The following is a 57,671-nucleotide window of genomic DNA, read 5'->3' on the forward strand; positions in this document are numbered from 1 at the left end:
TGATGATGTTTGCTTTGACGTTGGCTCTGTTCGATTTGCTGCTGGCCGCCATGGGTGTCGGGTTTGAGCAGGCGATGGTGCTGAGCGTTGCGGCGCTGAGCACAACGGGGCCGCTGATTGAATTGGCAACTGATGTCCCCATTCGACTTATTGATCTGTCAGGTGCAGCCAAACTGACAGTTTGCGCTGCGATGGTTATTGGCCGTTTGGAAACCCTGGCGATCGTCGCACTGATTACACCAACCCTGTGGCGCGATTGACCCTGCGGCAGGCGTCTGCTGTTACTGCACGATTTTTCATCTGGAATATCTGCGCGCACCACTCCATACTCCGCCGGAGGGAGCGCGTTGGTCCGCAGCGCGTAGCAAGAACAATGGCGAGATTAAAACAATATGGCTTCGGACAGACAGAATCTGCAGGACGCGTTCCTGAATAATGTACGGAAAGCAAAAGTCCCGGTCACGATATTCCTGATCAATGGCGTGAAATTGCAGGGTGTAATCACCTGGTTCGATAATTTTTGTGTGTTGTTGCGCCGCGACGGACAGTCGCAGCTGGTCTACAAACACGCGATATCGACCATCATGCCGTCACAGCCGATCAGCCTGTATGAGGGCGAAGACGCCTCTTGATGGAACATGATAGGACGCGCACCCGTGCCTGGGTGCTGCATCCGGAAATCAAATCAGATGAACAGCGCCGCGTTCCAGAACCGGCGCTGGAAGAGGCGGTGGCATTGGCTGCCGCTTTGCCCGATCTGGATGTGGTCGGGTCCGAAGTTGTACGTTTACAGCGGGCTCAGGCGGGATTGCTGTTCGGCAGCGGCAAGATCGAAGAGTTGGGTGAGCGTTTCCACGAGAACGAAGTGGAACTGGTTCTGATCGACGGACCAGTCACGCCTGTTCAGCAACGAAATCTTGAAAAGGCCTGGAAGGTCAAAATCCTCGATCGAACCGGGCTGATCCTGGAGATTTTCAGTGATCGTGCGCGTACCCGCGAAGGGGTGCTACAAGTCGAGATGGCGGCACTCAGCTATCAACGAACGCGATTGGTGCGGGCCTGGACCCACCTTGAACGGCAGCGTGGCGGATTGGGATTTGTCGGCGGGCCGGGTGAAACCCAGATCGAAGCGGACCGGCGTGCGATCGATGAACAATTGGTGCGTCTACGGCGGCAGCTGCAGAAAGTAGTCAAGACCCGCACGTTGCACCGCGCCGCGCGGGCCAAGGTTCCGTACCCAATCGTTGCATTGGTCGGCTACACCAACGCCGGAAAGTCCACGCTATTCAATGGCCTGACCGGGGCCAAGGTGATGGCGAAAGATATGCTCTTTGCCACGCTTGATCCCACGATGCGGCGGGTCGAACTGCCGGATGGTCCCGAAGTGATCCTTTCGGACACAGTGGGTTTCATTTCGAACCTGCCGACAGAACTGGTCGCTGCATTCCGCGCCACGCTGGAAGAGGTGTTGGGTGCCGATCTTGTGGTTCATGTTCGAGATATTAGTCACGAAGAAACCGAAGCGCAGGCACAGGATGTCGAGATGATTTTGACCTCTCTTGGGGTCGAGGATGACCGGCCCCGGCTGGAAGTCTGGAACAAAATTGATCTTCTCAGCCCCGAGGACCGCCAGGCCACGCTGGCTCGAGCCGAGCGTGATCCGGCAATATTTGCGATTTCGGCTGTAACGGGCGAGGGGATTGCTCCTCTTTTGTCTGAAATTGCCACGATCCTGCAGGGCGCCCGGCATGAATCCACACTCTCATTGACGTTCGCTGAAGGCCAAAAGCGGGCGTGGTTGTTTCGTCAGGAAGTCGTGAGATCTGAAGCGCAGACCGAGGATGGTTTCGAAATCACTGTGCTTTGGACTGACAAACAAGCAGCCCGCTTTGCCGCGCTTTGAAGTTTGGACCCACTCAATAAAAAGGGTTGTCGATGACACAGGCTGAAAAGAAGGTTCATTTGCGCGGTCATATTACGGTGCCTCAGGACCGGTTGGAACAGGTGCGGCAAGCGCTGCCTGCTCATATTTCACTGACTCGTGCAGAGGCGGGGTGTATCTCATTCGATGTCTGCGAAGATGCCAACCAGCTAGGTCGGTTTGAAGTATCCGAGGTTTTTGCAAACAGTGCGGCCTTTGAGGCGCACCAGGACAGGACGAAAAACTCTGACTGGTATCGGATCACGCAAGGCATTCCCCGTGAATACATTGTGACTTCAGAGTAAGGCGCGCGGACGTGTTTCAGACACCATCAATCTGGCTTTGTCGCTCTTGTGCATCGAACCATTCCAGCGAAGTTTTGATCTTGTTGTCCGATGTCAGTTCCCACTGCTCCCATCCACGCGTGACAACGCGGTTACCAGTGGCGTGATGATGCCCTTCGAGCGTTCTGACGAACAGGGCATGTGGTCCAGCCCACCGCATCATGTCGCAACGTACTTCCAGATCGGGGAAATCCGCATAAAGACGACGCGCCATTTCAGCGATTGCGGCATGTCCTTGCAGAGGTTCGCCACGATTGATGCTGATTTGACCATCCGGCGAAAAGAAGCTGGCAACCGCGTCTGGGTCGCCTGAACTCCACGCAACGGCATAGTCGCGCGCCAGATTATTCAAAATATCGCGAAGGCTGCCCATGCATTTCCCCCTTTGGTGCGATGCGACGGCCCATTGATTTTAGGCGAATTTAATCAACCACGTCCACGCGGCGCGCAAAAAGGGGCGGGGAATTGCCGATACTGTCAGCGTGGGTTGAGCACGGTCACACCAACTGCCGCGGCGCGGGCAAGACCGATATCCAACGACATGGGAATGTATTCGCCCCGGCGCCACAACTGGGCCTGATCATCGTAGTAGCGCGACAAAAAATGGCCAGACTGACCAGTGGCCGTGATGAATACTGAACTGTCCGGATCGGCGAAATCATATACGCCACGATATCCTGCACCGTGCACATTCTGGAATGGATCTGAACCTTCGCCCGAAGTGCGGCCGCGCAACAAGGTATTGTCGCCGCCGCTGGTCGACTGGCGGATGTTTACGAAGAAACGCAGCACCGGCACTTCGCCCAGCACGGGGTGGTCGTGGGTGGCCTGATGGGCATCACCCCAACGCAAAGATTCCAGCGCTGAGCCATATCGTTCTGAAATCCAGATGATTGCGTCATCCAGCGCCAGCCGAGCCATGTCTGTGCAAGTCTCAGCCGGGGCGCTCTGACGCACGTCGCACCAGACCGAAGCGCCATCGATGTCACGGTAAACACGCTCGATGAACAATGGTTCGACATGTTTGTATTCCACCGCCAACGGGCCAAGCTCATCCGCAATCAGACGGATTTGCAGTGCCCGCAGCCAGGCAGCGTAAATCAATGGCTCGGGCAGATGCTCATTCATCTCACCGTTCCAGTTGGCCAGCAAATCCAGCGCAATTTGCCGCTGACGTTCCGGTGTGCCATCAGGCGCGGACTCTCCGGTGAACCAGAGATCAGCACCGATCAGCGGCAACAAGGATCGAGCCGTAAAGCTGACCGTATCCAGCTGTGCCTCGATAAAGCTGTCGCGGGTGTGCACTTCGCGCGATTGCATCAGGCGTTCCCAACGGTGAACGCGCTGGGTGTCACCCCACTCATATGAGATATGATCTGGGAAGGGGCGATCAATGATCTTGTTATTTGTATTGCCCAGTACGCCGCCGACTGGAGCAACAAATTCCGGGTTGTCCGCATAAGGCAACCGGCCCTGCCAGCGGTTTCGCTCCAGCCATCCGGGGGTTGGAATACGACCACGACTTTGGTTGTTAAGGTCTCGCCGGGGCATGGCACCGATCAGTTTCAAACCGATCGTGTTTCGATCGACTAATGACAGGTTCTGTGATGGCGCGATGTAATCTTCGGCTATATTGATGGCCTGCCGAACGGTATCTGCATTCATCAGCGCCAAAGATGCACTCATCGAGGTGTCGCGGGGACTGAGCGCACTCCATGACAGGGAGGCCACATGCCCCGGAGGCGTAATGGTCTCCAGATGGTAATGCGTGCCCGGTAAAACGGGGCCGTTCTCAGTCCAACGCAGGGTCAAAGTGATCGGGGCCGCGTCCTTGATCTCGATGATCGAAGGCCGGGTTTGGAAGCGCTTATATCCGTCTGGGGTCAGGTATTCTTCTGGGTTCTCGGGGTTCAACTGTTCGATATGGACGTCCTGATCGTCCAGATAAGATGAGGTCAGACCCCATCCTAAGCGCTCGCTTCGCCCGGCTGAAATCGCAGGAATACCGGGGATCGTCGCGCCAATCACTCCGCCTTTGGCAAGCTCCAGCCGGGCCAGGTACCAGATGCCAGGTGCGGTGAAGCCCAGATGGGGGTCGTTGGCCAATAAGGTGCCACCGCTGGCCGAACGAGACGGCGCGGCGGTCCAGGCATTTGACGCCCCTGCCAGTCCGCGCTGGGGGAAAGGTGACAGCGGCGTGTCAGGCATCGAAGCTCCCTGCGCATACCGCGGAAGGTTCGGAAACAGAGCAGCATATTCGGGCAGAGCAGCGATCCCGGGGCCAGGGACATCGGGCAGAATGTCAGCCAAACGTGCCGGATCGTCCAGCATCAGAGAAGTTCGGGCACGCAGAACCTCATCCGCAAGGTGGCCGGACAACTGCAAACTCATCAGTTTCATGATGGCCAGACTGTCGCCGGGCTGCCATGGCGGGACCGGCGCGTTGAACAAGAACATCTCGGGCGCGCCACGACCTAGCGCCTGTTCGTTTATTTCGGCCAGCCGGGCGTTAATTCCAGCGGAATAGGCGCGCAATGCGGCAAGCGTGTAATCGTCTTGTACGTCGACAGATCGATGGGCAAGGCCATAAAGGTCCAGCCGTCGCAAGAGCTTGTCGATATGGACTGTGCGTTGGCCGAATATTTCGGACAATCGGCCCTGTACGGTCCGGCGCAGAACGGTCATTTGCCAAAGCCGGTCCTGCGCATGGGCATATCCAAGGCCAAAGAATACATCCGGGTCGGATTGGCCCATGACATGTGGTACGTTCGCGGTGTCGCGGACGATCTCGACGGGGGCGGTAATCCCTTCAACTTCAAGGGTTTGATCATATTCGGGCAGGGATTGGCTGGCCAGAAAATAGATCAGCCCGATTGCTGCGACCAAAAGCAGGATCAGGCCCGTCGTAATTCTCACCAGCCAGCGAAAAACCAGACCCATCTGTCCCCCAAGAAATCTGTATATTCGTTTGCGCAGAGGTTACTGGAAGCCCATCCGAACCGAAAGAGGAATGCCACAGGAATATGTGTGAAATCCATAAAATCTAAAAGCCCTGCCACAAGATGTAGCAGGGCTTCTCTGAGGGGGAAGGGGGGCTCGTAAATCAGGGAATGATGCGTGTGTATTTGGTGCCTTCTATGGTTGCACCGAATTTCAGACCCGCCTGCCCAAAGACCGCTGCTAGCACGGGTTTGCCCAATTGATTGGTATCTGTCGAAAGCGACTCACCGGTTGCGTCAACGACATATCCGATATCGGCGCCTGCGGTCCAACCGCTGGATCGGCGGAAGTCATTCAGCGCGTCCTCGGTCATGAAGAATAGAACATGTGCATATTGTTGTGCGCCGATCTGTAGGCCCGCCGTGCCGGAAATGGCCGAATAGTAATCAACCGTAGCACCCTGAATGCGCAGCGCACCCTGACCATAGGCACCACCGAAGAAGATTAAGCCGGCGTCGGTGATCAATGGCATGACCAGCATCCCGTTAGCCTTGTTGGCGATATCAACGGTATTAGGGTACTTGCTGTACATTTCGTTTAGCGTCGCATCAACACGGGCATCAAGCGCCACCGCATTGGAATTCCCGACGCCATTGCCGCAGGCGGCTGTTAGCGTCAGTCCGGTCATGCCAAATGCAAAGCCGCGACGGCTTAGTCGGAGGGAGTTTGAGCTGCTCATGTTTCTCTGTCTCTGTGTATGTGCCTGATTTGTCGGGTCTTCCCGATCTTGTTTGCAAGAATACGCCGATTGCGCCCGCCTGTCACGGGAAAGCTGTGCTGCATGTGCGGTAGATCGGCGAAATATCGCGACAATCTGAGGTGTTAGCCGTTCAGAATGCGGGCGGCCTCTGGCGCGAAATACGTCAGAATGCCGTCACATCCCGCGCGTTTGAAAGCCAGCAGGCTTTCAAGCATCGCCTTTTCGCCGTCGATCCAACCGTTTTGGGCTGCTGCCTGTATCATCGCGTATTCGCCCGAGACCTGATACGCGTAGGTCGGCGCGCCAAAGCTGTCTTTTACCCGGCGGCAAATATCCAAATAGGGCATCCCTGGCTTGATCATGACCATATCTGCGCCTTCGGTCAGGTCGCGTTCGATCAGACGCAGCGCTTCGTTCGAGTTTGCGGGATCCATCTGATAGGTCTTCTTGTCCCCGGTCAGTGCGCCCGAGGCCCCAACGGCGTCACGGAACGGGCCGTAAAACGCGCTGGCATATTTCGCGGCGTAGCTGAGGATCATGACGTTGTGATGCCCTGCCGCCTCAAGCGCACTACGCATTGCTCCAATCCGTCCATCCATCATGTCTGAAGGGCCGATAATATCAGCACCGGCTTCGGCTTGCGCCAGAGTCATTTTAACCAGCGCTTCGACCGTCTGATCATTCACAATTTCGCCATCCACAACATAGCCGTCGTGGCCGTTGATGTTGTAGGGATCCAGCGCCACATCGGTCATTACAGCGATATCTGGTGCCGCTTCTTTGACCGCCCGAATAGCGCGATTGGACAAGTTGTCGGGATTCCACGCTTCGGCACAATCTTCGGTTTTCAGCGCGGGATCGGTATATGGGAAGATACAGATAGCCGGTATTCCAAGCGCCTGTGCTTCGCTAGCTGCTTTTGCGATCAAATCAACCGAACGCCGCATGACCCCGGGCATGGAGGGCACGGGCTCTTCGATACCTTCACCATCGCGCACAAAAACCGGCCAGATAAAGTCATCGACGGTCAGGGTGTTCTCGCGCACCAACCCCCGGATCGCCTCGGATTGACGGGCCCGGCGGAACCGCGTCAGTGGATAGGGGGCGATGGTCGGTTTCATGGCGCACTCTCCTTGAACAATCGCGCATTGGGTGGCATGAATTCCCGGTGGTCTCAAGGGTAACAATGGACGCATCCATTCGATGACGGTCCCTGCGGACGTTGAATAAAGGGCAGACGCTTGGACATTTACACTTCGATATTTGAAATCATCGATATGCGAAGCTTTTCGAATCTGTGGTATTGGATCGGATTGGCTGTTCTTTGGTCATCGGCCAGCCATTGGTCGATTGGCGTGCCCCACGATCTGGTGGCACGAGCGCGCCGTTCCGGTGGCCAGTCAGAACAGGATTTGTTGGACATTGCCAGGATCAACACGAATCGTGTGTTGTATATTGTCGAGACTTCTGGTCTCGCGATATTTGCGATCTGTTGTTTCGTGCTGACCGGGTTGGCAACAATGGGTTTCTTTTACGGGCTTGAATTCGCGCAAGCTGTGTTCTTGCTGATGTGCCCGATGTGCTTTGTCATGCTCATCAATATATCGACCGCAAAAAAAATGAGACAACAAGAGCTGACGTTGGAAAACGTTGCCAAGAATCTGGGCCGGTGCCGGGTCTATACTCAGATCATCGGAATAATCTCTATATTGGTCACTTCGTTTTGGGGCATGTATCAGAACTTTACGGCTGGCGTTCTGGGCTGGTGATATCAAAGAGGCAGCATGATGAAGGCTCCGAACCACGTTACAGTCGGCGGTGCTCCTGAGGGGTTTGACGCACAGCTGGTGCTGAATGAGATCGTCCGCTCGGGTGGTCCGGTCTGTCATGTCGCGCGCGATGACAAACGGATGGAGGCGATGCGGGCGGCGCTGGCCTTTTTTGCCCCTCACATGCCGGTGTTCGTTTTCCCGGGCTGGGATTGCCTGCCTTATGATCGTGTGTCGCCCAATGCGGATATCTCAGCTGCGCGCGTGGCGACATTGGCTGCACTAGCACATCAGATGCCAGAGCAGTTTGTGCTGTTGACCACGCTTAATGCAGCAACACAGCGGGTTCCGGCCCGCGCTATTCTACGCGAGGCCGCGTTTACCGCCCGCGTAGATCAGCGCATAGATGAAGAAGCGCTGAGGAACTTTCTGGTGCGCATGGGCTTCACCCAAAGCCCGACTGTTATGGAGCCCGGAGATTATGCGATCCGCGGCGGTATCATTGATATCTTTCCACCGGGCGAAAGTGGCCCGGTTCGGCTGGACCTGTTCGGAGATGTCCTGGACGGCGCGCGCCGGTTCGATCCTGTCTCGCAGCGCACGACCGAAAAGCTTGATGTGGTCGAGCTCGCCCCAGTGTCCGAAGTTATTCTGGACGAAGCCGCCATCACCCGATTTCGCCAGAACTACCGCATCGAATTCGGCGCAGCGGGCACGGATGACCCGCTGTATGAGACCGTCAGCGCTGGCCGTAAACATCAGGGTATCGAACACTGGCTGCCGTTCTTTCATGAAAAGCTTGAGACGCTGTTCGATTACCTGCCGGGCGCAACAATCTCACTTGATGATCAGGTCACACCAGCGCGGTTGGCGCGGTGGGATTCGATTGCTGATCAGTATGAGACGCGAAAGCTGGCGCTGGAAAACCGCTCGCGCATGGATACTGTGTATAAACCTACGCCCCCCGGGCTGCTTTATCTGGACGATGCTGCATGGGAAAGGGCGGTTGGCGACCGGCGCGTGTTACAGTTCAGCCCGCTGCCGCAGGCCAGCGGACCCGGTGTGATTGATGCAGGTGGTCGGATTGGGCGCAACTTTGCCCCGGAACGCCAGCAGGAGAGCATCAGCCTATTTGGTGCTCTCGCCAGCCACATCACCGATAAGATGGACAAAGGTCCGGTCCTTATCGCCTCCTATTCAGAAGGCGCGCGCGAACGTCTGACCGGATTGATCGAGGACGAGGGTCTCGCCGAGGCGATCCCAGTGACCGATGGCACACGAGTTGGGAAGCGCGGGTTGCATCTGGCCGTTTGGGCATTGGAGCATGGGTTTGAAACGCCTGATTTGACGGTGATCGCTGAGCAGGACGTGCTGGGTGACCGTCTGATCCGCCAACCCAAGAAACGCCGCAAGGCCGAGAACTTTCTGACCGAGACCCAATCCCTCAGCCCCGGCGATCTGGTGGTGCATGTAGACCACGGCATTGGTCGCTACATGGGGATGGAGGTCGTCACCGCCGCTGGTGCTGCGCATGAATGCCTGCTGCTGGAGTATGCGGAACAGTCAAAGCTCTATCTGCCGGTTGAAAACATTGAGTTGCTGTCGAAATACGGCCATGACGAGGGGCTGCTAGATCGTTTGGGCGGTGGCGCTTGGCAAGCCAAGAAAGCCAAGCTGAAAGAGCGCATTCGCGAGATGGCGGACAAGCTGATCCGCATCGCGGCTGAGCGTGCTTTGCGCAAGGCCCCGGTGATGGACCCGCCACCCCACGCGTGGGAGGAGTTCAGCGCGCGTTTCCCGTATCAGGAGACCGACGATCAGTTGCGTGCCATTTCCGAGGTGATGGAGGACATGCACTCCGGCGCGCCGATGGATCGCCTGATTTGCGGCGACGTTGGGTTCGGCAAGACCGAAGTCGCCATGCGCGCAGCCTTTGTTGCAGCCATGTCAGGCGTGCAGGTCGCCATAGTCGCGCCGACCACGTTGCTCGCACGCCAACACGCAGCGTCCTTTAAGGAACGCTTCCGGGGCTTCCCGCTGGAGGTTCGGCAATTATCACGCTTTGTGTCGGCAAAGGAGGCGCAACAAACCCGCGACGGGCTGGCACGGGGCACTGTGGATATCGTGATCGGAACACATGCGCTGTTGGCCAAAGGGATACGGTTCAACAATCTGGGTCTGTTGATCATCGACGAGGAACAGCATTTCGGCGTGGGTCACAAAGAACGGTTGAAACAGCTGCGCTCGGACGTACACGTCCTGACCCTGACCGCAACGCCGATCCCGCGGACGCTGCAGCTGTCTCTGACCGGGGTACGCGATCTGTCGATCATTGGCACCCCACCCATCGATCGCCTTGCCATCCGCACCTATGTCAGCGAGTTCGATGCCGTCACCATTCGCGAGGCACTGCTGCGTGAACATTATCGAGGTGGGCAGAGCTTCTATGTGGTCCCGCGTATTTCGGACCTGCCCGAGATCGAAGAATTCCTCAAAGAACAACTGCCAGAGCTGACCTATGTGGTTGCCCATGGGCAGATGGCAGCGGGTGAGCTGGATGACAGGATGAACGCCTTCTACGACGGCAGGTACGACGTGTTGCTGGCGACCACTATTGTCGAAAGCGGGTTGGATATTCCGACCGCCAACACGATGGTGGTGCATCGGGCGGACATGTTCGGCCTCGCACAACTCTATCAGATCCGGGGTCGGGTAGGCCGTTCGAAAACCCGCGCTTATGCCTATCTGACCACCAAACCGCGCGCACGCCTTACGGCAACGGCCGAGAAACGCCTGCGGGTTTTGGGCTCATTGGATACGCTGGGGGCTGGATTTACGCTGGCGTCACAGGATTTGGATATTCGTGGGGCCGGTAATCTTCTGGGTGAAGAGCAGTCCGGCCAGATGCGCGACGTAGGCTACGAACTCTATCAGTCGATGCTCGAAGAGGCGATTGCCAAGATTAAAGCTGGCGAGATGGAAGGGCTGTCGGATGCCGACGACCAATGGGCCCCGCAGATCAACCTAGGCGTCCCGGTTCTTATCCCCGAGGATTACGTGCCCGATCTTGATGTGCGTCTTGGTCTCTATCGCCGCCTGTCGTCATTGTCGACGAAGGTCGAGCTGGAAGGCTTCGCTGCTGAATTGATCGACCGTTTTGGCACTTTGCCGAAAGAGGTGAATACACTGATGCTGGTCGTACGTATCAAGGCGATGTGTAAACGGGCAGGGATTGCTAAGCTGGACGGTGGACCTAAAGGCGCGACGATCCAGTTCCATAATGACAAGTTCGCTTCCCCTCAGGGGTTGGTCGAGTTCATCCAGAACCAGCGTGGAATGGCCAAGGTCAAGGACAACAAGATCGTTGTCCGGCGCGATTGGAAAAAGGACAGCGACAAGATCAAGGGCGCGTTTGCGATCGCGCGCGATCTGGCCGAAAAGGTTATGGCTGAGAAGAAAAAGGCAAAAGCCTAGTCCCCGGTCACAAAGGTGCAAAGCTGCCAATCGCCCGCTTCGGATTTCACCAAAGCAGCGCGATACCCAACCATCGATGTCAGAAAGTCGCCGTGCATGTAGCCTGTGGTTCCATCCGTCAGTCGAATTTTTTGATAGGTTTCATCGGTTTGATAGTCAGGAACAATGACCACCTCGTGGCTGATCAAACCAACTATCGGGCCACCGCGCGAGGGGGATTGGCGCAGCGTTACCTGTTCAGCGGCCACGAAATATGCTGTGAACGGATCCAGGGAAGCGGGCAGGGCGATTTGCCAATGTGTTGGCATCCAGAACTCACCCTGTTCGTCAAAGTAACCTGGCTGCGACAGCGTTTCGTATAAATCTGTCCAATAGGCTTCGCGCAGTTCGTCAGCTTCGTCTCTGAACTCTTCGCTCAGCTGATCGGGCGGCACAGTTAGGTTTATTCGGAATTCGTCCGGTCCGCCATTGCTGCCATGGCTTAGATAAATATCGGGACATGAGGCAGCCACCACGGCCTCGGTATCGCGCGCCTCGATTTTTGCAAGCAGATCGGACCTGAACTTTAGCAGGGTGGGGTCTTGTTCTGCTTGATCCACTGGAGGAAATGTCTGCCGTTGAGCAAATGCGGGACCACACATTACCAAAGCCAGAGCTAATGACAGTGCATTCATTCGGCGGCTCACATCGCGGCTTGCGCACAAAAACAGGATGCACCAACAGCCCTGTCCGCACGCGCGAGCGCAAGATCAAGACGTTGTTGAATCTGTTTGATTTCTATGGCCTCTCCACGCTCTTTCAGGCAATCGCGTAGCCCTCTAAGGCTCCAGACATTGTCGGGGTGGATCGAGGCACGGCCGAGCGCTCCTCCTAGGCCCAGATCCTCTCGAAAGACGGCCTCGGCCTCGGCAACGTGGCCCTGTTCAAATAACAAAGCCCCAAGCGCGTGGCGTGTGGGCTGCATCCAGCCCCATGGTTCGTCATAAGGCAATGTGTCGTCCAACTCGACCGACCGACGCAGATGGGCATATGCGATATCGTAGTTGCCCTTACGATATTCGATTTCTCCGCGCAGCATTTCCGCAGCAATTTCAAGCAGATCGATGACGCGATTATTGTGCAGTCTGCGTGTTTCGGGCACGCAGGTCTTAGCGGCAAGGAAAAGTTGCTCTTCAGCTTCGGCCTGCGCGACCTCATCCGTGGCCGCATGGGCGATGGCGCGGGCATAGTGTGTTGTTGCCGTGAGCGTACGATAGAGGTCCGGATCGTCGGGAAGATCCAACGCCTTAGCCTCTTCCCAGCGGCCAAAGCGGATCAGGATATGCGGACCCATAGACATATAACTTTCGAAATAATCCGCCATGGGCGGGCTTTCGATCCGCAGCATTTCCTCGGGTGTGGTGTCCCACAGGCCTTGATTGGCGCGCAGGGCGGGCTCCATCTGACCCAGAAATAATGCACCGTAGATTGCAAAATGGTAATTGTGTTGACGATAGCCGGTGTAGATATTGAACGCGCCTTCGCGCTCATAATACTTCAAATCAGCGACCGAGGCCTGTTCATTCCAATAGACGACGTTGTGATAATGGCCGCACTGCACGTCGATATGCGTTGGCATATGTACCAGATGCCCCGCATCCGGAACCAGCGTGCGCAGAATATCCCCCGCTTGCAGAGCCTTTTCCGGGGTCGGCGACATCTCCATCAGATGGACATAGAGGTGCAACAGGCCGGGATGAGACATCGCATCAGGATCATCAGCCATCGCTTTTTCCAATGCCTCTTGCGCCTCAAGCGTGGCCGCGCCCTCGGCAGGTTGTCCGGTTTTCAGGTTCCACATCTGCCAGGGCGTAAGGTTCATCAATGCCTCGACATAGATAGTGCGCAGATCCAGATTGCCGGGCTGCTCAGAAAATGCTGCGCGCATCGCGTCGGCATAGTCGTAATCCCAGGTGTGCATATCCTCAATCGGATCACGCTGTGGGTAACGGGCTGGCAGCGCACGGATCAGGGCCTGTTCAACCGGTGTGCACATCTCCAGAAGGGCCATAGCTTTTTGTGTAGCGTCATAGGCAATCGCCAGTGATTTGGTCTGTCCCTGATCGTCACGCAGATCCCATGGCAGGTTGTAGTTCGGCCCCGCCGCATAGGCGACGCCCCAATGGGCCATGGCGCAGTCGGGGTCAGCGTCTGCGGCCTTCTGAAAACAGGCGACCGCCTCGTCATGGTTATAGCCATATGTCCAGACTAGTCCGCGATCGAACCACAGCTGCGCCTCAGCCGACGCAGTGGTGACGGCACAGGAATAGGTGCCAAGATCATAATAGTCGCGCATAAAACCCCTCCCAAACAATTGGCAGGAGCTTAACGCGTTTCAGAAGGTCTGCACAGATCAGGCAGGCAGTCGATTTTCGATCCGACCCATATGCAGCATCAGGCCGAAGCCCAGAATGCACATGATCAACACCCCTGTCGTCAAAGGCGTAATCGATCCATCAAATAGCAAGCCCACGGGTGCGGCGATTGCCGCAGCCAGAACCGTGGCGATAGACCCAATCACTGAGGCGGCCATTCCCGCGATATGGCCCATCGGTTCCATCGCGATGGCGTTCAGGTTGCCCATGGTAACGCCTGCCATGAAGAATACGGTGGTTTGCCACGTCACGAACAACGCGAATGAGGCGTCCGGGGACAATGGCATCGCGTTCAGGACAATTACGCATGTGGTGATAATGATCTGCGCACCAAGGGCCCAGGTCACGATCCGGCGCATGCCGAGGCGAACAACGAGCGCGGCATTCAACAGACTGGCCGAGCCCGAGATCAGCGCCACAAAGCCGAACCAGAACGGAAAGCTCTCAGCTCGGTCATGTATGACGTCAAAAACCGGTTGCACCATTGTCAGCATGGTAAACAGCAATCCCATACACAACGTCTGCACAAGGATTGAAAGTCGCACGGTGGGATGGGTCATCATCTCCTTCACAGCTGCGATCATTAATGGCAGTCGAAAGGGGCGGCGATTTTCAGGAGCCAAAGACTCGGGCAACCGCGTTGCCATCCAAACTACGATGATTGAAGCAAAAAGCATGAAGGATACGAATATCCCGCGCCATCCAACCAAAGCGATAACACCTGCACCAAGCAAGGGTGCTGCGGCCGGAACCAACGTGAAGATCATCATGGCAATCGAGATGATGCGCGCCATCTCGCGTCCCGCATAGAGGTCCCGAATGATCGCCATCGCCACAACTCGAGGGCCAGCAGCGCCGAGGCCTTGAACAACCCGCGCAGCCAATACCAGCTCGAGCGAAGAACTGGCCCAGGCAACTGCCGACGCCAGGATATAGAGGGCAACGCCTCCATAGATAACCGGTTTGCGTCCAACGGCATCCGAAATCGGGCCCGTGAAAAACGTCCCGATACCCATGCCCAGCACAAAAGATGTCAAAATCAGTTGCGCTTTGTTCATGTCATTGGGGCTAAGCTCATTACCGATTTCGGGCAGAGCGGGCAGCATTGAGTCGATCGAAAAGGCAATCGTGGCGAACATCATCGCGACCAGCGCAATGAATTCGCCCCGGGACATGCGATTGGTCATGGGGAGCTCCTTCCCAGCAGCGCTATCACGGTGCCGAGGAACGGACTAGATCAGAAATGCACAGGGGTCTGTGCTATTCTGCAGAGGAAGCCTCAATCTGAGACATGATCTCGGATATAACTTTTCCCCATAATTCAGGGGGTTGTGCGCCAGGAACGGCGTGTTGGTTCGCCACAATGAAAGTGGGAACCGAATTCACGCCCATCTCGCGAGAATGGCTGTCGCGGGTTCTTATGTCTTCGCGATCGGATTCCGATTGCAGCAATTTCATCACGACTGCCGCGTCCATGCCAACGCTGTCTGCGATATCGGCCAGAACTTCTCGATCTCCGATGTCGCGTGCTTCGACGAAATATGCGTTGAACAGGGCATCGACCACGGCGTTCTGCTTGCCCTCTATACCGGCCCAATGGATCAGTCGGTGTGCGTCCAGCGTATTTGGCGTACGTTTCATGCCCTCGAAATCGATCTTCAGACCAGCGTTCTTGGCGTGCTCGACAACCGGTGCATAGGCGCGAACAGCGCCGTCTTTGCCGCCAAACTTACGCTCCAGATACTCACGCCGGTCCATCCCTGCATCGGGCATATCCGGGTTCAATTGAAAAGGATGCCATTCGATCACGAACGGATGGTTCGGGATTTCGGCAAGCGCCTTGTCTAAATGGGTCTTGCCGATATAGCACCAGGGGCAGATCGGGTCGGACATGATATCAAGCTTAACGGTCTGTGTCATTCGGACGTTGCCTTGAAATAGGCCGGCAGGGCGCGGCGCAGGAGTTTGCCGTTGCCCCCAGTGGGCAGTTCGGACAGATGGACAAAGGCCCGCGGTTGTTTGTAGCGCGCCAGCTTGTCAGACACATAGGCGTGCAACGTCTCCGCGTCTAGTTCCTCGGGGCCGGTGTAGAATGCAACAATGATCGAGCTGTCTTGTTTAACCTCAACCGACGCGGCGCCAACCTGCGTGATACCTGGGTGGTTCGACAAGGCAGCCTCAACTTCGACCGGGGAAACCCGGTACCCGCCTGCGTTCATCATGTCATCGTCGCGGCCCATATAAGTGATCTGCCCGTCTGCGGACATCGCACCCTGATCACCTGTCAGGAACCAGTTCCCAGCGATACGTCCGTCGGCCTCTTCGGGTGCGTTCAGGTAAGTCAACATAAGGCCCGGATCGTCACGGTGAATTGCAATCGTGCCTTCTTGTCCCTGCGGAACCGGGCCGTCGGGACCAACAATGGCAACCCGGCGCCCAGGTTGCGGCTGACCCAACGCCTCACCGCGCGCCGGGTGGCTGGGGCTGGACGAAATGAAGGTCGAACATTCCGACATACCATATGCTTCGTATAGTTCTGTTCCGGTGGACCGCACCCACTTGTCGTGCAGGTGACGTGAGAGCTTTTCTCCGGCGCAGAGGCCATGGCGCAAATCAGGTAAGTCTAGTCGTTGATTGCCTTGCATGATCTTCCGAAAGACCCCGGGGGCGGCTGCAAAAATCGTGGCGCGTTGTTGAGTCAGCAGGGTGGTTAGATCACGGATGTTTGTTCCCGGCTCTGGAATCAGTGCCGTTGCGCCGATGGTCCACGGATCCATCAACCCGGTACCCAGAGTATAGGTCCAGTTGAATGCTCCGGCGTGGCACAATCGATCCGAAGATTGCAGACCGTACCAGCCATCGACCATCATTTGCCGCGCCCAGATGGCGCGATGCGCGTGGGCGACGGCGCGGGGTTTGCCTGAAGTGCCCGAAGTATAGACAACATAGGCCAATCGCTCGGGGTCACCCATTGCAAACTCCGCTGGCGGCAGCGTTCGCATTCCGACAAGCTCATCCAGCCGTATTTGGTTGGAGTGATCGGCGCAGGCGACCTGCGGATCGCGCAAAACGGCGGCAGGATTCAGATCGTCGATGATCTTGGCGGTTTCCGCATCTGTCAGTTGTGATGAGGTTGGGACTGGAACCAGCCCCACGGCGATTGCTCCAAGATATGCGATTGGGAAATCGACTGTATTGCCAAGTCGCATCAAAATGATGTTGCCGGGCTTGAGGCCGCTCTGAAGCAAGCCTGTTCCTGTTCCCAGAATCGCTGCATTCAGCTCTCTGTAGGTCCAGTCGACTGCGCTGTTCTGCCCAAGCACAGATAGAGCGGTTTTTTCCGAATAGATTTGGGCATGACGCAGGACATGCGCGGCAAGATTGAATGGGCGCGGGCAGGGCGGCGGTGGTCCCTGATCAAAGATCGACAACATGGGAACTGGCTACAGCTGCGCACGGCGCGTTGCAAGCAGAGCATGCTGCCCCTATAGAAAGACGCATGAGCAAGAATGATCATAAGTCCATCGTCAGAATTGCCCGCGACAATGGTATTAATACCGAGCTTGAGCCCGTCGATCTGGGCGCGCGTGTGCGTGAGCTGCGCAAAGCCCGAAACTGGACGCTGGAACAGGCGGCCAACCAGGCCGGGTTGGCAAGGTCGACACTTAGCAAGATCGAAAACGGTCAGATGTCGCCGACTTATGATGCGTTGAAGAAGCTGGCGATAGGGCTGGAAATTTCGGTGCCTCAGCTGTTCACTCCGCCCCAGCGTGATCAGGTCATAGGCCGAATGGCAGTGACCAAAATGGGTGCGGGGGCTGCCCACGCAACTACAACCTATGAGCATGAACTGCTGGCAGAAACGCTTACCAAAAAGCAGATGCTACCCTATCGCGCCCGAGTGCGCGCACGATCTATGGAAGAGTTTGATGGATGGGTACGTCACGATGGTGAGGAGTTCTTGTATGTCCTGACCGGCGTGGTGCGCCTATTCACCGAATTTTATGAACCAGTCGAGATGCGCCGGGGCGATAGCGCCTATTATGACGGTAGCATGGGGCACAATGTAATTTCGGTTAGTGACGAGGACGCCACGATCCTTTGGGTGACGTCACTTACTTAAGGTTTGCGCAACTTCGCGGTTCAACGCTTCGGTATACAGGAAATCCTCAAGCTCTTCCCGGGCTTCATTAACGGTCAGATGGTGACGTTCGGCCAGATATGCTTCGAACTGCTTACGATCTTCACCAACGCGCGCCATGTCCCTGTCCCGCAGGTTTGGAAATCTGCGTTTTGCACGCGCATACGACGCGCCCCAGTCTTGCGTCAGATCAGCCCAGTTCAACATCTACGAGCCTTCCCTTTATTCGGTTCCAGGATTGCTCTCCCCGGTTTTAGCGTACGGAGTGTGGGGGGATAATGCGGACATGACAAAATGTCGCAGGTTGTCGTGACGGAAACCAAAGGCAAAAACCCGCTGCGGCTAAACCGCAACGGGCCGACGGACCTGCTGTTTTAGTGAGTGGCGGCCGGTCCGTTGTTCTTCTGACTTAAACAGCCAGTACAGTATCACGTACCCGAAAAATGCTGCAATTATCTGCACTAAGATATTCATCGGGATATGTACAACGTATAGTCCGTGCCACGAGTCCGTAAAGCCCCTTGCGATGATTTTGACCGGACAAGCAATACTTGTGCAACTTGTGTACCAGTAGGCGCGAATGGTTCCGCGACCCACAAGCTCTGGTATTGGTCACAGTTTGTGACGGGTTCAGCCGAAAATCGCTTATGGCTGGCAATCTGCCCTGTCGCCGTGCCATTGCCGGATCAACCAGTTTTAGGCCCGGATTTGCGCTGAACTAAAAGCCGCGCGGTCTTGTCAGTCCTCGTACCACCAGACCTGCGGCATGTATTCGGGGCCATCTCCATAAATCGGAAGCGAGGCAGGTTGCTTCAACTCCTTCACGTGGGCGATGCGGCCGACATCGAAGCTCCAGATCGGAATGACGTAACGGCCAGCGGTTAGTACGCGGTCCAACGCGCGGGTAGCGGCCACAAAATCCTCGTGGCTTTCCGAGGCCAGCATTGCATCGATCAAACCGTCAACGGCAGGAGAGGTCAGCCCCATGACATTCCTAGTCCCCGGAGTGTCGGCGTTTTCGCTGCCCCAATACAGGCGTTGTTCGTTGCCGGGCGACAGCGAAAGGGCGCGGCGGAAGGGCGTCATGTCGAAGTCTTGCGCGTCGATACGCGAGGTGTACTGCGCGTCGTCAACTTTTTCGACGGTCAGTTGAATGCCCAGGCGCTCCAACGCGCGTGCATAGATTTCCGCGATCACACCGACATCCTGCACCACATTCAGGCTGCCCTGGCTGATGACAAGGTCGATTTCAAACGGTTTGCCATTGGCATTGCGAAGCTGACCGTCCTGAATTGTCCAGCCTGCCTCTTCCAGCAGTTTTAGCGCCTTGCGGATATTGCTCCGATTGCGTTCGGTTCCATCACCCGCGGGCAATTCATACCCCTCAATGGTACCCGGCGCCAGTTCGGCGGCGTAAGGTTGCAGAAGGTCTGCGACGCGATCGGTGGCCGCACCGGGTTGCATGCCCAACTCAGAGCCTGAGAAATAGGACGTAATTCTGGGTTGCGCGCCGCCTGTGATGGTGTCGTTGATGAATTCAAAGTTGAACGCCAGAGTCAGCGCTTCGCGAACGCGCCAATCGTCAAAGGGGGCCTTACGCGTATTCATGACAAAACCGGTCATGCCCGAAGGTTTTTGATGCGGAATTTCGGTCTTTACAACATCACCGCGTTGCGCCGCCGGGAAATTATACTGAGTGTTCCATTTGTCCGCGTTAAACTCGCGCACTGCTGAAAGTTCACCTGCCTTGAATGCTTCGAAGGCAACGGTGCCGTCACCATAGAATTCGATCCGCATGTCATCCAGATTCATCGTGCCCTTGCGGTATGGGATATCGGCACCCCAGTAGTCAGGGTTGCGGCGTAGGTTTACATAGCGGCCAGCTTCGTAATCATCGATCACGTAGGGTCCTGATCCGATGGGTATATCTTGCAACTGAGCGTCCGCGAACGATTTCCCCTCCCATTGCGCCTTTTGCAGGATAGGTCGCATGCCTGCGATCAGGGCCAACTCGCGATCGGGTTCATTAAAGCTGATCCGGACACTGCGTGGGCCGGTCTGTTCAATGCTATCGATCTTGCCCCACAGCCCGCGATACCGCAGGTGGCCTTCGGTACCCAGCGTCTCGTACGACCAGATAACATCTTCGACAGTGACAGGTGCGCCATCCGAGAATCGTGCGTTTTCACGCAAAGTGAATTCGACCCAAGTGCGGTCCGAATCTGTCTCAACTGATTCGGCTAACAACCCGTAAAGAGTGAAAGGTTCGTCCCAGGACCGGCCCATCAGGCTTTCATGGGTCCAAAATCGCAGCTGCCAGGGTGACGTGCCTTTTTGCACAAACGGGTTCAAACTGTTATAGCCGCCGGTATTTCCAAATACCACCTTTCCGCCCTTGGGCGCGTCGGGATTTGCGTAGGGTAGCGACACAAAATCCGGTGGTAGTGCCGGGTCGCCATACATAGCTATGCCATGGGCTGATTCTGCCGAAGCGAATGAAGCCGCAAAAATGCAGGCGATTCCCGCAATTGCTGGTCGGAGGGGATGGAGATAATCGGGGCTCATTTTGGAAACAATCCTGCTCTGGCCTTATTTTGTTTGGGATTCACCGTAGCCATGATTTTTCTTATTATCAAACTTTTAGCTTGGACGGATGCAAAGAATTGCTTATAAAGGATGCACTGCTCGATAGGTTTCTTGCCTGTATGAAACCTGCCTCAATAACTTAACGCCCGCTTCGTGCGGGCGTTTTTTTTGGCAAAATCTGCCGGGATGCGCCCGCTGTATCATTCCCCGTTTCCTTTGCAGGTGCAGCATGGCACTGTGTGGCTGAATTGAAATCAGGACGGAGAGCAGGCATGAGCTTGGCGGGAAAAACAGCCATCATAACAGGGTCGAATTCAGGGATTGGACTGGGCGTTGCGCGTGAGCTGGCCAAGGCGGGTGCGGATGTGGTTCTGAACTCGTTTACCGACCGGGATGTAGATCATGCGCTGGCTGCTGAGATTGGGAAAGAGACCGGGACCAACGCGCGCTACATCAAGGCGGACATGTCGAAAGGCGATGAATGCCGCGCACTTATCGAACAGGCAGGTGCCTGCGACATACTGGTGAACAATGCCGGCATCCAACATGTTTCGCCGATCGATCAATTTCCGACTGATAAATGGGATGCAATCATCGCGATCAACATGAACTCAGCCTTTCACACAACGGCTGCAGCCTTGCCGATGATGCGTGCGGCAGGTTGGGGCCGTATCGTGAATATCGCTTCGGCACATGGGTTGACGGCCTCTCCTTTTAAGGCAGCTTATGTAGCGGCAAAACATGGTGTGGTTGGGATGACCAAAACCGTTGCGCTTGAGACGGCTCAGGAACCGATCACGTGCAACGCTATCTGCCCGGGTTATGTGCTGACCCCACTGGTTGAGGCGCAAATCCCCAATACGATGAAAGAATATAACATGAGCCGCGAGGATGTTGTGAAAAACGTCCTGCTGGAACGGCAACCTTCAAAAGAGTTCGCGACGGTTGAACAGCTTGGTGGCACGACCATCTTCTTGTGTTCGGATGCGGCCGCGCAGATCACCGGGACGACGATTTCGGTCGATGGGGGTTGGACCGCGCTTTGAGGATGCATGGGGGCTCTGCCCCCAACCCCCCGGGATATTTTTGGCCAGATGAAGAGGCGGAAGTATGAAGCGGATCAATCTGGCTTTGCAGGGCGGTGGTGCCCATGGTGCGTTTACCTGGGGTGTGCTGGACCGTCTACTGGATGAGGAGGATGTCGAGGTTGCGGCGATCACTGGAACCTCGGCTGGCGCCTTGAACGGAGCCGCGTTCAAATCCGGAATGGTGCATGCGGGGCGCGAAGGCGCTCGGGCCTGTCTCGACGATTTATGGACGCGCATGGGCGCTGTTGGTGATATGCGGATCGTTCATTGGATGCGCGGATTAGAGCCCGCGCATATATCGCAGGCGCTTGAGTATTCACTGCCGTATTCGATGGCCGAAACATGGTCGCGGCTGGTGTCTCCCTATGCCTACGGGCCGTTCTATCGCAATCCGCTTGAGCCGGTTGTGGATCGGTTCAATTTTGATGAGATTTGTGCAGATGAAGGGCCGGAGCTTTTTGTCTGTGCGACATGTGTGCGCAGCGGCAAAATTCGGGTCTTTGCTGAAGATGAGATATCGACCGACGCAATTTTGGCGTCGGCCTGTCTGCCCAACCTATTTCAGGCAATAGAGATCTATGATCCAAAATCTGGTCGTACAGAATCGTATTGGGATGGGGGATATACTGGCAACCCGGCGTTGTACCCCTTGTTTGGTGGTGACCTTCCCGACGATGTGGTGATTGTAAATATCAATCCTTTAGAAAGGGACGAGGTGCCGAAGACGCCGCAGCAGATTCAGAACCGGATTAGTGAGATCAGCTTTAATTCATCGCTATTTCGTGAATTGCGCGCGATTAACTTTGTGCAGCGGCTACTGGCCGAGGGAAAATTGAAAGCCGGCGAGATGAGCCGAGTGCTGGTTCATATGATCGCGGATGATGCTCTGATGAACGATCTGTCGGCTGCGACAAAAACCGTTCCAAATCCGGTTGTTCTGAACAGGTTGAAGCAGGCCGGGCGCGTTGCGGTAGATCAATTCTTGCGCGCCCACAAGGATGATCTGGGCGAACGCAGTACTGTCGACCTGCCTGCCATGTTTGGCTGACTACTCCGGCGGCTGGGTCGGGTCTTTTTCGTTGGGGTATACCAGCCCCGCTGAAATCACCAATTTGGCTGCGTCCTCGATCGACATATCCAGCAGGATCACGTCTTCGGCTGGGAAAAACAGCAGGAAACCGGATGTGGGGTTTGGGGTCGTCGGGACAAAGACGCTGAGCAACTCACCACCCGTTTCGGCACGTTGGCTGACTTCGCCCCGCGCTGTGGTCGAAACAAATCCAATCGCCCAAATTCCGCGGCGCGGATACTGGATCAGACAGGCTTTTTCGAAAGAGCGTTCTGTCTGCGCAAAGACTGTTTCCGAGATTTGCTTGATTCCGGAATAGACGGACCGGACGACGGGCATCCGATCAACAAGGCTTTCGGCGAAGTGAATCAGTGATCGGCCCAAAATGCCTTTGGCAATCCAGCCGACGATGACCGTGAAGATCAGGAAGATGATGACGCCGACGCCGCGCAGGTTGATCCCAACATACTCGGCTGGCTGGAATTGCTGAGGGATCAATGGCAGCACGGCGCTGTCGATCCAGCCCACGACCGACCAGATCAGCCAGATCGTCAACCAAACCGGAGCAATGACGACAATGCCCGTCAAAAATGACGCGCGCAGCCCGGACAGAAGGCCCGAGCGGCGATGTGGTTCTTCGTCAAACGGCGTGTTCATTGCGGTCCTGAGTGGTTTGCGGAATTAGTTAAGCAGTCCGAGGTCTTGGTACAATAGGCTTATGTCACTCAGCCGTCTTTACCAGCGCTATTGCTATGCCCGCCGCCAGCCGTGCATTGTTGCGTACCAGAGCGATATTAGCGGTCAACGAGCGACCATTGGTCTGTTCGTAGATGCGTTGCAGCAGGTAAGGCGTAACGCTTTTGCCGGTGATCCTGTGTGTTTCGGCATCGGCCTGTGCGGAAGCAATGATTGGGGCAAGTTCCTCGGCAGCGATCTGATCGATCTGCGGGATCGGATTGGCTACGAGTTGCCCACCAGGTAATCCCAGCGCCCGCCGCGCGGCATGGGCTTTGGCGATGTCCTCTGCGCTGTCCATCCTCAATGGAGCAGCCAGCGGAGACTTGGCTGACCAGAACGCCGGAAATTCGTCCTGTCCGTGTGCGATGACCGGCACACCGAGCGTTTCCAGAACCTCAAGGGTTTTGGCCAGGTCGAGAATAGCTTTGGCTCCGGCCGCAACAACCGTCACAGGTGTTTGCGCAAGCTCATGCAGGTCAGCAGAGATATCAAAAGAGGTTTCAGCCCCCTGATGAACGCCGCCGATGCCGCCTGTGGCAAATACTTCGATACCTGCATAATGCGCTGCGATCATGGTAGCTGCGACGGTGGTGGCCCCTGTACCGCCACTTGCAAGACAAGCGGCCATGTCAGCGCGCGACAGCTTGGCAACGCCTTGCGCCTGACCAAGGCCCTGAAGCTGATCGGACTCAAGCCCAATGTTAAGCACGCCATCGATCACGGCGATAGTTGCGGGAACTGCGCCCGCATCGCGAATGTCCTGTTCGACCTGTGCGGCAACCTCGATGTTCTGGGGGTAGGGCATCCCGTGGGTGATGATAGTGCTTTCCAGCGCAACAATTGGTTGGCCTGCGTCTTTTGCGGCGCGAACCTCGGCGGAATATTGGATTTCGATCACAGTGGAGTTTCTCCGGAAACATATGTTGCAGCGGCATGCAGGGCACGCTTGAGCGCGGCGTCGTTGTCAGCGCCACTTGCTTCGGCAGCGATATGGGCTGCCATGAAAGTATCACCTGCGCCGGTCACGCGGGTGACCAGAACGGAAGGTGGTTTTTGGGTCAGAACACTCTCAGCGCTGCCGACAGTGGCTGAGTTGCCGCCATCGGTTACCAGAACACGCAGTGCGCCACGGTCAAGCAAGCCCTGAGCAGCACTTTCGGAATCGGTGAATTCGCGTTGGCACAAAAGCCCAGCTTCTTCGAGGTTTACATAGAGTGTTGCGCGCGCGTGTTTCAGAAAAGGTAACAAACGCTCGGCCTTGCCGGGGGACGCGGGGGCCACGCGAAGATCGGCGCGGGCAAAGGCGGGGCTTTGCGCGATCTCTTCCAGCAGGTTCAGGGTTAGGTTGCCGTCCAGCGCGATGGGGCCTTCAAAAGGTGTATTTTCATAGCCCAAAGGTCCATGCATCAAGGGACGTAAGATTTTTGCTCCCGCCGCCTCAAGTGAATGGGCGTCTGCAATGGCTGCGATTAATCCATTGGCACCTTCGACGGCCATATAGCGGTCGGTCGGCAAGTCTTGCGAACGGTAGATGTGGTCGGTCACCATGCCCAGCCGTGCGCAGGAGTGGACCAGTTCATCGCCTTCGGGATCGCGGCCGATTGCAGTGAGCAGCGTAGGGGTCATCCCAAAGCGCACCAACGTCATGGCGATGTTCATGGCGACACCGCCGGGCAAGCGGGTAATCCGCCCCGGTACGTCCGATCCCTGCCGCATGACGCTGGCAGATCGCCCGATTACGTCCCACAGGACCGATCCGATACACAGGATTTCGCTGTTCTGAGTCATGCTTCGTGTCATGCCGCAGCCCCGACGCGGGTGCAAGGGTTAACGCTCACAGTCGTCAGCGCATTGCGGCGATCAGAGTGTTCAATGCATCCAGCGGGTTGTCATGTGACCAGATCTCATCGCCGATGCCAAAGAAATCTGTGCAGGGGGTCAGGTCTCGGATCAGGTCTTCGGTTAGCCCGCCTTCGGCCACCACCGGAACCTCGATCATCTCCGACCACCATTGGAACAGGTCTTGCTCAGCGCGGGTTCCATCGCCCAGCGCGACGTTGCCCACCGGGCCAAAGGCAACATAGTCTGCCCCACCTTCTCCAGCGGTCATACCATCATGGCTGGAGGCTCCGCAAAAGCTGCCGACGATGGCATCTGGCCCCAGTTCCTTACGCGCAGCCCTGACCGAGCGTGCCGCATCGTCCAGATGCACCCCATCCAGACCCAGCCGTTGCGCCAGCAGTACATGGTTCGAAATCACCAGCGCCACGTCATGCGCATGAGCAACCTCACGGCAGGCATCAGCGGCGCGAGCGATGGTATCTTCGTCACTTCCTGCCAGAGCCAGGCGGATACAGGCGATCTCGGCCCCGTCCAGAACGCGCGACAGCTGGTCGGGGAACGTGCTCAGTGTGATCGTTGGCGGGGTGATCAGATAAATCTGTGGCTGCTCGGGGGTGTCCATTGGCGCGTCCTTCGCTTTCAGTCTTTCGCGCGGTTTAGCGGATTGCGGGCGGGAAGCAAACTTTTATGCCGTCTCGTGCTGGATTAGACGCGCCGGGTGCCTTGCCCTGCGGGGGAGACGCGATTAGAGCAAGCAGACCTTTTCGGAGACAGCCATGCCCAGCGATACATCCCAGCCTTCTTTCGTGCTTGTGCGCCCGCAGATGGGCGAAAATATCGGTGCTGCTGCACGGGCGATGTGGAATTTCGGACTGGATCGGATGCGGATCGTTGCGCCGCGCGATGGATGGCCGAACCCCAAGGCGGTGGCGATGTCCAGCGGCGCAGGGCGATTGCTGGATGAGGCACAATTGTTCGACGATCTGGCCGGAGCATTGGGGGATCGCACATATGTCTTTGCAACTACTGCACGGCAGCGGGGCTTGACCAAGCCAGTGTTCAGCCCCGAACGGGCAATGCAGATCGCCGCGGAAAAGGTGGCAGCTGGCGAAAAGGTGGCTGTGCTGTTCGGTCCAGAACGCGCCGGGCTTGAAAATGAGGATATCGCCAAGGCAAACGCGATTATCTCGGTGCCAGTGAATCCCGAATACGCGTCGCTGAACCTTGGGCAATGCGTTTTGCTGACGGCTTACGAGTGGATGCGCCAAACCGGGGATGTGGTGCATGAGGCAACGGATTTGGGCAAAGGCGACTGGGCTACGGGGATCGAGGTCGAAAAGCTGGTCGAGCATTACGAGGATCGGCTGGAGGAGGCGGGATTTTTCTACCCGCCCGAAAAGGCCGAAGGGATGAAGACCAACCTGCGCAATCTGTGGTCCAGGATGCGGATGACGCGGGCGGATGTACAAATGCTGCACGGGGTGATGCGTCAGATGGTCCGCTGGAAGGATCGGGGCTGAGGCTGGACCTCGCCCCCAAGTCAACCTAGCTTGCGACGAAATCCAAGGCACAAGAGGACAGCATGAGCGGTAAGCGCAGCATCTTCGAAGACGTCTCAGACTCTGAAAAACAACAAGCCGTTCAGCCGGGGGTGATCGATCGCGGGCGCGGTGGTGCACGCCAGGCCATTCGCGTCTGGCTTATGATCCTGTTTGCGCTAGTGGTCATCATGATCGCGGTCGGCGGACTGACCCGACTGACAGATAGCGGCCTGTCGATTACCGAATGGCGTCCGATCACCGGGGCCATCCCACCGACTTCCGAGGCTGACTGGCAGGCCGAATTCGATAAATACAAGCAAATCGATCAATGGCGCATCCAGAACCAGTGGATGGAGCTGGATGATTTCAAATCAATTTACTGGTGGGAATGGGGCCACCGCCAACTGGGCCGCGTGATCGGACTGGTCTGGGCTGTCGGCTTTTTCGGTTTTCTTGTTGCCCGCAAGATACCGGCTGGTTGGACCGGTCGATTGCTGATCCCCGGAGCGCTCGGTGGCGTTCAAGGGGCTGTTGGATGGTGGATGGTTGCGTCGGGTGTGACGCAAGGCGAGGGGATGACCGCAGTTGCAAGCTATCGACTAGCGGTGCATCTGGGGCTTGCGTTCGTCATCCTCGGGTTTCTGGCTTGGTACATCTTCATGTTGGCGCGCGAGGAGCGCGATCTGATGCAAGCACGCCGCGCAAAGGAAACCCGGTTGTTCTCGCTTTCCACAGGTCTGATGCATTTCGCCTTTTTGCAAATACTCATTGGGGCGCTGGTCGCGGGCATCGACGCAGGTCGTTCCTATACGGATTGGCCTTTGATCGGAGGGCAGCTTCTGCCACCGGATGCCACGATGCTTGAACCGATGTGGCGGAATTTCTTCGAAAGCCCGGGCCTTGTGCAATTCATCCACCGCTGCGCTGGTTATCTTCTTTTCGCCTTTGGTGTCGTTGTTTGGCGGCGCGGCGCGGCAAGTGCGCATCCGCAGACACGTTTCGCTTTCAACGCCGCGTTCGCTGCGCTTTCGCTACAGGTGGTGGTCGGTATCATGACAGTGATCTACGCAGCACCCTGGCAAATCGCGATATTCCACCAATTCATGGCCGTTGTGGTTTGGACGCTGATCCTGCGTGCACGATTTCTCACGGCCTATCCTATTGCAACTTCTCTGCGCGGAGCATGACCCAGATGACAGCTTTCAACGACCTGATGGCCTATCAGCGCCAAACTTCAGCCCTTGGCCAGATCGCCGGACGTCTGGGATGGGATCAGGAAACGGTAATGCCGCGCGGCGCAGCTCCACAACGGGCCGAAGAGATGGCCGCGATCGAAGCCGTGCTTCACGCGCGCCGCTCGGACCCGCGTGTGGCAGAATGGCTGGAGAGCGCATATGCAAGCAGCGAAGCGGACAAGGCTCAGCTGCGGGAAATTCGACGCGAATATGATCGGGCGGTGAAGGTTCCATCGGATCTGGCTACTGCAATTGCACGCGTGACGTCCGAGGCGCAGGGAAAATGGGCGCAGGCCCGTGCGAATGAGGATGTCGCTGCTTTTCTGCCCGTTCTGGAAGAGGTTGTTGCACTTAAGCGCGAGGAAGGTGCAGCGCTCGCTCAAGGCGGTGATATCTACGACGCAATGGTCGAAGATTACGAGCCCTACACGACGGGTGCGCAGATTGCAGAGATATTTGGCCAGATGCGCCCACGTCTGGTTGCTTTGCGCGCAGCTGTCCTAGATCGGCCCGAGCCTGCGGCTCTGACCGGTAGATTTGACGAGTTGATCCAAATGCGCCTGTCGCAAAAGCTGGCCGTCGCCTTTGGCTATGACCTAAATAATGGTCGCGTGGACAAAGCTGTACATCCGTTCAGTTCTGGCAGCGGGCTGGATGTACGCATCACCACCAGAACCAGCGAAACGGACCCGTTCAATTGCTTCTATTCCACGATCCACGAAGTGGGACATGCAGCTTATGAACAGGGGATCGACCCGGATTATTTGCTGACACCTTTAGGGCGCGGTGTATCCATGGGAGTGCATGAAAGCCAAAGCCGGATTTATGAAAACCAACTGGGTCGGTCCCGCGCCTTCACCGGCTGGCTTTTCGATCAAATGAAAGACGCCTTTGGCGATTTTGGTATCGCCGACGCCGATGCCTTCTATGGCACCGTTAACCGAGTACACAGTGGATACATCCGAACCGAAGCGGACGAAGTGCAGTACAATCTGCATATCATGCTGCGGTTCGATCTAGAGCGTGCGCTGATGGCAGGTGATCTGCAAGTCAGCGACCTTGAAGCCGCGTGGAATGATCGTTTCGCCGCAGATTTTGGATATGCGGTCGACAAGCCTTCGAATGGGTGCCTGCAGGATGTGCACTGGTCGGTTGGGCTGTTTGGCTACTTCCCGACCTATTCGTTGGGGAATGTCTACGCAGGATGTCTGAATCAGGCTTTGCGCAAGGCCGTACCGAATTTGGATACGCAATTGGCTGCGGGCGATACCTCGGGCGCCACCGGGTGGCTACGTGAGAACGTCCAGCAATTTGGCGGCCTTTATGCGCCACGCGAAATCATCCAGAGGGCAAGTGGTGTCGAGCCCGGGCCGGAGGCGTTGTTGACCTATCTTGAGAGCAAGTTTGGGGCGTTGTATGGGCTTTGAGCGATGGCCGATTATTAACTTCCTGAAGGTGTACGCAAGTTTTTGAATTCAGGATCTTGCTCAAAAGCAACGCCCGCCTCGAGCCCATCCTGTGAATTCGATTTTCTCGCTGCAAACGCACACAGCGCAGATTTTGCTGGGGGTGCATTATCTTGAGTACGGCGATGCGGCGTAAGGAGCCGCCATTCGGGCCCGGCGCAGCGAGAATTCCCCAGGCAATGAACGAGACGCGGACACTACCGCCATTGGCAATCTGACAATGAACGACTGCTTTGGGCGCGACTCGACCGCAGCAAAAAACAGCAAGTGTGGGAAAGCGAAATTCGTCGCAGGTAGGGTGGACTAAAAGAAGACATTGCCTGAAGGCACTAATTTGTTCATTGCGTGAAGCCGAATTGATGAAAGAATGCTTCAACCGAAACGACTTGCGCAATCTTGTGGTATGCTCGACATTTTGAAAATGGATCCGGAAACACTCTGTCTCGTGGGCAGTCAAATGGCGCGCATGCGTAAAGGGGGAAAATTTGGCTAAAGTTCTGTTGGTGGAAGACAACGAAATGAACAGCGATATGTTGTCGCGTCGGTTGGCGCGCAAAGGATTCCAAGTTATCGTTGCGAAGGACGGGTTGGAAGGCGTGTCCATGGCTGGTGAAGCAAGTCCCGACATTGTTTTGATGGATATGAGCCTGCCTGAGATTGATGGATGGGAGGCGACCCGACGCATCAAGGCAGCACCCGAGACGGCCTCAATCCCGGTGGTTGCGCTTACGGCACACGCAATGGCCAGCGACCGGGAAAAGGCGCTGGAGGCAGGTTGCGATGACTTTGATACCAAACCTGTCGAACTTAACCGTTTGCTTGAGATAATGGAAAAACTGCTGTCAGCCTCTGGAGGAAGATCCGACTACTAAGATTTCCGTCCAGTGATGAAATATGTTTTTGCCTGGCCTTTGCCCTTAATTCTCACATCCATCGGATTAGTTAGGTCAAAGCAATGCGTAACCCGCCTTGCGGTCTCCTCTGAGACTTGAATGCGGCCTGGCGCGCCCGTTGTTTCAAGACGGCTGGCGAAATTCACTGTATCCCCCCAAACATCGTAGAGAAAACGGTGTGACCCGATTATTCCGGCGACTACGGGCCCACTGTGGACGCCGATTCTAAGATGCATAGGGTAGTCCAGCACGTGGTTCAGCGCTTCGACCTGAGATAACATCCGACAAGCCAGTTCAACGATCACTTCAGCGTGGTCATTCCGGTGGTCGGGTACTCCGGCCGCAGCCATGTAGGCATCTCCGATTGTCTTGATCTTTTCCACACCAAGTTCCGAAGCCGCCTTGTCGAAGCCCGAAAAAACCCGATTAAGGTAGTGAACCACTTGCGCGGGTGACAATTTCGCCGACATCTCCGTAAAGCCAACCATGTCCGAAAACAGGACAGTCACATCGTCATGACGGTCGGCAATCGTGGCCTCTCCGTCGTTCAACCGTGTCACGATTTTTTGCGGCAGAATACTATGCAACAGGTCTTCGTACTTTTGCTTCTCTGCCTCCATCTGAAAGAGATAGAGGCGTTCTCGCTCCCGCCACTGTCCTTTCTCAAGCGCGGCGTTGATCCGAGCTTGCAACAAGATTGGGTTGAACGGTTTAGGGAGGTAATCTTCTGCTCCGATCTCAACGCAACGCGCAACGCTTTCGATCTCATCGAGCGCGGAAATCATGATGACCGGGATGTCGCGCCAGTCATCGTTTTCTTTCAGTCGCTTCAAAACATCATAACCGTTCAGATCCGGCATCATAAGATCAAGCAGGACCAGATCGAACGCGTGTTGAGACAACTTTTCCAGAGCCGTATATCCTCCGTCGGCGGTCCAGACTTGATGACCATCCCGTTCGAGCCGCCGGGCAAGCAGCGTACGGTTCGCTTCGACATCATCTACGACTAGGATGGTTCCGGTTAGCGAAGCAGTCTCCGCAACCGGATCAATCGAGCGCATGCTTTGAGCCAGATTTGCGAACATCTCAGCTGCGTCCTGCGATGCCTCGGGTATTTTGAAGCCATCGCCGGACTGGTTGTCGGACAACGATGCGAGCACATCAATTTCTTGCAATAGAGAATCCGTATGCTTCAGCAATCCGCGCAGGTCCAACTCCAGATGTACTGCGTTTAGATCCTCCAGATCCTCAAGCAGCATTTCGCTGTAGCCCTTGATCGCATTCATCGGCGTTCGCAAATCGTGACGAAGCCTTTTCACTCCTTCGTCACCGCTTACCGTAAGCTTCAAGGCCATTCGGGGATGCAGAAGCTGGTCCACAAACACGCTTAGTTCGGTTGCAGCCTGAGATATTCGGTTCAGGTCTGATGCGGCTTCCTTCAGAGTAAGGCGTTCAGCCTCACTTTCGAGAAACTCACATAGCCCGACTATCGCACTGACCGGGGGAATCAGGTTCTGGCGTAAATTTGCCAGCCACATTGCCTGTGCCTGCTCGGGTTGGGTATTCGGGGTGCTACTCACAGCCTATACGTCTTCAGATCGAGAAGCCGAAAGGATTTCGTTCAACTGGTTCAGAATGATTTCAATCTCATCCCCATCTTTGCGGACCAGCGTCTGGAACGAGCCATTCAGTTGCGCGCGGTCCTCGCTGGACAGGGATTTGGCGGTCACGATGATGACGGGAATATTCTTCCACTCCGGGTTCTTTCTTATCCCCGCCAAGAACTCAAAACCGTCCATCTCGGGCATCATGAGATCAAGTAAAATCACGTCCGGCACGAACTGAGAGAGGCGTTGAAGGGCATCCAGTCCATTGATCGCCTCGTCAATCTGCCAGCCTTCTTTTTCGAGAACGCGACAGATCAGCTCACGCGTTGCAGCCTCGTCCTCGACGACCAGAACGCGTGGCGTTGGCAGAGTCGGGCAGTGCTCTTTAAGGACACTCAGCAGCTCGGTCGTCTCAATTGGCTTGCCCAGATATTCACTGGCTCCCAACGACAAACCTCTTTTGCGATCCTCTGCGAAAGTCAACATAATGACAGGAATATCCCTAAGTTCGGGATCGTCCTTGAGCTTGGACAAAACAGCCCAGCCATCGATTTCGGGCATGAAGACATCGAGCGTGATGGCATCAGGACGGGTTGTTCGAGCCAGTTCCAATGCCTCATCGCCGTTGGCCGATGCGAGAACGCGATATCCCTCACGAAGTAATCGTCGACCCAGAAGATCATGCACGGTCGGATCGTCATCCACCAACAGAACCAGTGGAGCGTTCGAGTCATTGTTCAATTCATTCTCTGACTGGTCAGCCAGACGCATCACGCCCGTTGACGGGTCGCGACAGATGCGCGGCAGGCGAATTGTGAAGGTCGAACCTTCGCCAAGCGCACTTTCGCAATGAATGTTGCCGCCCAACTGTTCGCAGAAGGCCTTTGTGATAGACAGCCCCAATCCGGTACCACCGTAGTTACGCGTTGTTGAGGAATCTGCCTGCGTAAACGCATCGAATATCCTCTCGACCTGCTCTGGCGACATGCCGATGCCGTGATCGGTGACCGCAAATTCCAGTTGATCTGTGTCGTTCGATTTTACAACCGATAACGTGATCATTTCATGTTCTGTGAACTTACAAGCATTGGACAACAAGTTCAGCAGGGCCTGCCGCACCTTAGTCAAGTCACAGACCATCTCGCCGATATCATCAGGGCACTCAATTTCCAGCGTATTGTTGTTCTGCTCAGCCAACGGCTGCACTGTCGCGCTAACATCTTTGATCATCTGGAAAACGTCGAAAGTTTCCAGTTCGAACTCCATCTTTCCGGCTTCGATTTTGGAGAGGTCCAATACATCATTGATCAACGCAAGCAGGTGTTTCCCGGCAGATTGAATCTTCTTCAAATCGCTCAGGTTTGCTTCGTCCTTCTGGTCGATGGCTTCTTCCAGCATTAGTTCGCTGTATCCAATAATCGCATTCAGCGGTGTGCGCAGTTCATGACTCATATTGGCAAGGAAAGTGCTTTTAGTCTTGTTAGCGGTTTCTGCTGTATCGCGGGCCACCCGCAACTCGCTCTCCACGCGTTTTTGCTGCGTAATATTCCGACCGTAGATATTCGCGTATCCTCCTTCCGGAACCGGCCACAGCAAAAGAGAATAGGTCTGACCACCAGCCTTATACTGGAAGTCTGCCCTTTGATCTTCCTGCAAACCCTTGGCAATTCGTTTGCGCCAACCCGTTCCCACGCGGTCACCAACTCTTAGCTGCAGTGCTTCGATTAATGGAGCGCTTGCCTTATTGGCGTAAGTCAGTTCGCCTTTCTCAGAGATACGCAACACCGGGTTCGGGTTTTCTTCCGGAATGCGCGCCAATTCACGTATCCGGTTTTCAGCCCTAAGCTGATTGTTCAGCGCCTTGGTGTTGGCCAGCGTCAAATTGATGCCGTTGATCGCACTTTTTCTGGTTAAGAGTGTCAGCTGAGTTATGACCAGAATCGTGCCCAATATGATGAGCGTATTAAAATACCATTCCAGAGGCCCCCATAGAAGCATGGACAGCCAAGTTAGAAAGAGAATTGAGCTTGAGAAGCCCCAGGTCACCCTAAGCGAAAATGTTGTAGAGCCGCCAAATGCTCCGATAAACGCGAACAGATACAGAACCATCTGTTCATGCGGTGCCAAGACCGGCATCATGAAAAAATTGAAACTGCCCCAACCTGTTCCAAGGATCAGTGAGGTGATGAGAATAACCCTCAATCGCCGTTTCGAGATTGATTTTGGTCTAGGCTTGTTACGCAACGCGTAATAGCTTTTCATCCCCTTCACATTCATGATCAGCAACATGACCAAAGACGCGATCGCGCCCAGCGTCAGGTTCGAGGGACCGATTTGCAATATCATCACAGCAAAGGCCATCACGAAAGACAATGCAAATACAGGCGTTGTCGACGCAACGTCCAGTGCTTCGTGAATGCGTAGTTCGGCTTCGTAATCCTGCTCTTGTTCTTTCTGCACGCGCTTCTCCCCCAAAAGCCGCCCAATTTTCGGTCACTAAATCAGGTGCGGCCCTAATCTTGCAAGATTTATCGACGGTTGCATTTTTGAATGTGTTCGTTGCGTACGGTTTGGTTCTCATGGTTCGGGCAGCGAATTCTCATCTCAATACCGTTTCTGAGCCATCCTATTTTTCTCCTATGGCGCTCCAGAGGCCATAGCTTTGCGCGAGAGCATCCAGCAATTTGGCGGTCTTTATGCGCCACGCGAAATCATCCAGAGGGCAAGTGGTGTCGAGCCCGGGCCGGAGGCATTGTTGACCTATCTTGAGAACAAGTTTGGGGCATTGTATGGGCTTTGAGTGAGGGCCGAATATTAACCTCTATAAGGCGTATGAAAGTTTATGAATTCAGGGTTTTGCTTAAAAGCAACGTTCGCTTCGAGCCCAAAGCGGACACTCGCTCAAACTTGATTGGGTGTCGATTATTATCCCACAACCGTTTTATTGACTGATCGGTTGCCAGAATCGCAGTCTTAGGTGATCCTTCAAGAAATCGAAGGATCGCAATATGTTTAGGTTTCTATTAATTGCATTCGGTATTTGCGTATCTACTTCCGCGTTAGCGCAAGAGTCGTCCGAAGATGTAGCGGCAAAAGATGATACCTCGGCGACCTCGTCCAGTCTGCTAACTGACGCTGAGTTGCAGACCTTGGTCGCCCCGGTTGCTCTTTATCCCGACACGTTACTCATACAGATATTTGTCGCGGCAACCCAGCCATTGGAAATTGTTAAGGCTGAACGGTATTTGCTCGATAACGCCGACCGCGACCCTGTTGAACTAGAGCCCGAAATCGATGCGATGGGATGGGATCCTTCTGTCAGTGTGTTGGCAACGGCGTTCCCCGAAGTTGTTGGTCAGATGGCCACCCATATCGACTGGACCGAGACAGTTGGCACTGCCATGTTGGCCCAGTCCGACGATGTGATGGATGCGGTGCAGGTCATGCGGGATCAGGCAATTGACAGCGGCGCTCTTGTTTCAGGGCCCGAGCAAACTGTCGAAGTGTCTGACGACGACAACGTAGTAATTACACCGACAGAACCCGAGACGGTATACGTTCCACAATACAATCCCGAGACGATTTATACTGGCCCGTCAACCGGGGATGTTGTGGGCGCCGCACTACTGACTTTTGGCGCTGTTGCCCTGATCGACGAAATTTTTGACGACGACGATGATTGGAACGACTACTGGGGGTGCCGAAATTGCGGTGGCTGGGGCGGCGGTCCGATTTATAGAAATCCAGACATCGACATAGACGTGGATGGCAACGTCAATATCGGCAATGATATAGATTTAGGTGACCGAACGGATATCGGATGGAACCCCGATCCTGACCGGCAACAGGAGGCCCGGAACAAAATAGCGGACCACAAAAGACCCGAAGGTGGCCGTAGCGACTTGCCGGTTAACCGTCCTGACGGTCGCACGGATGAGCTGCGTGCAAAGTTGAGCCGAGAATCCGGTGCTGCAGATATTAGCCGGGACCGCGGGGCGGCCGCAGCCGCGGTCGGTGCGGGTGCAGGGGCTGTAGCAGGCGGTGCCTTGGCGAACCGGAACAACGCTAATCGGGACAAGGCTGCCGCAAAGCAACAAGCCATTGATCGCACCAAACGTCCAGATTCAGCGAAAAAGCCAGTCGCACAAAGACCGCAGACCGCCAAGAAGCCGCAGGCGAAGAAAGCCGCATCGACGCAGCGCAAGCCCGCGGCATCCAAAGGGCAAGCGATGAAGAAAACGGCGTCCGGCAGCAGAACTCAAAGCGCGTCCAAGCGTGGACACGCCGCTAAAGGCAAGCGGAGACGGTAAGATGCGTAGATCAGTATTTTCAATTTTGTTGCTTGCCGCGACCACAAGCCCGGCCCTCTCTGAAGGAGCCAGATTTGATACGCCGCAAACCGCACTGGATGCTTTTGTTGATGCGTTGAAGGCTAATGATCAGAGCAAGCTGATCGAAATTTTCGGGCCTGAAGCCGAGGATCTGGTTGGAACGGGTGATCCGACGGAAGATCAAGAAAGAAGGCAGGAAGTGCTTGGCATGTATGCCGAGGGGTATCGTTTCCGGCCTGAGGACGATGGCGTTGTACTTCTTCTAGGTGAAGACGGTTGGCCTTTTCCTATCCCAATTCTGCGTAAAGATGACGGTTGGCGCTTTGACCTGGAGGCTGGGATCGAGGAACTTTCAGCTCGTGAAATAGGCTTGAATGAGTTGGAAGTGATCGAATTGCTTGAGGCCTATGTTGACCTGCAGGCAGCTTTCCGGCTTGTGGACCATAACGGGAATGGCGTTATGGAATTCGCTCAGACGATCATTTCCGATCCGGAAGAGCAGAACGGTCTCTTCTGGCCTGGAAAAGACAGCTTTGTCGGTGCAGCGCTTGCCCGCGCCGCAGCTTCGGGGTGGAGTGACGGTCAGGTTGACTATGAAGCCGAACCGTTTCTTGGCTATTATTACACAATCCTGCAAGAGCAGGGCCCTAACGCTCCAGGGGGTGCCTACCCCTATTTCGTCGGGGATCACTTCGTTGCAGGACATGCCTTGCTGGCAATACCGGCAGACTACGGAGAAACTGGTATTCATTCCTTTCTGGTAGGCGAAAACGGCATAGTCTACGAGGCAGATTTTGGCCCGGAGACACTCAGTATTGCATCTGAAATTTCTGCATATGATCCAGACATGAATTGGTCACCGGTCGAGTAATATTTGGATTGAAAGTGTCGCTTAAGCTCTGCGCTTTGCTGAGGTCACTATTTGCGGTTTGTGTGACAAGCTTCAGTTCGACGGTTACGTGTACCCGAATAGGTTCGGCCTGGATCGCTCTTGCAACACCCATTGTGACTGCGAGCCAATTGCCCATCTTACGACTTGATCCATTCTTCTGCCTTCACACGTTTCGACTGAATGACTGAAACGTCCGCAGAGCGGTAATTGGAAGGTTTAGACCAAAGAAACCGAGCTTAACTCACCCGATTTCTTTCTCGATCCTTCACTCTTCGGCTTCTTCATCACCCTGGTCTGCAATCCAGGCAACACTGACGACTTCTTCGCCCTTGCCCGTGTTGAAGACTTTCACACCGCCCGCGCTGCGGGAGCGGAAAGAGATCCCATCAACCGGCACCCGTATCGACTGACCCTTTGAGGTGGCCAGCATGATCTGGTCGTCAATATCAACTGGGAAGGATGCCACCAATTTACCGCCGCGCATGGCCTTGTCCATCGCTGCCACGCCCATACCGCCGCGTCCGCGAACCGGGTAATCGTGGCTTGAGCTCAGCTTGCCCGCGCCCCCTGCCGTAATGGTCAGGATCAGGTTCTCGGCAGCCGACATCTCGGCATAACGTTCCTGAGGCAGCACACTGTCGGCGTTACCTTCATCTTCTTCCGTCTCGGATTCATCGGTGACACCGGCCATAAGGCGGCGCATTTTAAGGTAAGCGGCCCGTTCATCCGAGGTGGCGTTGAAGTGGCGGATGACCGACATCGAAACCACCTCATCATCGCCGGTCAGACGTACACCGCGTACACCAACAGACGACCGGCTGTTGAACACCCGTACATCTGTTGTTGGGAAGCGGATTGCGCGGCCAGATTTAGTGACCAGCATGACGTCATCATCTTCGGAACAGATACGAGCGTTGATCAACTTGGTGTCGGCGTGATCCTCTTCGAACTTCATGGCGATCTTGCCGTTGCGCTTGACGTTGGTGAAATCTGACAAACGGTTGCGCCGCACAGTGCCCGCACTGGTGGCGAAGATGATCTGCAGGTTTTCCCATTCTTCATCCGGCACATCCACCGGCATAATTGCAGCAATGGATACACCCGTCGGGATCGGCAGGATGTTGACGATGGCTTTGCCTTTGCCAGTCCGCCCCGATTGTGGCAGTCGCCAAGTCTTGAGCTTGTAGACCATGCCATCCGTTGTGAAGAACAACAACTGCGTGTGGGTATTCGCCACGAAGAGCGTCGTGACCACGTCTTCTTCCTTGGTCTGCATGCCGGACAGACCTTTGCCGCCTCGCTTCTGGGCGCGGAAATCAGCCAGCGGGGTGCGCTTGATGTATCCGCCCGAGGTGACGGTCACGACCATATCCTCACGCTCGATCAGGTCCTCGTCTTCCATGTCGCCGGACCAGTCGACGATTTCGGTGCGGCGGGGCACGGCGAATTGCTCGCGCACGTCGCGCAGCTCATCGCCGATGATCGACATGATGCGTTCGCGCGACGACAGGATATCCAGGTATTCCTTGATCTTGGCGGCCAGCTGCTCCAGCTCGTCCGTGACTTCCTTGACGCCCAGTTGGGTCAGCCGCTGCAGGCGCAGCTCAAGGATGGCGCGGGCCTGAACCTCGGTCAGGTTATAGGTGCCGTCGTCGTTCATCTTTGACAGAGGATCGTCGATCAGACGCAGATAGCCTTCGATATCAGCCGCCGGCCAACGGCGGGTCATCAGCTTTTCACGTGCTTGTGCCGCGTCTGCAGACGAGCGGATCGTGGCGACCACTTCGTCCACATTGGAAACAGCGACCGCTAGACCACAGAGGATATGGCTGCGTTCGCGCGCCTTGCGCAGGTCGTAAGCGGTGCGGCGGGCAACGACATCCTCGCGGAAATCGATAAAGGATGTCAGGAACCGGCGCAGGGTCAGCTGTTCGGGTCGTCCACCGTTCAGGGCCAGCATGTTGCAGCCAAAGGACGTCTGCATCGGCGAGAAGCGATAAAGCTGGTTCAGCACCACTTCGGGCGTGGCGTCGCGTTTCAGCTCGACCACAACGCGCACGCCGTTGCGGTCGGATTCGTCCTGCACATGGGCCACGCCTTCGATGCGCTTCTCGCGCACCGCTTCGGCGATCTTTTCGATCATCGCGGCCTTGTTCACCTGATAGGGGATCTCATCCACAACAATGGCGTAACGATCTTTGCGCAGCTCTTCGACGCGGGTCTTGGCACGGATGATGACACTGCCACGGCCCTCCAGATAAGCTTTGCGCGCGCCGGACCGGCCCAGCATTACGCCGCCGGTCGGGAAATCGGGGCCGGGGACGTATTCGATCAACTGTTCCGAGGTCAAGTCCGGGTCATCGATCAGCGCCAGAGTTGCATCAACCACTTCACCCAGATTGTGCGGAGGGATGTTCGTTGCCATACCCACAGCGATACCGCCGGCACCGTTGACGAGCATATTTGGGAAACGGGCGGGCAGGACGGTCGGCTCTTTGTCTTTGCCGTCATAGTTGTCCTGAAAATCGACCGTCTCTTTTTCAATATCGGCCAGCAGGGACGCGGCAGGCTTGTCCATCCGAACTTCGGTATAACGCATGGCAGCCGGGTTATCGCCGTCCATCGAGCCAAAGTTGCCCTGACCATCCAGTAGCGGCAGCGACATCGAAAAATCCTGTGCCATCCGCACCAGTGCGTCATAGATCGCACTATCACCATGCGGGTGGTACTTACCCATCACGTCGCCGACCGGGCGGGCCGACTTGCGGTAGGCCTTTTCGTGCGTGTTCCCGGTTTCGTGCATTGCATACAGGATGCGGCGGTGCACCGGTTTCAAACCATCGCGCAGATCGGGAATGGCGCGGGACACGATGACCGACATGGCATAGTCCAGATAGGACGTGCGCATCTCGGATTCGATGGATACCGTCGGGCCGTCATAAACGGGGCGCTCGGGCGGTGTTTCATCCATGTTTTCAGGTATTTCTGGCGTATCGCTCACGTAGGCTGCCCGTGTCTTGTTTTTGATCTATATCTTGTGGATGCACCTTATCAGACCCGGCATATAAGGTGCAAGCAAGCAACCGTCTTGTGGCCAAATTAGCCCGGTAACAGTAGAGTAACATATTGTTATCTAAGTATTAGGTGATTTTCGTGTTACTCTGAGAAGACCTTGCAACAAAATTGGAGGTCTGGATGGCGCAAAACGAAACCGAACTCATGTTGAAAGGGTACGGGCTGACAACCGCAGAATTTTTCTATCACATGCCCGATTACATACACGTTCTGAATACTTTTATCTGGCAGGATTATGATCTTGCCCCGGATCACCCCAAACTTTTTGAATTCGTGGATTTCTGGCAAAAAGAAATTGAAGGACCGCTGCATTCTGTTCGGTTCACACATCGAAAGATGATCGCTCCGGGCGAATGGCGGAATATGGTTGGAGAGTTTCGTGTGAACTAATCGGGCGTCGGATATCCTTTCAGGAATCGAAAGTCCGGTTCTCAAATGTCGCGATTGAGATAATGTAATGACCAAACTGATGGTCTTACACGGAATCACTCTATGCTCAGATATCTTATCCTCGCCGCTGCGGTTTTCCTGACCAGTCCTGCCATCGCCGAAGGGGTTCTGGATAAGATCAAAAAGGGGGCTGAGAATACTGCAAACGCGATAGGTCGCGGTGCAGAAGGTGTTGGTAACACAATCGAGAAAGGTGCGAACGCCGTCGACGAAACCATTGATTCGACTTCGGAACTGCTAAGAAACGAGGCCACGCCTGAAGAGACACGTGCCAAGTTGGATTTGATGGCGGGCGAAATTCTTGATCAACTACTTGCCGAGAATCCACAGGCACAAGAACTATACGATGTCTGCGCTGGATACGCGGTTTTTGACTCGCGCAAGGTGACGGTTTTTCCGGTATCTGCAGGTTATGGGCGCGGTGTGGCCGTTTCAAAAGACACAGGACAACACACCTATATGAACATGGGGACCGGGGGCGTTGGCGGAGCTATTGGGATCGGGGGCTTTGAAACCAAGTTCGTGATCCTGTTCGAAACCTCTGCGGATCTAGAGAATTTTATTGATCACGGCTACGATGCGACCGCGGAGACAGGCGCAATGTATGGTGAGGATCGTGCGGGAGACACGCTGCGCTTTACCGATGGCCGATCCTTCTTTGTTTTGAGCAAGAAGGGGTGGCGGGTGTCAGCGGGAGCCTCAGGTACAAAATTCTGGAAATCACCCGAACTTAACTGATCAACCGGAGCAACTGGCCCCTCCAAGAACGCAGAACTTGGCGCAGTGCGGGTGGTTTAGATGCACGTCGGCTTCGGCCTCGGCCAAGGTTTCGCCCATTTCGAATTCAGGTGAGTATGGCAGCAACGTACATGCCAAAACCGCCGGACGTTCTGCGCCTTTGCGCTTAATCACCATGCGCGAGCTGGCACACATCACGGCATCTGGAGATTTATCAAGAATTCCCCAGCAAGCGGTGGTGATTTCAGGCACTTCTACGGATTCATCCATTTCGGGAAACAACACGGTTTGACCCGGGTCTTCAGGGTCGATGTCAAAACCATGTTCTGCAAAGAATGCGCCATAGCCTGCACGGCTGTCGGCGTCAGAATCTCCCCACACGGTACGCCCGGCGATCGCCATCTTAAAGCCGTTATCCCGCAGCCATTCCATACCGATCAGCGTCTTGGCAAAGCTTCCCTTTCCACGCTCTTCATCATGTAATTCCGGGCGGTAGTGATCGACAGAAATGCGCAGTGTCAGCTTGCCGTCATAGTCACGTTGCAGCTCTAGCAACCCTTCGCGCATCGTGCGACGCATCATCGGCTGCATGGCGTTAGTCAGAATCAGAACCTCGTAGCCACGTTCAAGCGCTGCGCGGGTCATTTCGATCATTTCAGGGTTCATGAAGGGCTCACCACCGGTAAAGCCAATCTCGCGGATTGGCCACTGGCGTTCTTCAATCTGATCCAGATAAGCGCGAACCTCATCTGCTGTGATGTAAACCAGCGCGTCATTGGTGGGACTGCTGGCGATATAACAGTTGACGCATTCGATATTGCACAGCGTGCCGGTATTGAACCACAACGTTTCCGGGTTGGATAACGCAACAGACGCGCGTGTTTGCCCGTCCGCTGTCACCAAACTGTTTTGAAACTTCCCGATATTTGCAGCCTGAGTGGCGTTATCTTTCATTCCGGCATCCGGTTTTGTGCATTTACCAAACCGACTTAATCGTTTGTGCCGGTTTAGTTAAGTACGTTGACGCCCTGCTGACAGAGTTTTGATGTTCGAAGATTTCGACATTTTTGATTGCGCTAACATTGGACATGCCGCGACTGGCAAGGTAAGGAAAAGTCATGGTTTCTCGCGTCATACCCGTAGACCCATTTGATCTGGTCATATTCGGCGGAACCGGCGATCTGGCGCAGCGCAAGATCGTTCCGGCTCTGTTTCGGCGTTACTGCGCCGGACAATGGCCCGAGGCCACCCGGATCATAGGCGCGGCACGGGGTGCGCTAACCGTTGAATCCTTTCGGGATATAGTTGCCGAATCTTTGCGTCAGTATGCGCCAAAACGGTCTAAAGACCCGGAGGCGGTAAAAGGTTTTCTGCAGCGCATAAATTATGTTCCGCTGGATGCCTTGTCCGAAGACGGATGGGCTCCATTGTCCGAATTGCTGAGCACGGATCGAATCCGAGCGTTCTATTTCTCGGTGGGTCCCAGACTGTTTGGTCCGCTGGCCGAGCGGATCAGAGCGCATAATCTCGCCACCCCTCAGACCCGGATCGTTGTTGAAAAGCCGTTTGGGCACGATCTGGAAAGTGCGCGCGCTTTGAATGCAACGTTGGCGTCGCATTTTGATGAGGGGCAAATCTATCGAATTGATCACTATCTGGGCAAAGAAACGGTACAAAACCTGATGGCGGTCCGGTTCGGTAACATGTTGTTCGAGCCATTGTGGAACAGCCAGTACGTGGATCACATTCAGATCACCGTTGCGGAAACTGTCGGCATCGATGGGCGGGAAGAGTATTACGAGCGTGCAGGTGCCATGCGCGATATGATGCAGAACCACCTTATGCAGCTTTTGTGTCTGATCGCGATGGAACCGCCCGCAAAGTTTGACCCGGATGCGGTGCGCGACGAAAAGCTCAAGGTGATCCGTGCGCTGGACCCGGTTGAGCCACACCATATTGTTCGGGGACAGTTTGCTGGTGGAAAACAAGGTCGGGGGTATCGCGAGGTTGTGGGTAACAACCGGTCCACGACCGAGAGTTATGTGGCTTTGCGCGCGCATATCAGCAACTGGAGATGGGCCGGCACTCCATTTTATCTGCGAACTGGTAAGGAATTGGTGGCGCGGTCGTCGGTCATCAATGTGATGTTCAAGGATGCGCCACATTCGATTTTCGGCGAAGAGGCGGGGCGTCACGCAAATGCGCTTTCGATTCGGTTGCAGCCGAACGAAGGCATTACTCTGAAAGTGACGATCAAAGAGCCGGGGCAGGGTGGGATGCGGCTGGTCGACGTTCCGCTGGACATGAGCTTTGCCGAGGCGCTTGGACCCGAAAATCAGGACCCGCCAGACGCCTATGAGCGGCTGGTGATGGATGTCATTCGCGGCAACCAGACCCTGTTTATGCGCGGTGATGAGGTCGAGGCCGCATGGGCCTGGACCGACCCGATCATTGCGGGCTGGAAGGCGCGCGGTGACGTGCCCAAACCTTATGAAAATGGCAGCACTGGCCCGGGCGACGCCGAACTGCTGATGAAGAGAGATCACCGCCGCTGGCAAGGAATAAACCCATGAATATTAAAGAATATGCAGACCGTGACATGCTGGCCATTGATGTCGCGAATGCACTGGCCGGAGACCTTGAGTCCGCGTTGTTGCACCACGATGTTGTTTCGCTTGCCGTTCCCGGAGGCACCACCCCAGGGCCGGTGTTTGATGGGTTATGTGCGGCTGATCTTGAGTGGGATCGCGTGCGCGTGTTGCCGACAGATGAGCGGTGCGTACCGGGTGACCATGAACGTTCGAACGAGCGGCTGATCCGTGAGCGTCTATTGACCAATCGCGCCTCTGTCGCGCAGTACCTGCCATTGTTTGTCGCAGGTCATGAGCCCGAGGCGGTTCTGCCTGAGATCGAAAGCCTGATCACTCCCGTCTTGCCTCTGTCGGTCCTGGTTCTTGGCATGGGTGAGGATATGCACACGGCCTCTCTTTTTCCTGGGATGCAGGGCCTGACTGCCGCGCTGGACAGCCACGCGCCCACACTTGCGGTGGCAAGGACAGACGTGCAGCCCGAGGCGAGAATAACACTGACCGCACCCGTGCTCGAAGGTGCGTTATCAAAACACCTCATTATCTTCGGAGAATCCAAGCGCGATGCGCTGGATCGCGCCATGTCACTACCGCCAGAAGAGGCGCCTATCGCGGCCGTGCTAACCGGCATGACTGTCCACTGGGCGGAGTAGTCACCATGCAATTGGATCAACTGAAATCTCTGGCTAAATTGATCGGTGATCGCAGAATACTTGATCTGTTCCATGCAGATTCAAACCGGGCCGAGGGTTTTTCCACGTCCAGCGGCGACTTGTTGTTTGATTACTCTAAAACTCAGATCAACGACGACATTCGCTCTGCACTTATTCAACTCTGTGACCAGGCCAAATTGGCGGATCGCCGGACTGCGATGTTTGCGGGCCAAAAGATCAACGAGACCGAAGGGCGTGCGGTACTGCATACGGCGTTGCGCAACCTCGATGGCGGTCCGGTCGAGGTGGATGGTCAGGACGTGATGCCAGACGTTCTGGAAACATTGCAGCGGATGCGCGTGTTTGCCGAAGAGGTGCGCGGCGGGGCGATCAAGGGGGCAGGGGGCAGCTTTACGGATGTTGTGAATATCGGCATCGGCGGCTCGGATCTTGGTCCGGTCATGGCGACACATGCCCTGGCACCGTATCACGATGGTCCAAAGTTGCATTACGTCTCGAACGTGGACGGGGCGCATATCGCCGACACGTTGCGCATGCTCGACCCGACGCGCACGCTGGTCATTGTGGCCTCGAAAACCTTCACCACCATCGAAACCATGACCAACGCGCGGACGGCGCGGGCTTGGATGGTGGATGGAGGTGGAGACCCGTCGCAGCAATTCGCTGCCGTTTCGAGCGCGGTGGATAAGACAGCTGCATTTGGCATCCCCGAAGAGCGCGTGTTCGGTTTCGCCGACTGGGTGGGCGGACGCTATTCGGTCTGGGGCCCGGTCGGATTGCCGGTGATGATCGCTGTAGGCTCAAATGCATTCGATGCTTTTCTGCGAGGTGGGCAGGCGATGGACCTGCATTTCCGCTCGGCGAAGTGGGTTGAAAACATGCCGGTCATGTTGGCGCTTGTCGGTGTCTGGCATCGGCAGGTTTTGGGTTACGCCAGCCGTGCGGTTTTGCCTTATGATCAGCGCCTTCTGCGGCTTCCAGCGTATTTCCAGCAGCTTGAAATGGAATCGAACGGCAAATCTGTCGCAATGGACGGCAGTGCGTTGGCCATGCCATCAGGTCCGGTGGTTTGGGGCGAGCCTGGCACCAATGGACAGCACGCATTCTATCAACTGATTCACCAGGGCACTGACGTGATCCCGTGCGAGTTCATGGTGGCAGCCAATGGGCATGAGCCTGAATTGGCCCATCATCATCGTCTGCTTCTGGCCAATTGCCTGGCTCAGTCCGAGGCTCTGATGCAAGGCCGATCATTGGATGAAGCCCGCGCGCGGATGGTGGATAAAGGTTTGACCGGCGAAGAGCTGGAGCGTCAGGCGCGCCACCGTGTGTTCTCGGGGGATCGCCCATCAACAACCCTGATATATCCGCAGCTTACGCCATATGTGCTGGGCCAGATCATTGCGCTGTACGAGCATCGGGTTTTTGTCGAAGGCGTGTTGCTCGGCATCAATTCATTCGATCAATGGGGCGTTGAGCTGGGCAAAGAACTGGCGACGTCTCTGGGGCCCATTGTCGATGGCGAAGTTGGCACCGAAGGCAAGGATGGTTCGACAGCCGGTCTGGTAGAGTACGCGCTACGCCATCGAGGTTGACACGGCACTCAGCCAAACTCTCTTATTGTCAGACAATTAAAATCTTGGCAGGGTTTCTGCCAATGTAGAAGGGCGCGGCCAAGCGCTGAAGATGGGAGGATTGTCCATGCTGGGACAGATGATGACGCAGCCTTTGCTGATTTCGTCGCTGATTGATCACGCCGAACGCTATCACGGACAGACCGAGATAATATCGGTCGAGACGGACGGAACCGTGACCCAGACCAACTGGGCGGGGATCGCGCAGAACGCCCGCCGTATGGCTTCGGCGCTTATGAATCTTGGGCTACAGCCGCAGGATCGAGTGGGCACACTGGCCTGGAATAACCGCCGCCATCTTGAGATCTACTATGCCGTATCCGGCGCGGGCTTCGTCTGTCACACGATCAATCCGCGTCTTTTCCCTGAGCAACTGACCTATATCATCAACCACGCGCAGGATCGGGTTCTGTTCTTTGATGCAACTTTCCTGCCGTTGGTCGCCGCGCTTCAGGAGCATCTGAACGAAGTGCAGCATTTCGTGCTGATGGGTGCACGAGATGAGGCCGCGTTGTCTCAGGTCCCTGGTCTGATCTTCTATGACGAGTTGATTGAAACCGGCGATGCGGATTACGCGTGGCCCAGTTTTGATGAGAATACCGCCTCTAGCCTTTGTTACACATCGGGCACAACAGGAAACCCCAAAGGTGTTCTGTATTCGCATCGTTCGACCTTGCTGCACAGCTTCGCGTCAAACACACGTGATGTGATCGGCTATTCCGCGATGGATGTGGTATTGCCGGTGGTGCCAATGTTCCACGTCAATGCTTGGGGTTCACCCTATGCCAGCGCCATGTCCGGCTCACGCATGGTATTGCCGGGGCCGGGTTTGCATGGGGAAGCATTGGTTAATCTGATCGACACTTATGGCGTTACATTGGCAATGGGTGTGCCAACCATCTGGCAGGGCCTTCTGGCGCATGCGGCGACATGTGGAACCAAACTGGAAAGCTTGGATCGTACCGTTATCGGCGGTGCAGCGTGCCCGCCTTCGATGATCGAAACCTTTCGCGAGACCTATGGCGTCGATACCGTCCATGCCTGGGGTATGAGTGAAATGAGCCCGCTGGGCACTACGAACTATCCTATGGCCAAGCATCTGGAAATGCCCATAGAAGCACAACACAAACTACGCGAGAGCCAAGGCCGCCCGCCCTTTGGGGTTGAACTGAAAATCGTAGATGACGATGGCAGCGACCTTCCCCATGACGGTGAAACGCAGGGTGATCTGATGGTGCGCGGCCATTGGGTGCTAGACAGCTATTTCCACATGCAAGATGAGGCCTTGTTGCAGGATGGCTGGTTCGCAACCGGCGACGTGGCAACATTGGACCCAGATGGGTTTATGACCATCCGCGACCGATCGAAGGATATTATCAAGTCAGGTGGCGAATGGATCAGTTCGGTCGAGCTGGAAAATATCGCTGTCGCGCACCCTCAACTGGCGACAGCGGCGGTTGTGGGTGTGCCACATCCGAAGTGGGATGAACGCCCGCTTTTGGTTGCTGTGAAGGCGGAAGGCCAAGAGCCGACCGAGCAGGATTTACTTTCATTCTTCGACGGTAAGATCGCCAAATGGCAGGTGCCAGACAAAGTTGTATTCGTCGACGCTCTGCCATTGAACGCAACTGGCAAAGTCCTGAAGCGGAACTTGCGTGCGGATTTTAGCGACGTGCTGATGGGGTGATTGCCAAACGGGGGAAGAATGGCTCCGGCGGTAGGGATCGAACCTACGACCAATTGATTAACAGTCAACTGCTCTACCGCTGAGCTACGCCGGAACGGTCCGCGCCGTATAACAATCAGCTTTGGCATCGTCCAGAGGATAATAGATATTTACATCCAGAGCATCGTCGAGCGTGCATTTTTGCGGTTCGCCTCACCGAACTAAGAGCCGGAATTTGATGTTCTTTCGACAATCAGAGAAAAGAAAATCTGAGTTTCTCTGGCTAGAATTTTGAATCAATTACACCAATTAACAGACTGCTACTATGAGCAAAAACGTTGCGAAGGCGCTCTTTGCAAGGCCTCACGATAGTAATCAGCGCCGCCATCTTCTGTCCGACGCTCTCGGATCACAATAGGTTCAAGAAATAGGTGCGTCAGCAGGATCAATTCCATGTTTCTGTAACAACATTTCAAGGTAACTATTGGGTTGTGGCGACCCTCTGCGCCTTGAAAGAAACTCTGTGACACGTCTCCCGTAAAAGTGTATCGAGTAGGTGTTTTCAGATAGAGTTTTTTCAACCCTGTTCGGTAGACCACTGCGCAATAAATAACGCCGATTGCGAAAGCGAACCGGATAAAGGGCCTTTATGGGATAGGCGTATTTTGCTTCGTCGGTAATATGGAGATAATGCGTAATTCCATGCGGCCCCTAAACACCCCATTGTAACTTACCCACATGCACCGGCGAACCCGTGTTCTTCAGGTTCTGCAACCGCAATCTTTCGTTGTGATTGTGCCGTTCTGGAACGTAGTACTCGTCGTTAGTCATTTCAATGAGTAGACCTAATGCTTCGCTGTCAGAATGCGGGCCCAACACGCCCCCATTAATGTGATGATCAGAATCCCAGGCAAAGAGATGCCCGATTTCCTATTCGAAGGGCTTTACGCAATAGGCATCAAGGTCTGCCCAGATCGTGCGATCATTTTGCTGAAGAAGATGATAACGGAATACATCGGAAAACAGCGTATAACTACCAATGCGACCATGTGTTATGAATCGATCTTAACTAAGCATGCTATCACCGTTAACCAATTCAACGCCTTCCGGGACGTTTTGAACATCTTTGTAGTGATAGAGTTTTACATGGTGGCCGGCATCCAGAAAGGACTTGGCGCATAGAACTTCAATATAGCTCAGCGGCCCCTCGACCCAAAGCATCCCAATTTCGTATTCGCGGCTCATATCTGGTCTGAATTCCTGCGCTTTTTTATTCCGCTATCGACTGCTGCCGAAGAGATTTCACTGCGCTGGGAGATTTTTTTATCAGTGACATCAATGTAGGCAAGCCAATCCTCTCAGCCGACCAACTGAGTGTTTTTAGTTCATTGCCGCTCGCCGCAGCGCATTTTGCCGCGTCAAAAAACCAAATGCTGCTTAACCACGCAGTCGTAAGTTTCAATTGGATTATTGGCTCCGGCGGTAGGGATCGAACCTACGACCAATTGATTAACAGTCAACTGCTCTACCGCTGAGCTACGCCGGAACTGAGGGGCGTATAACAACACGGAAATTCGCCGTCCAGAGGGGAAGCGCATTGCTGATGAAAAAATTTTGCCTCTAACTGAGCCTCCTAAATTCGGACTGTGCTGAAAGCGTCTCAACGGGTGCGACCTGGGCCTTTCCGGTCAGATCGACTAGATGCGCGAACACATTTCTTTCCGCCGCGGGCAGCAATGCACCAGGCGTGTCTACATAAATACGCTGTGCAAGCTGACGTGCAGTGGCCGGGCCTTTGATCAGTTCGTCAAGAATCTGAGATTTGCGCGAAAGACGGTGCTGAATCAGCCACTCCAGGCGATTGTTTGGTTCAGTTACAGGAGCGCCGTGGCCGGGATGAAAGACTGACCATTCTCTCGCGCGAAGGCGATGGCAGGCGGCCATGAAGTCGGTCAGATCCCCGTCGGGCGGTGAGACCAGCGAACTGGCCCATCCCATAACATGATCCGCTGTAAAGCAAACATCGCCCCAGGCGAGCGCAATATGGTTGCCGAGATGGCCGGGTGTGTGGATGACTTCAAGCGTCCAGTCGTCCGCAGAAATACATGCACCGTCTTCCAGTTCAATATCAGGGCGAAAATCCATATCGATTCCCTCACCGCCGCCCGCAAACCCATTCTGCGCCAATTCCGTCATAACCTCAGTGCGGCCTGCTTGGGGTCCTCCGAAAGCGAGAACCGGTGCGCCTGTATGGGCCGCAAGAGGGGCAGCTAGGGGTGAGTGATCAAGATGGGTGTGAGTGACGAAGATATGGCTGATCCGCTGATTGGGCTGTAATGCATCGAGAATCGCCGACAAATGTGCGTCGCTCAGCGGTCCCGGATCGATAACGGCGATATCTGTTTCACCCAGAAGGTAAGTGTTCGTACCGCGATATGTCATCGGTGAGGGATTTGGGGCAAGCACCCGTCTTAGGCCTTGAGCAAGTTCCACAGCTTGTCCAGGCACTGGGTTGAAATCATCGGGGGCTTGCATTCTGACCTCTTCCTCTTGTCCAGGCAGCCCGCTAGGTTTAGCGCATGTCGACCCAATGGCTCAAACCCTATATGCCGCGCAGCCTGTACGCGCGCGCCGCACTTATCCTGGTGCTACCGGTCATCGTTGTACTCTTGGTTGTGGCGATCGCTTTTTTGCAAAAGCATCTCGAGGAAGTGACCGCACAGATGACGCGAACGGCAGCCCGTGAGGTCACGCTTATATTGAACGTGATGGAGGGTGCAGAGACGCAGCAGCAGGCGCTGGCTGCCGCACGGCCTGATCTGTCGGCATTGAATATGACGGCTCGTTTTCTGCCGCTGTACCAAGAACCGGTGGTTGGAAAGCGTCGTTGGTATGATTTCATCGCACCACAAGTCGATGCTGAAATGCGGGTGTTGGTGCCTCAAATGCAAGACGTCGCACTGCCGAATGGACAGGAGGTGCGGCTTTATCTGAGCACGCATCTTGGCACTTTGGAATTGAAATTTGATCGACGGCGCCTGTCACCCACGGCACCGCACCAGCTTATCGTTACGATGGTGTTCTTTGCGGCGTTGATCACCACGATCTCATTTTTATACATGCGCAACCAACTGCGGCCGATTACTCGGCTCGCAGATGCGGCGCAGGCGTTCGGCCGGGGTCGCGTGGTGCCTTACTCTCCCGGCGGGGCAATCGAAGTGCGTGCGGCGGGCAACGCTTTTGTTGATATGCGCTCCCGAATCGAAAGGCAGATTGAGCAGCGCACTTTGATGTTGTCTGGCGTCAGCCACGATCTGCGCACGCCTTTGACGCGTCTGAAGCTGGGGTTGTCATTGTTGCCCGAAGATGAGGCAGCCCCGCTGTTGCAGGATGTTGATGAAATGCAATCGCTTCTGGATGCATTTCTGGACTTCTCAAGAGGGACTGCAGAAAGCACACCTGAGGCGGTCGAACCCGAGATTTGGCTGAGTCAGATTGTCGATGACGCGCAGCGCGCTGGCCAGCAGGTTGAACTGGTATCGGTCGAAGGACAGGGGACTGCCACGTTGCGCCCGTCGGCAATGCGCCGCGCGGTGGAAAATTTGATTGGAAACGCTATCCGCTATGGTTCACGGGCTGAAGTTAGTCTGTCGATGACGCCGAAATCGATCCGCGTCCGGGTCGAGGATGACGGCCCCGGTATACCCATTGAACAGCGTACTGAGGCGGTCAAACCTTTCACGCGCCTGGACCCGGCTCGGAACCAGAATCAGGGCAGCGGTGTTGGGTTGGGCCTTGCCATCGTCGCCGACATCGCCCGTGTACACGGCGGCATCCTTCGGCTGGGCAGCAGCGAAAAATTGGGCGGTTTATGCGCAGATATCGTGATAGGGCGGTGATGTGGTAGGCCCGGAGGGACTCGAACCCCCAACCAAAGCGTTATGAGCGCTCTGCTCTAACCAATTGAGCTACAGGCCCGCCGATGCGCCTTGCGTATCACGATGGCAGCCCGCGTCAAGCCTGACCGTTGCAACATCGCCCACAATCGAATAACCCGCGCGCAAAGCACTCATGAGGGATTGGCCATGACAGCGGGCAAGAACGGAATCACCTACGCCGATGCAGGTGTGGATATCGATGCGGGCAACGCTCTGGTCGATCGGATCAAGCCTGCGGCCAAGCGCACCAACCGCTCGGGCGTGGTGAGTGGGCTAGGCGGGTTTGGCGCTCTGTTTGATCTAAAGGCGGCTGGGTATGAAGACCCGATTTTGGTGGGTGCAACCGATGGTGTGGGCACCAAGCTGCGGATTGCGATTGATACCGGCGTTGTCGATGGCGTGGGCATCGATCTGGTGGCGATGTGCGTCAACGATCTGATCTGCCAAGGCGCTGAGCCGCTGTTTTTCCTGGATTATTTTGCCACCGGTAAGCTGGACACCGATACCGCAGCACGGATTATCGAAGGCATCGCCGAGGGGTGTGTCCAATCTGGCTGCGCCCTGATCGGAGGCGAAACCGCCGAGATGCCGGGTATGTATCCCGATGGCGATTTCGATCTGGCCGGGTTCTCGGTCGGTGCAATGGAGCGCGGCGCGACCCTGCCCGAGGGTGTGCAAGACAGGGATGTGCTGCTTGGGCTGGCCTCGAACGGTGTGCATTCCAACGGCTATTCTCTGGTGCGCAAACTGGTCGAGATGTCGGGGCTGGGCTGGGATGCAGAGTCGCCTTTCGGTGGCGGAACATTGGGTGAGGCTCTGCTGACCCCCACGCGGCTGTATGTGAAACCGGCGCTGCAGGCGATCCGGGCCGGGGGCATCCATGCGCTTGCTCATATTACTGGCGGCGGCCTCACCGAAAACCTGCCGCGCGTATTGCCCGACGGGCTGGGGGCCGAAATCGATCTGAGCGCTTGGGACTTGCCGCCTGTGTTCAAATGGATGGCCGAAACTGGCGGCATCGCCGAATCCGAGATGTTGAAAACCTTCAATTGCGGTATCGGCATGATCGTGGTCTGCGCGGCTGAGGATGCAGACAAACTGGAAGCACTGCTGTCCGAAGCTGGTGAAACCGTTGCCCGGATCGGATCTGTCACCGAAACACCCGGCGTCGCGTACTCAGGCAAGCTGCTGTGAGTCACAAGCGCGTCGCGATCCTGATTTCTGGTGGTGGATCAAACATGCTGTCGCTGGTCGATAGCATGATCGGGGACCATGCTGGCCGGCCTTGCTTGGTGCTGTCGAACGACCCTGAAGCCGGAGGGCTGACAAAGGCCGCAGAGCGTGGAATAAAGACTGCCTCCGTCGATCACCGACCTTTCGGTAAAGATCGCGCCGCGTTCGAAGCGGAATTGCTCAAGCCGCTGCTGGCTTCGCAGCCAGATATTGTGTGTTTGGCCGGTTTCATGCGCGTTCTAACCGGCGATTTTGTTTCTCGCTTCCAAGGACGAATGCTGAACATCCACCCTTCGCTATTGCCGAAGTACAAAGGTCTGAACACGCATGCCCGCGCCATCGAGGCGGGTGATTCCGAACATGGTTGCACCGTTCACGAAGTAACAGCCGCGCTGGATGACGGCCCGGTTCTTGGACAGGCGCGCGTGGAGGTAAGGGCAGAGGATACGCCAGAGGAACTTGCCACTCGCGTGTTGGTACAGGAACACAAACTCTATCCTGAGGTCCTGCGCCGGTATTGTATGGGCAACAAAGACCCAGTTCTGTTGCCTTGAATCTGCGCGGCGATTTACACGCGTAGGGTAATCGTCTTATGGTCGCATATCGCTCGGGACAAGCACGACACGGGCAGTCACAAGAAACAAAAGCAAGAACAGCACCGCGCATGAAAACCCTGACTACGACGCAAGAGCTGGCCGCCTTCTGCACGGCTGCTGCACAATATCCTTATGTCACTGTTGATACCGAATTTCTGCGCGAACGGACTTATTATTCAAAGCTCTGCTTGGTTCAGCTCGCGGTGCCGTCCGAGGATGAGGGCAGTGCTGTTCTAGTCGATCCCTTGGCTGAGGATTTGTCGCTTGAGCCTTTGTATGACCTGTTCCGGAACGAAAGCGTTGTCAAAGTATTCCACGCGGCTCGGCAGGATCTGGAAATTTTCTGGGTCGACGCTGGCGTCTTTCCGACACCGCTGTTCGACACTCAGGTTGCCGCGATGGTTTGTGGCTTTGGTGAGCAAGTCGGTTATGAGACACTTGTCCGGAAAATATGTAGAGAAGGCGTTGATAAGACATCGCGTTTCACCGACTGGTCGCGGCGTCCATTGACGGACGCGCAAAAAAACTATGCGCTGGCAGACGTAACCCATCTTCGGAAAATCTATGAACATCTGTCTACTGAGTTGAAAAAGAGCAAGCGGGATCACTGGGTCGGCGAAGAGCTTCGTATTCTAACACGGCCCGAGACCTATGACATTCGTCCGGAAGAAGCTTGGCGCAGGGTCAAGACCCGCACAAATTCCGCTAAATTTCTGGCTGTAGTGAAAGAGCTGGCTCAGTTCCGCGAAGCCCATGCGCAAGAGAACAATGTGCCTCGTAGCCGTGTTTTCAAGGACGATGCACTAATCGAAATGGCGTCGACTAAGCCTAAAACGCCCTCTGATCTTGGTGGATCACGTTTGCTGTTGCGAGAGGCCCGCAAAGGGGCGATCGCTGACGGTATCCTGGCGGCAGTAAAAAGAGGTGTGAACTGCCCGCAAGATCAGTTGCCAAAGGTAGACAATAGCCGTGACAAGCTGAAAGTGAATCCGGCCCTCGCCGATCTTCTGCGCGTTTTGCTGAAATCAAAGACCGAAAGCGCAGGCGTCGCCGCAAAACTGATTGCGTCCAGCGCTGATCTGGACCAGATCGCCGCTGGTGAGCGCGATGTTCCAGCCATGTCCGGCTGGCGCTTTGAGGTCTTTGGCGAGGATGCACTTAAGCTTTGCGAGGGCAAGATTGCGCTGGCAGCCAAGGGGCAAGCTGTGGATGTGGTCGCGCTTTAACGGCGACGTGATTCTAGCGCGTTCTGCTGGCCTTTGACACGGACCATGCGGATGCCTTCCAGTTCTTGAGCGCTGACGTTTACAGCTTCAGAAACCATTCTAGAGCGTTCGTTTCCCTGAACGGTTGCATAGTCCGGATAGTCCACGCGGAAAGTATATTCCAAAATGCCATTCTTGGTAAGTTCTTCGGACCTTACTCGGGCAAGCTGCGCATTATATGCGCCCTGCCGAATGGCGGTACCAGCTGCGTATATGATCGCGCCTGAAGGTGTGGGGTCGACACGCAATTCGTTGATGACCGCTATTGGAACACTATTGTCTTCAATTTCAGGCCGCGCCAACAGGCCTTTACCGTTGTTTTGACGTGGAACCAATGCATCTGCGTCGCTGGCTGAAACCTCTGATGGAGCAGGTGTGCTGCTGCCAAACCAGTTCGATGGGTTCGCCCGAGAGTTGCTCCAACTGTTACAGGCGGAAAGAACCGTGGCGGAGAGCAGAAGAACAGTCAGAGATTTGTGCATGGACCCAATACTTTGCGCAACTTTACCCGCACTGGGTTACCGCAATTTCAGCATCTTGAAAAGCCACACTGGGGCTGGACAGAAGGGGAAGCTGAGCCTAGTTCACAAATGTGATCGCGTAACGCAAGGACAGACCAGCCATGGCAACGCCAGCCTTTGAAGATATAGTCGAAGATTTCGAGTTTCTGGAAGACTGGGAAGACCGCTATCGTCATGTCATCGAGCAGGGTAAGGCGATGGAACCGCTGGATGATGCGTTCAAGGTTCCCGCGACCAAAGTGAATGGCTGTGCCAGCCAAGTCTGGCTGCATCCCAGCATCGAGAATGGACAGTTCAAATTTGACGGGGACAGCGATGCGCTGATCGTGCGGGGCCTGATTGCGGTATTACGCACGCTTTACAACGGCTTGCCGGTAGCCGATGTGCCAAAGGTCGACGCCGGAGGAGAACTTGCCAGGCTGGGGCTGCAGGAGCACTTGTCTGCGCAACGTTCAAACGGGCTACGTGCCATGATTGAACGCATTCGCGAGGTCGCGTTGGCCAGCGCCTGATCTTTATGTAGCGTTGCGTGTTGCCCAATCCGTAAGCGTCGTTTCCAAGTCACCGTATCCGGTCTGCCGACGCTCGAATTCCAGTCCCATCCGTTCGGCATATTCTTGTGCGCGACGTGTGAGATCCGGGTTGTCGGTCTGTGCTTGATAAACGAGTTTGGTGTAATTTCCGAAATACATCTCGCGCAGTTCCGGGTGTCTATCCAGACCAAGCGGTTTCCATACAAATGCGTCAAACTGCCGGGCGAGGAAATCGGTTAGGTAAAACGCAGTGGTTTCATCGTCGCCATGTGCGGCAAATGCCAGATTCCCTTCGAAAAAAGAATAGCAGTGGGGCCCTTGAATCATCTCGACGCCCAGACGTTCACATGCAGTCTGCAGCAGGCCTCCGGTTCCGCAATCGGCATATACAACATAGATTCGGTCGTATGAATCCCGGTGTTTGGCGATCGCATCCTCGACCGCTTGCGTGATTTTCTCGGGGTGTACATGCAGAATTGCGGGTAGGCAGGTCAGAGCCATATGATCCCAGCCATTCCGTTCCTTGAGATCCAGAATTTCACGAGCAAGCGCCCCGCATGCGATCAGCAGAATCGACTCGGCTGCGCGCGGAGTGGCGTAACCTTGACGGGTCAGGCTGTCATCATCTGGTATCGGCGCGTCGGTCATGTGATCTCTCTGGTTGGCAACTATATATGTCAGGCTTTGGACAAAAAAGGCCGCCCCAGAAAGGACGGCCTGTCTCACGGTATGGTCGCGTGCCTTAGCCGGCCAGTTGGTTGTGCTTGCGCGACATGAAGTCCTTGGCCATTTCCACCGCCACGGCTGCGTCACGGCAATAGCCGTCAGCACCGATCGCCTTGCCAAACTCTTCGTTCAGTGGTGCGCCGCCAACCAGAACAGTGTATTCATCACGCAGGCCCTGTTCTACCAGCGTGTCGATTACCACCTTCATGTAAGGCATAGTCGTGGTCAGTAGGGCGGACATGCCCAGAATATCGGGCTGCTCGTTCTCCAACGCTTCCAGGTAGTTTTCGACCGGGTTGTTGATGCCGATATCAACCACCTCGAATCCAGCGCCTTCCATCATCATCGCAACAAGGTTCTTGCCGATGTCATGGATGTCGCCCTTGACGGTTCCGATCACCATCTTGCCAACGCGCGGAGCGCCGGTTTCAGCCAGCAATGGCTTCAGGATTGCCATGCCGCCTTTCATGGCGTTGGCGGCCAACAGAACTTCGGGCACGAACAGGATGCCGTCGCGGAAGTCGTGGCCGACAATTGTCATGCCACCAACCAGCGCTTTGGTCAGGATGTCGTAGGGTTGCCATCCGCGCTCGAGCAGGATGTTCACACCTTCTTCGATTTCTTCCTTCAGGCCGTCATAAAGGTCATCGAACATCTGTTCGACGAGTTCGTCGTCATTCAGTTCGGACAGGACGATGTCTTCTTCATCAGACATGGGTATTTCCCTGAGCTGTGCGGGCTCGCGGCCCGTGGTGGCATTTTTTCCGTTTTGGCCATTTCGTCGCAGGACTACTGTGACGATTGCGACCTAGGTCGTTCCGAGACCGACCTATAGGCCGAATTTTGGCGTCGGGCGACCTCGAATTCTGCAAGATCATCCTGCATTTGTTTCATTTGTTCTGATTTCCTTCGCGCAGACCGATTTCAAAAACGCCTCAAGGTGGTCGGATAGGAAGCAGGTGTAATCCTTGCCATTGGGCCTA

Annotated in this window: 50 protein-coding genes and 3 tRNA genes (1 of these 53 only partly in view); 26 read left to right on the forward strand and 27 right to left on the reverse strand. The window is 55.6% G+C overall.

Annotated features, from left to right (window positions below; genetic code table 11):
- The 4 genes from ACR3EJ_RS12020 to ACR3EJ_RS12035 all read left to right on the forward strand — a co-directional run.
- Positions 1–260, forward strand: the 3' portion of a protein-coding gene (locus ACR3EJ_RS12020; RefSeq protein WP_170540051.1) for a TrkH family potassium uptake protein. It extends 1,282 nt beyond the left edge of the window; 260 of the gene's 1,542 nt are visible here — the last part of the coding sequence; its start codon lies off the left edge, out of view; it ends in the stop codon at positions 258–260.
- Between the two features lie 132 nt (positions 261–392).
- Entirely contained in the window at positions 393–632 is a 240-nt protein-coding gene (hfq, locus tag ACR3EJ_RS12025; RefSeq protein ID WP_010440340.1) for an RNA chaperone Hfq, read from the forward strand.
- Positions 632–1,903 carry a GTPase HflX gene (hflX, locus tag ACR3EJ_RS12030; RefSeq protein WP_170540048.1) on the forward strand — a complete coding sequence of 424 codons (1,272 nt, stop codon included), beginning with the start codon at positions 632–634 and terminating at the stop codon, positions 1,901–1,903. The genes hfq and hflX overlap by 1 nt, the downstream gene beginning before the upstream one ends.
- A gap of 32 nt (positions 1,904–1,935) precedes the next feature.
- Positions 1,936–2,226 carry an antibiotic biosynthesis monooxygenase gene (locus ACR3EJ_RS12035; protein ID WP_170540045.1) on the forward strand — a complete coding sequence of 97 codons (291 nt, stop codon included), beginning with the start codon at positions 1,936–1,938 and terminating at the stop codon, positions 2,224–2,226.
- 16 nt (positions 2,227–2,242) lie between these two features.
- Here the strand turns inward: ACR3EJ_RS12035 and ACR3EJ_RS12040 are convergent, their stop codons facing one another.
- The 4 genes from ACR3EJ_RS12040 to hemB form a co-directional block, all read right to left on the reverse strand.
- The gene (locus tag ACR3EJ_RS12040; protein ID WP_170540042.1) at positions 2,243–2,638 is read right to left on the reverse strand and encodes a nuclear transport factor 2 family protein; all 396 of its coding nucleotides are present in this window, start codon (positions 2,636–2,638) and stop codon (positions 2,243–2,245) included.
- Positions 2,639–2,742: 104 nt separating this feature from the next.
- Complete coding sequence (locus ACR3EJ_RS12045; RefSeq protein WP_170540040.1) at positions 2,743–5,205, reverse strand: penicillin acylase family protein; 2,463 nt, start codon at positions 5,203–5,205, stop codon at positions 2,743–2,745.
- Between the two features lie 163 nt (positions 5,206–5,368).
- Positions 5,369–5,944 carry a lipid-binding SYLF domain-containing protein gene (locus ACR3EJ_RS12050; RefSeq protein ID WP_170540037.1) on the reverse strand — a complete coding sequence of 192 codons (576 nt, stop codon included), beginning with the start codon at positions 5,942–5,944 and terminating at the stop codon, positions 5,369–5,371.
- Between the two features lie 143 nt (positions 5,945–6,087).
- The gene (gene hemB, locus ACR3EJ_RS12055) at positions 6,088–7,086 is read right to left on the reverse strand and encodes a porphobilinogen synthase (protein WP_170540035.1); all 999 of its coding nucleotides are present in this window, start codon (positions 7,084–7,086) and stop codon (positions 6,088–6,090) included.
- Positions 7,087–7,206: 120 nt separating this feature from the next.
- Here hemB and ACR3EJ_RS12060 point away from each other — a divergent pair, with 120 nt between their 5' ends.
- Both ACR3EJ_RS12060 and mfd read left to right on the forward strand, forming a co-directional pair.
- A complete protein-coding gene (locus ACR3EJ_RS12060; RefSeq protein ID WP_170540032.1) occupies positions 7,207–7,734 on the forward strand; it encodes a component of SufBCD complex in 528 nt (175 codons plus the stop codon).
- Between the two features lie 18 nt (positions 7,735–7,752).
- Positions 7,753–11,208: a transcription-repair coupling factor gene (gene mfd, locus ACR3EJ_RS12065; protein ID WP_170540428.1), complete on the forward strand. Its 3,456-nt coding sequence runs from the start codon at positions 7,753–7,755 to the stop codon at positions 11,206–11,208.
- Here mfd and ACR3EJ_RS12070 read toward each other — a convergent pair.
- The 5 genes from ACR3EJ_RS12070 to ACR3EJ_RS12090 form a co-directional block, all read right to left on the reverse strand.
- On the reverse strand, positions 11,205–11,882 hold the full coding sequence (locus ACR3EJ_RS12070; protein WP_170470653.1) for an SH3 domain-containing protein: 678 nt from the start codon (positions 11,880–11,882) through the stop codon (positions 11,205–11,207). The genes mfd and ACR3EJ_RS12070 overlap by 4 nt on opposite strands.
- 8 nt (positions 11,883–11,890) lie before the next feature.
- Positions 11,891–13,543 carry a hypothetical protein gene (locus tag ACR3EJ_RS12075; protein WP_170540029.1) on the reverse strand — a complete coding sequence of 551 codons (1,653 nt, stop codon included), beginning with the start codon at positions 13,541–13,543 and terminating at the stop codon, positions 11,891–11,893.
- Positions 13,544–13,600: 57 nt separating this feature from the next.
- Positions 13,601–14,809, reverse strand: a complete 1,209-nt coding sequence (locus ACR3EJ_RS12080) for a multidrug effflux MFS transporter (protein ID WP_170540026.1) — start codon at positions 14,807–14,809, stop codon at positions 13,601–13,603.
- A 73-nt stretch (positions 14,810–14,882) separates the two neighbouring features.
- Positions 14,883–15,542: a DsbA family oxidoreductase gene (locus ACR3EJ_RS12085; protein WP_170540022.1), complete on the reverse strand. Its 660-nt coding sequence runs from the start codon at positions 15,540–15,542 to the stop codon at positions 14,883–14,885.
- Complete coding sequence (locus ACR3EJ_RS12090; protein ID WP_170540020.1) at positions 15,539–17,056, reverse strand: class I adenylate-forming enzyme family protein; 1,518 nt, start codon at positions 17,054–17,056, stop codon at positions 15,539–15,541. The genes ACR3EJ_RS12085 and ACR3EJ_RS12090 overlap by 4 nt, the downstream gene beginning before the upstream one ends.
- Before the next feature lie 65 nt (positions 17,057–17,121).
- On the opposite strand from ACR3EJ_RS12090, the gene ACR3EJ_RS12095 reads away from it, so the two are divergent.
- Positions 17,122–17,745: a helix-turn-helix domain-containing protein gene (locus ACR3EJ_RS12095; protein ID WP_010440326.1), complete on the forward strand. Its 624-nt coding sequence runs from the start codon at positions 17,122–17,124 to the stop codon at positions 17,743–17,745.
- Here ACR3EJ_RS12095 and ACR3EJ_RS12100 read toward each other — a convergent pair.
- Positions 17,734–17,970: a hypothetical protein gene (locus tag ACR3EJ_RS12100; RefSeq protein WP_010440325.1), complete on the reverse strand. Its 237-nt coding sequence runs from the start codon at positions 17,968–17,970 to the stop codon at positions 17,734–17,736. The genes ACR3EJ_RS12095 and ACR3EJ_RS12100 overlap by 12 nt on opposite strands.
- A gap of 531 nt (positions 17,971–18,501) precedes the next feature.
- On the reverse strand, positions 18,502–20,328 hold the full coding sequence (locus tag ACR3EJ_RS12105; RefSeq protein ID WP_170540017.1) for an extracellular solute-binding protein: 1,827 nt from the start codon (positions 20,326–20,328) through the stop codon (positions 18,502–18,504).
- Between the two features lie 293 nt (positions 20,329–20,621).
- On the opposite strand from ACR3EJ_RS12105, the gene ACR3EJ_RS12110 reads away from it, so the two are divergent.
- Both ACR3EJ_RS12110 and ACR3EJ_RS12115 read left to right on the forward strand, forming a co-directional pair.
- Positions 20,622–21,395 carry a 3-hydroxybutyrate dehydrogenase gene (locus tag ACR3EJ_RS12110; protein ID WP_170470641.1) on the forward strand — a complete coding sequence of 258 codons (774 nt, stop codon included), beginning with the start codon at positions 20,622–20,624 and terminating at the stop codon, positions 21,393–21,395.
- 64 nt (positions 21,396–21,459) lie between these two features.
- Positions 21,460–22,485, forward strand: a complete 1,026-nt coding sequence (locus ACR3EJ_RS12115) for a patatin-like phospholipase family protein (protein ID WP_170540014.1) — start codon at positions 21,460–21,462, stop codon at positions 22,483–22,485.
- On the opposite strand, the gene ACR3EJ_RS12120 is transcribed toward ACR3EJ_RS12115, so the two are convergent.
- The 4 genes from ACR3EJ_RS12120 to ACR3EJ_RS12135 all read right to left on the reverse strand — a co-directional run bounded on the left by ACR3EJ_RS12120 (position 22,486) and on the right by ACR3EJ_RS12135 (position 25,708).
- Positions 22,486–23,163, reverse strand: coding sequence for a DUF502 domain-containing protein (locus ACR3EJ_RS12120; protein ID WP_010440321.1), 678 nt, complete (start codon positions 23,161–23,163; stop codon positions 22,486–22,488).
- Positions 23,164–23,227: 64 nt separating this feature from the next.
- On the reverse strand, positions 23,228–24,142 hold the full coding sequence (locus ACR3EJ_RS12125) for a pseudouridine-5'-phosphate glycosidase (RefSeq protein WP_170540011.1): 915 nt from the start codon (positions 24,140–24,142) through the stop codon (positions 23,228–23,230).
- On the reverse strand, positions 24,139–25,032 hold the full coding sequence (locus ACR3EJ_RS12130) for a PfkB family carbohydrate kinase (RefSeq protein ID WP_170540008.1): 894 nt from the start codon (positions 25,030–25,032) through the stop codon (positions 24,139–24,141). The genes ACR3EJ_RS12125 and ACR3EJ_RS12130 overlap by 4 nt, the downstream gene beginning before the upstream one ends.
- Before the next feature lie 55 nt (positions 25,033–25,087).
- Positions 25,088–25,708, reverse strand: a complete 621-nt coding sequence (locus ACR3EJ_RS12135; protein WP_170470633.1) for a thiamine phosphate synthase — start codon at positions 25,706–25,708, stop codon at positions 25,088–25,090.
- Positions 25,709–25,862: 154 nt separating this feature from the next.
- Between ACR3EJ_RS12135 and ACR3EJ_RS12140 the strand changes: the two genes are divergently transcribed.
- The 4 genes from ACR3EJ_RS12140 (at position 25,863) to ACR3EJ_RS12155 (ending at position 30,200) form a co-directional block, all read left to right on the forward strand.
- Entirely contained in the window at positions 25,863–26,606 is a 744-nt protein-coding gene (locus ACR3EJ_RS12140; protein ID WP_170470631.1) for an RNA methyltransferase, read from the forward strand.
- Positions 26,607–26,668: 62 nt separating this feature from the next.
- Positions 26,669–27,814, forward strand: coding sequence for a heme A synthase (gene ctaA / locus ACR3EJ_RS12145; protein WP_170540005.1), 1,146 nt, complete (start codon positions 26,669–26,671; stop codon positions 27,812–27,814).
- 5 nt (positions 27,815–27,819) lie between these two features.
- Positions 27,820–29,289, forward strand: a complete 1,470-nt coding sequence (locus tag ACR3EJ_RS12150; protein ID WP_170540002.1) for a carboxypeptidase M32 — start codon at positions 27,820–27,822, stop codon at positions 29,287–29,289.
- A 524-nt stretch (positions 29,290–29,813) separates the two neighbouring features.
- Entirely contained in the window at positions 29,814–30,200 is a 387-nt protein-coding gene (locus ACR3EJ_RS12155) for a response regulator (protein ID WP_170470627.1), read from the forward strand.
- Here ACR3EJ_RS12155 and ACR3EJ_RS12160 read toward each other — a convergent pair.
- Both ACR3EJ_RS12160 and ACR3EJ_RS12165 read right to left on the reverse strand, forming a co-directional pair.
- On the reverse strand, positions 30,197–31,801 hold the full coding sequence (locus tag ACR3EJ_RS12160) for an adenylate/guanylate cyclase domain-containing protein (RefSeq protein WP_480422945.1): 1,605 nt from the start codon (positions 31,799–31,801) through the stop codon (positions 30,197–30,199). The two genes, ACR3EJ_RS12155 and ACR3EJ_RS12160, sit on opposite strands and share 4 nt — an antisense overlap.
- Positions 31,802–31,804: 3 nt before the next feature.
- A complete protein-coding gene (locus ACR3EJ_RS12165; RefSeq protein ID WP_170703196.1) occupies positions 31,805–34,288 on the reverse strand; it encodes a response regulator in 2,484 nt (827 codons plus the stop codon).
- Positions 34,289–34,836: 548 nt separating this feature from the next.
- Between ACR3EJ_RS12165 and ACR3EJ_RS12170 the strand changes: the two genes are divergently transcribed.
- Together ACR3EJ_RS12170 and ACR3EJ_RS12175 are read left to right on the forward strand one after the other, a co-directional pair.
- Positions 34,837–36,138: a DUF3300 domain-containing protein gene (locus ACR3EJ_RS12170; protein WP_170470623.1), complete on the forward strand. Its 1,302-nt coding sequence runs from the start codon at positions 34,837–34,839 to the stop codon at positions 36,136–36,138.
- Between the two features lies 1 nt (position 36,139).
- A complete protein-coding gene (locus ACR3EJ_RS12175) occupies positions 36,140–37,030 on the forward strand; it encodes a DUF2950 family protein (protein ID WP_170539996.1) in 891 nt (296 codons plus the stop codon).
- Between the two features lie 286 nt (positions 37,031–37,316).
- Here ACR3EJ_RS12175 and gyrA read toward each other — a convergent pair whose 3' ends face one another.
- Positions 37,317–40,022 (reverse strand): DNA gyrase subunit A, encoded by a 2,706-nt coding sequence (gyrA, locus tag ACR3EJ_RS12180; RefSeq protein WP_480423344.1) that lies wholly within the window; start codon positions 40,020–40,022, stop codon positions 37,317–37,319.
- 224 nt (positions 40,023–40,246) lie between these two features.
- Here gyrA and ACR3EJ_RS12185 point away from each other — a divergent pair, with 224 nt between their 5' ends.
- Both ACR3EJ_RS12185 and ACR3EJ_RS12190 read left to right on the forward strand, forming a co-directional pair.
- Positions 40,247–40,516: an usg protein gene (locus tag ACR3EJ_RS12185; RefSeq protein WP_170539990.1), complete on the forward strand. Its 270-nt coding sequence runs from the start codon at positions 40,247–40,249 to the stop codon at positions 40,514–40,516.
- Between the two features lie 102 nt (positions 40,517–40,618).
- Entirely contained in the window at positions 40,619–41,314 is a 696-nt protein-coding gene (locus tag ACR3EJ_RS12190) for a hypothetical protein (RefSeq protein WP_170539988.1), read from the forward strand.
- Here the strand turns inward: ACR3EJ_RS12190 and ACR3EJ_RS12195 are convergent, their stop codons facing one another.
- Positions 41,315–42,268, reverse strand: a complete 954-nt coding sequence (locus ACR3EJ_RS12195) for a radical SAM family protein (protein ID WP_170539985.1) — start codon at positions 42,266–42,268, stop codon at positions 41,315–41,317.
- Positions 42,269–42,432: 164 nt separating this feature from the next.
- On the opposite strand from ACR3EJ_RS12195, the gene zwf reads away from it, so the two are divergent.
- The 4 genes from zwf to ACR3EJ_RS12215 all read left to right on the forward strand — a co-directional run bounded on the left by zwf (position 42,433) and on the right by ACR3EJ_RS12215 (position 47,897).
- A complete protein-coding gene (gene zwf / locus ACR3EJ_RS12200; RefSeq protein ID WP_170539983.1) occupies positions 42,433–43,887 on the forward strand; it encodes a glucose-6-phosphate dehydrogenase in 1,455 nt (484 codons plus the stop codon).
- The gene (pgl, locus tag ACR3EJ_RS12205; protein WP_170470609.1) at positions 43,884–44,555 is read left to right on the forward strand and encodes a 6-phosphogluconolactonase; all 672 of its coding nucleotides are present in this window, start codon (positions 43,884–43,886) and stop codon (positions 44,553–44,555) included. Before zwf ends, pgl begins: the two co-directional genes overlap by 4 nt.
- A gap of 5 nt (positions 44,556–44,560) precedes the next feature.
- Complete coding sequence (gene pgi, locus ACR3EJ_RS12210; protein ID WP_170539980.1) at positions 44,561–46,171, forward strand: glucose-6-phosphate isomerase; 1,611 nt, start codon at positions 44,561–44,563, stop codon at positions 46,169–46,171.
- A gap of 106 nt (positions 46,172–46,277) precedes the next feature.
- Positions 46,278–47,897: a long-chain-fatty-acid--CoA ligase gene (locus ACR3EJ_RS12215; protein WP_170539977.1), complete on the forward strand. Its 1,620-nt coding sequence runs from the start codon at positions 46,278–46,280 to the stop codon at positions 47,895–47,897.
- Positions 47,898–47,916: 19 nt separating this feature from the next.
- Here the strand turns inward: ACR3EJ_RS12215 and ACR3EJ_RS12220 are convergent.
- The 4 genes from ACR3EJ_RS12220 to ACR3EJ_RS12235 all read right to left on the reverse strand — a co-directional run bounded on the left by ACR3EJ_RS12220 (position 47,917) and on the right by ACR3EJ_RS12235 (position 50,411).
- Positions 47,917–47,991, reverse strand: a tRNA-Asn gene (locus tag ACR3EJ_RS12220).
- Positions 47,992–48,941: 950 nt separating this feature from the next.
- Positions 48,942–49,121, reverse strand: coding sequence for a hypothetical protein (locus tag ACR3EJ_RS12225; RefSeq protein ID WP_480422946.1), 180 nt, complete (start codon positions 49,119–49,121; stop codon positions 48,942–48,944).
- A gap of 226 nt (positions 49,122–49,347) precedes the next feature.
- Positions 49,348–49,422, reverse strand: a tRNA-Asn gene (locus ACR3EJ_RS12230).
- Positions 49,423–49,496: 74 nt separating this feature from the next.
- The gene (locus ACR3EJ_RS12235) at positions 49,497–50,411 is read right to left on the reverse strand and encodes an MBL fold metallo-hydrolase (protein ID WP_480422947.1); all 915 of its coding nucleotides are present in this window, start codon (positions 50,409–50,411) and stop codon (positions 49,497–49,499) included.
- Between the two features lie 44 nt (positions 50,412–50,455).
- On the opposite strand from ACR3EJ_RS12235, the gene ACR3EJ_RS12240 reads away from it, so the two are divergent.
- Entirely contained in the window at positions 50,456–51,775 is a 1,320-nt protein-coding gene (locus tag ACR3EJ_RS12240) for an ATP-binding protein (protein ID WP_170539971.1), read from the forward strand.
- 2 nt (positions 51,776–51,777) lie between these two features.
- Here the strand turns inward: ACR3EJ_RS12240 and ACR3EJ_RS12245 are convergent.
- Positions 51,778–51,854, reverse strand: a tRNA-Ile gene (locus ACR3EJ_RS12245).
- Positions 51,855–51,961: 107 nt separating this feature from the next.
- Here ACR3EJ_RS12245 and purM point away from each other — a divergent pair.
- The 3 genes from purM (at position 51,962) to rnd (ending at position 54,869) form a co-directional block, all read left to right on the forward strand.
- Complete coding sequence (gene purM, locus ACR3EJ_RS12250; RefSeq protein ID WP_170539968.1) at positions 51,962–53,008, forward strand: phosphoribosylformylglycinamidine cyclo-ligase; 1,047 nt, start codon at positions 51,962–51,964, stop codon at positions 53,006–53,008.
- Complete coding sequence (gene purN / locus ACR3EJ_RS12255; protein ID WP_170539965.1) at positions 53,005–53,601, forward strand: phosphoribosylglycinamide formyltransferase; 597 nt, start codon at positions 53,005–53,007, stop codon at positions 53,599–53,601. The genes purM and purN overlap by 4 nt, the downstream gene beginning before the upstream one ends.
- Positions 53,602–53,711: 110 nt before the next feature.
- On the forward strand, positions 53,712–54,869 hold the full coding sequence (gene rnd / locus ACR3EJ_RS12260) for a ribonuclease D (RefSeq protein WP_170539962.1): 1,158 nt from the start codon (positions 53,712–53,714) through the stop codon (positions 54,867–54,869).
- Here the strand turns inward: rnd and ACR3EJ_RS12265 are convergent.
- Positions 54,866–55,390, reverse strand: a complete 525-nt coding sequence (locus ACR3EJ_RS12265) for a hypothetical protein (protein ID WP_010440294.1) — start codon at positions 55,388–55,390, stop codon at positions 54,866–54,868. The two genes, rnd and ACR3EJ_RS12265, sit on opposite strands and share 4 nt — an antisense overlap.
- A gap of 140 nt (positions 55,391–55,530) precedes the next feature.
- Between ACR3EJ_RS12265 and ACR3EJ_RS12270 the strand changes: the two genes are divergently transcribed.
- Positions 55,531–55,941 (forward strand): SufE family protein, encoded by a 411-nt coding sequence (locus ACR3EJ_RS12270; protein WP_170539959.1) that lies wholly within the window; start codon positions 55,531–55,533, stop codon positions 55,939–55,941.
- A gap of 3 nt (positions 55,942–55,944) precedes the next feature.
- Here the strand turns inward: ACR3EJ_RS12270 and ACR3EJ_RS12275 are convergent, their stop codons facing one another.
- Together ACR3EJ_RS12275 and ACR3EJ_RS12280 are read right to left on the reverse strand one after the other, a co-directional pair.
- The gene (locus tag ACR3EJ_RS12275) at positions 55,945–56,610 is read right to left on the reverse strand and encodes a DUF1638 domain-containing protein (RefSeq protein ID WP_170539955.1); all 666 of its coding nucleotides are present in this window, start codon (positions 56,608–56,610) and stop codon (positions 55,945–55,947) included.
- A gap of 94 nt (positions 56,611–56,704) precedes the next feature.
- A complete protein-coding gene (locus ACR3EJ_RS12280; protein ID WP_170392964.1) occupies positions 56,705–57,403 on the reverse strand; it encodes a corrinoid protein in 699 nt (232 codons plus the stop codon).
- Between the last annotated feature and the right edge of the window lie 268 nt (positions 57,404–57,671).

Source organism: Ruegeria sp. AB11 (assembly GCF_056536325.1).

Excerpts from the sequence above, each read along its gene's own strand:
- ctaA (WP_170540005.1), top strand. The coding sequence starts at position 26,669 with ATGAGCGGTAAGCGCAGCATCTTCGAAGACGTCTCAGACTCTGAAAAA.
- ACR3EJ_RS12050 (WP_170540037.1), bottom strand. The coding sequence starts at position 5,944 with ATGAGCAGCTCAAACTCCCTCCGACTAAGCCGTCGCGGCTTTGCATTT.
- ACR3EJ_RS12035 (WP_170540045.1), top strand. The coding sequence starts at position 1,936 with ATGACACAGGCTGAAAAGAAGGTTCATTTGCGCGGTCATATTACGGTG.
- ACR3EJ_RS12190 (WP_170539988.1), top strand. The coding sequence starts at position 40,619 with ATGCTCAGATATCTTATCCTCGCCGCTGCGGTTTTCCTGACCAGTCCT.
- ACR3EJ_RS12115 (WP_170540014.1), top strand. The coding sequence starts at position 21,460 with ATGAAGCGGATCAATCTGGCTTTGCAGGGCGGTGGTGCCCATGGTGCG.
- ACR3EJ_RS12140 (WP_170470631.1), top strand. The coding sequence starts at position 25,863 with ATGCCCAGCGATACATCCCAGCCTTCTTTCGTGCTTGTGCGCCCGCAG.
- ACR3EJ_RS12100 (WP_010440325.1), bottom strand. The coding sequence starts at position 17,970 with ATGTTGAACTGGGCTGATCTGACGCAAGACTGGGGCGCGTCGTATGCG.
- hemB (WP_170540035.1), bottom strand. The coding sequence starts at position 7,086 with ATGAAACCGACCATCGCCCCCTATCCACTGACGCGGTTCCGCCGGGCC.
- ACR3EJ_RS12275 (WP_170539955.1), bottom strand. The coding sequence starts at position 56,610 with ATGACCGACGCGCCGATACCAGATGATGACAGCCTGACCCGTCAAGGT.
- ACR3EJ_RS12175 (WP_170539996.1), top strand. The coding sequence starts at position 36,140 with ATGCGTAGATCAGTATTTTCAATTTTGTTGCTTGCCGCGACCACAAGC.
- ACR3EJ_RS12110 (WP_170470641.1), top strand. The coding sequence starts at position 20,622 with ATGAGCTTGGCGGGAAAAACAGCCATCATAACAGGGTCGAATTCAGGG.
- ACR3EJ_RS12075 (WP_170540029.1), bottom strand. The coding sequence starts at position 13,543 with ATGCGCGACTATTATGATCTTGGCACCTATTCCTGTGCCGTCACCACT.
- ACR3EJ_RS12045 (WP_170540040.1), bottom strand. The coding sequence starts at position 5,205 with ATGGGTCTGGTTTTTCGCTGGCTGGTGAGAATTACGACGGGCCTGATC.
- ACR3EJ_RS12195 (WP_170539985.1), bottom strand. The coding sequence starts at position 42,268 with ATGAAAGATAACGCCACTCAGGCTGCAAATATCGGGAAGTTTCAAAAC.
- ACR3EJ_RS12135 (WP_170470633.1), bottom strand. The coding sequence starts at position 25,708 with ATGGACACCCCCGAGCAGCCACAGATTTATCTGATCACCCCGCCAACG.
- ACR3EJ_RS12070 (WP_170470653.1), bottom strand. The coding sequence starts at position 11,882 with ATGAATGCACTGTCATTAGCTCTGGCTTTGGTAATGTGTGGTCCCGCA.
- ACR3EJ_RS12280 (WP_170392964.1), bottom strand. The coding sequence starts at position 57,403 with ATGTCTGATGAAGAAGACATCGTCCTGTCCGAACTGAATGACGACGAA.
- ACR3EJ_RS12215 (WP_170539977.1), top strand. The coding sequence starts at position 46,278 with ATGCTGGGACAGATGATGACGCAGCCTTTGCTGATTTCGTCGCTGATT.
- rnd (WP_170539962.1), top strand. The coding sequence starts at position 53,712 with ATGAAAACCCTGACTACGACGCAAGAGCTGGCCGCCTTCTGCACGGCT.
- pgi (WP_170539980.1), top strand. The coding sequence starts at position 44,561 with ATGCAATTGGATCAACTGAAATCTCTGGCTAAATTGATCGGTGATCGC.
- ACR3EJ_RS12170 (WP_170470623.1), top strand. The coding sequence starts at position 34,837 with ATGTTTAGGTTTCTATTAATTGCATTCGGTATTTGCGTATCTACTTCC.
- ACR3EJ_RS12130 (WP_170540008.1), bottom strand. The coding sequence starts at position 25,032 with ATGACTCAGAACAGCGAAATCCTGTGTATCGGATCGGTCCTGTGGGAC.
- ACR3EJ_RS12095 (WP_010440326.1), top strand. The coding sequence starts at position 17,122 with ATGAGCAAGAATGATCATAAGTCCATCGTCAGAATTGCCCGCGACAAT.
- pgl (WP_170470609.1), top strand. The coding sequence starts at position 43,884 with ATGAATATTAAAGAATATGCAGACCGTGACATGCTGGCCATTGATGTC.
- ACR3EJ_RS12090 (WP_170540020.1), bottom strand. The coding sequence starts at position 17,056 with ATGTTGTCGATCTTTGATCAGGGACCACCGCCGCCCTGCCCGCGCCCA.
- ACR3EJ_RS12235 (WP_480422947.1), bottom strand. The coding sequence starts at position 50,411 with ATGCAAGCCCCCGATGATTTCAACCCAGTGCCTGGACAAGCTGTGGAA.
- ACR3EJ_RS12150 (WP_170540002.1), top strand. The coding sequence starts at position 27,820 with ATGACAGCTTTCAACGACCTGATGGCCTATCAGCGCCAAACTTCAGCC.
- hfq (WP_010440340.1), top strand. The coding sequence starts at position 393 with ATGGCTTCGGACAGACAGAATCTGCAGGACGCGTTCCTGAATAATGTA.
- ACR3EJ_RS12085 (WP_170540022.1), bottom strand. The coding sequence starts at position 15,542 with ATGACACAGACCGTTAAGCTTGATATCATGTCCGACCCGATCTGCCCC.
- ACR3EJ_RS12080 (WP_170540026.1), bottom strand. The coding sequence starts at position 14,809 with ATGACCAATCGCATGTCCCGGGGCGAATTCATTGCGCTGGTCGCGATG.
- ACR3EJ_RS12265 (WP_010440294.1), bottom strand. The coding sequence starts at position 55,390 with ATGCACAAATCTCTGACTGTTCTTCTGCTCTCCGCCACGGTTCTTTCC.
- ACR3EJ_RS12040 (WP_170540042.1), bottom strand. The coding sequence starts at position 2,638 with ATGGGCAGCCTTCGCGATATTTTGAATAATCTGGCGCGCGACTATGCC.
- ACR3EJ_RS12185 (WP_170539990.1), top strand. The coding sequence starts at position 40,247 with ATGGCGCAAAACGAAACCGAACTCATGTTGAAAGGGTACGGGCTGACA.
- hflX (WP_170540048.1), top strand. The coding sequence starts at position 632 with ATGGAACATGATAGGACGCGCACCCGTGCCTGGGTGCTGCATCCGGAA.
- ACR3EJ_RS12225 (WP_480422946.1), bottom strand. The coding sequence starts at position 49,121 with ATGAGCCGCGAATACGAAATTGGGATGCTTTGGGTCGAGGGGCCGCTG.
- zwf (WP_170539983.1), top strand. The coding sequence starts at position 42,433 with ATGGTTTCTCGCGTCATACCCGTAGACCCATTTGATCTGGTCATATTC.
- ACR3EJ_RS12105 (WP_170540017.1), bottom strand. The coding sequence starts at position 20,328 with ATGAGCCCCGATTATCTCCATCCCCTCCGACCAGCAATTGCGGGAATC.
- purM (WP_170539968.1), top strand. The coding sequence starts at position 51,962 with ATGACAGCGGGCAAGAACGGAATCACCTACGCCGATGCAGGTGTGGAT.
- ACR3EJ_RS12240 (WP_170539971.1), top strand. The coding sequence starts at position 50,456 with ATGTCGACCCAATGGCTCAAACCCTATATGCCGCGCAGCCTGTACGCG.
- ACR3EJ_RS12270 (WP_170539959.1), top strand. The coding sequence starts at position 55,531 with ATGGCAACGCCAGCCTTTGAAGATATAGTCGAAGATTTCGAGTTTCTG.
- mfd (WP_170540428.1), top strand. The coding sequence starts at position 7,753 with ATGAAGGCTCCGAACCACGTTACAGTCGGCGGTGCTCCTGAGGGGTTT.
- ACR3EJ_RS12120 (WP_010440321.1), bottom strand. The coding sequence starts at position 23,163 with ATGAACACGCCGTTTGACGAAGAACCACATCGCCGCTCGGGCCTTCTG.
- gyrA (WP_480423344.1), bottom strand. The coding sequence starts at position 40,022 with ATGGATGAAACACCGCCCGAGCGCCCCGTTTATGACGGCCCGACGGTA.